General features: G+C 31.3%; 57 protein-coding genes, 1 pseudogene and 1 riboswitch (1 of these 59 cut by a window edge). Of the genes and pseudogenes, 21 read left to right on the forward strand and 37 right to left on the reverse strand.

What is annotated here, in order from left to right; all coding sequences use genetic code 11:
- The 3 genes from fdhF to GVY01_RS08400 all read right to left on the reverse strand — a co-directional run.
- Positions 1–995, reverse strand: the 5' end (the start) of a protein-coding gene (gene fdhF, locus GVY01_RS08390; protein ID WP_017636453.1) for a formate dehydrogenase subunit alpha. It extends 1960 nt beyond the left edge of the window; the window shows 995 of its 2955 coding nt (coding positions 1–995); its start codon is at positions 993–995; the stop codon falls past the left edge of the window.
- A 243-nt stretch (positions 996–1238) separates the two neighbouring features.
- Complete coding sequence (locus GVY01_RS08395) at positions 1239–2189, reverse strand: LCP family glycopolymer transferase (RefSeq protein ID WP_017636454.1); 951 nt, start codon at positions 2187–2189, stop codon at positions 1239–1241.
- Positions 2190–2363: 174 nt separating this feature from the next.
- Positions 2364–3155 (reverse strand): inositol monophosphatase family protein, encoded by a 792-nt coding sequence (locus GVY01_RS08400; protein WP_108017125.1) that lies wholly within the window; start codon positions 3153–3155, stop codon positions 2364–2366.
- Positions 3156–3603: 448 nt separating this feature from the next.
- Between GVY01_RS08400 and GVY01_RS08405 the strand changes: the two genes are divergently transcribed.
- Entirely contained in the window at positions 3604–4314 is a 711-nt protein-coding gene (locus GVY01_RS08405; protein ID WP_017636456.1) for a helix-turn-helix transcriptional regulator, read from the forward strand.
- 286 nt (positions 4315–4600) lie between these two features.
- On the opposite strand, the gene GVY01_RS08410 is transcribed toward GVY01_RS08405, so the two are convergent.
- Positions 4601–5335, reverse strand: a complete 735-nt coding sequence (locus GVY01_RS08410; RefSeq protein WP_017636457.1) for a CPBP family intramembrane glutamic endopeptidase — start codon at positions 5333–5335, stop codon at positions 4601–4603.
- 45 nt (positions 5336–5380) lie between these two features.
- On the opposite strand from GVY01_RS08410, the gene GVY01_RS08415 reads away from it, so the two are divergent.
- The 5 genes from GVY01_RS08415 (at position 5381) to GVY01_RS08435 (ending at position 10189) form a co-directional block, all read left to right on the forward strand.
- On the forward strand, positions 5381–5725 hold the full coding sequence (locus tag GVY01_RS08415) for a hypothetical protein (RefSeq protein ID WP_017636458.1): 345 nt from the start codon (positions 5381–5383) through the stop codon (positions 5723–5725).
- A gap of 186 nt (positions 5726–5911) precedes the next feature.
- Positions 5912–6967 (forward strand): MupG family TIM beta-alpha barrel fold protein, encoded by a 1056-nt coding sequence (locus GVY01_RS08420; RefSeq protein WP_017636459.1) that lies wholly within the window; start codon positions 5912–5914, stop codon positions 6965–6967.
- A gap of 3 nt (positions 6968–6970) precedes the next feature.
- Positions 6971–7858, forward strand: a complete 888-nt coding sequence (gene murQ / locus GVY01_RS08425) for an N-acetylmuramic acid 6-phosphate etherase (RefSeq protein ID WP_017636460.1) — start codon at positions 6971–6973, stop codon at positions 7856–7858.
- Between the two features lie 14 nt (positions 7859–7872).
- The gene (locus tag GVY01_RS08430; RefSeq protein WP_017636461.1) at positions 7873–9315 is read left to right on the forward strand and encodes a PTS transporter subunit EIIC; all 1443 of its coding nucleotides are present in this window, start codon (positions 7873–7875) and stop codon (positions 9313–9315) included.
- Between the two features lies 1 nt (position 9316).
- Complete coding sequence (locus GVY01_RS08435; RefSeq protein ID WP_017636462.1) at positions 9317–10189, forward strand: MurR/RpiR family transcriptional regulator; 873 nt, start codon at positions 9317–9319, stop codon at positions 10187–10189.
- Between the two features lie 130 nt (positions 10190–10319).
- On the opposite strand, the gene GVY01_RS08440 is transcribed toward GVY01_RS08435, so the two are convergent.
- Positions 10320–11717 (reverse strand): amino acid permease, encoded by a 1398-nt coding sequence (locus GVY01_RS08440; RefSeq protein ID WP_159333714.1) that lies wholly within the window; start codon positions 11715–11717, stop codon positions 10320–10322.
- Between the two features lie 273 nt (positions 11718–11990).
- Here GVY01_RS08440 and GVY01_RS08445 point away from each other — a divergent pair, with 273 nt between their 5' ends.
- Both GVY01_RS08445 and GVY01_RS08450 read left to right on the forward strand, forming a co-directional pair.
- Positions 11991–12344, forward strand: a complete 354-nt coding sequence (locus tag GVY01_RS08445; protein ID WP_017636464.1) for a hypothetical protein — start codon at positions 11991–11993, stop codon at positions 12342–12344.
- Entirely contained in the window at positions 12344–12526 is a 183-nt protein-coding gene (locus tag GVY01_RS08450) for a hypothetical protein (protein ID WP_017636465.1), read from the forward strand. Before GVY01_RS08445 ends, GVY01_RS08450 begins: the two co-directional genes overlap by 1 nt.
- A 70-nt stretch (positions 12527–12596) precedes the next feature.
- Here the strand turns inward: GVY01_RS08450 and GVY01_RS08455 are convergent, their stop codons facing one another.
- The 3 genes from GVY01_RS08455 to GVY01_RS08465 form a co-directional block, all read right to left on the reverse strand.
- On the reverse strand, positions 12597–12785 hold the full coding sequence (locus GVY01_RS08455; RefSeq protein ID WP_017636466.1) for a hypothetical protein: 189 nt from the start codon (positions 12783–12785) through the stop codon (positions 12597–12599).
- A 10-nt stretch (positions 12786–12795) separates the two neighbouring features.
- Entirely contained in the window at positions 12796–13434 is a 639-nt protein-coding gene (locus GVY01_RS08460; protein ID WP_017636467.1) for an HAD family hydrolase, read from the reverse strand.
- Between the two features lie 117 nt (positions 13435–13551).
- Positions 13552–14478, reverse strand: coding sequence for a bile acid:sodium symporter family protein (locus tag GVY01_RS08465; protein WP_017636468.1), 927 nt, complete (start codon positions 14476–14478; stop codon positions 13552–13554).
- Between the two features lie 310 nt (positions 14479–14788).
- Here GVY01_RS08465 and GVY01_RS08470 point away from each other — a divergent pair, with 310 nt between their 5' ends.
- Entirely contained in the window at positions 14789–15319 is a 531-nt protein-coding gene (locus GVY01_RS08470; protein ID WP_017636469.1) for a hypothetical protein, read from the forward strand.
- 61 nt (positions 15320–15380) lie between these two features.
- On the opposite strand, the gene GVY01_RS08475 is transcribed toward GVY01_RS08470, so the two are convergent.
- Complete coding sequence (locus GVY01_RS08475; RefSeq protein ID WP_159333716.1) at positions 15381–16979, reverse strand: alpha-glucoside-specific PTS transporter subunit IIBC; 1599 nt, start codon at positions 16977–16979, stop codon at positions 15381–15383.
- 208 nt (positions 16980–17187) lie between these two features.
- On the opposite strand from GVY01_RS08475, the gene GVY01_RS08480 reads away from it, so the two are divergent.
- Entirely contained in the window at positions 17188–17949 is a 762-nt protein-coding gene (locus GVY01_RS08480) for a MurR/RpiR family transcriptional regulator (protein WP_017636471.1), read from the forward strand.
- 58 nt (positions 17950–18007) lie between these two features.
- Here GVY01_RS08480 and GVY01_RS08485 read toward each other — a convergent pair whose 3' ends face one another.
- The 8 genes from GVY01_RS08485 to hutU form a co-directional block, all read right to left on the reverse strand.
- A complete protein-coding gene (locus GVY01_RS08485; protein WP_159333718.1) occupies positions 18008–18520 on the reverse strand; it encodes an SRPBCC family protein in 513 nt (170 codons plus the stop codon).
- Between the two features lie 245 nt (positions 18521–18765).
- A complete protein-coding gene (locus tag GVY01_RS08490; protein WP_017636473.1) occupies positions 18766–20058 on the reverse strand; it encodes a Na+/H+ antiporter NhaC family protein in 1293 nt (430 codons plus the stop codon).
- Between the two features lie 81 nt (positions 20059–20139).
- Positions 20140–20237: riboswitch (SAM riboswitch) on the reverse strand.
- Between the two features lie 53 nt (positions 20238–20290).
- Positions 20291–20863 carry a hypothetical protein gene (locus GVY01_RS08495; RefSeq protein ID WP_159333719.1) on the reverse strand — a complete coding sequence of 191 codons (573 nt, stop codon included), beginning with the start codon at positions 20861–20863 and terminating at the stop codon, positions 20291–20293.
- A gap of 259 nt (positions 20864–21122) precedes the next feature.
- On the reverse strand, positions 21123–22004 hold the full coding sequence (locus GVY01_RS08500; RefSeq protein WP_017636476.1) for an SDR family oxidoreductase: 882 nt from the start codon (positions 22002–22004) through the stop codon (positions 21123–21125).
- Between the two features lie 149 nt (positions 22005–22153).
- Positions 22154–23275 carry an amidohydrolase gene (locus GVY01_RS08505; protein WP_017636477.1) on the reverse strand — a complete coding sequence of 374 codons (1122 nt, stop codon included), beginning with the start codon at positions 23273–23275 and terminating at the stop codon, positions 22154–22156.
- Positions 23268–24449 carry a SulP family inorganic anion transporter gene (locus GVY01_RS08510; RefSeq protein ID WP_017636478.1) on the reverse strand — a complete coding sequence of 394 codons (1182 nt, stop codon included), beginning with the start codon at positions 24447–24449 and terminating at the stop codon, positions 23268–23270. Before GVY01_RS08510 ends, GVY01_RS08505 begins: the two co-directional genes overlap by 8 nt.
- Positions 24450–24585: 136 nt before the next feature.
- Positions 24586–25821: an imidazolonepropionase gene (gene hutI / locus GVY01_RS08515; protein WP_017636479.1), complete on the reverse strand. Its 1236-nt coding sequence runs from the start codon at positions 25819–25821 to the stop codon at positions 24586–24588.
- The gene (hutU, locus tag GVY01_RS08520) at positions 25821–27482 is read right to left on the reverse strand and encodes a urocanate hydratase (RefSeq protein WP_017636480.1); all 1662 of its coding nucleotides are present in this window, start codon (positions 27480–27482) and stop codon (positions 25821–25823) included. The genes hutI and hutU overlap by 1 nt, the downstream gene beginning before the upstream one ends.
- 212 nt (positions 27483–27694) lie before the next feature.
- Here hutU and GVY01_RS08525 point away from each other — a divergent pair, with 212 nt between their 5' ends.
- Positions 27695–28564, forward strand: coding sequence for a LysR family transcriptional regulator (locus tag GVY01_RS08525; RefSeq protein WP_017636481.1), 870 nt, complete (start codon positions 27695–27697; stop codon positions 28562–28564).
- On the opposite strand, the gene hutG is transcribed toward GVY01_RS08525, so the two are convergent.
- The gene (gene hutG / locus GVY01_RS08530) at positions 28559–29494 is read right to left on the reverse strand and encodes a formimidoylglutamase (protein WP_017636482.1); all 936 of its coding nucleotides are present in this window, start codon (positions 29492–29494) and stop codon (positions 28559–28561) included. The genes GVY01_RS08525 and hutG overlap by 6 nt on opposite strands.
- Positions 29495–29729: 235 nt before the next feature.
- On the opposite strand from hutG, the gene GVY01_RS08535 reads away from it, so the two are divergent.
- Positions 29730–30845, forward strand: a complete 1116-nt coding sequence (locus tag GVY01_RS08535; protein WP_017636483.1) for a CPBP family intramembrane glutamic endopeptidase — start codon at positions 29730–29732, stop codon at positions 30843–30845.
- Between the two features lie 126 nt (positions 30846–30971).
- Positions 30972–32111 carry an FAD-dependent oxidoreductase gene (locus GVY01_RS08540; protein ID WP_017636484.1) on the forward strand — a complete coding sequence of 380 codons (1140 nt, stop codon included), beginning with the start codon at positions 30972–30974 and terminating at the stop codon, positions 32109–32111.
- Between the two features lie 85 nt (positions 32112–32196).
- On the opposite strand, the gene GVY01_RS08545 is transcribed toward GVY01_RS08540, so the two are convergent.
- Entirely contained in the window at positions 32197–32886 is a 690-nt protein-coding gene (locus GVY01_RS08545) for a ribose 5-phosphate isomerase A (RefSeq protein ID WP_017636485.1), read from the reverse strand.
- 168 nt (positions 32887–33054) lie between these two features.
- On the opposite strand from GVY01_RS08545, the gene GVY01_RS08550 reads away from it, so the two are divergent.
- On the forward strand, positions 33055–33714 hold the full coding sequence (locus GVY01_RS08550; RefSeq protein ID WP_017636486.1) for an MOSC domain-containing protein: 660 nt from the start codon (positions 33055–33057) through the stop codon (positions 33712–33714).
- A gap of 72 nt (positions 33715–33786) precedes the next feature.
- Here GVY01_RS08550 and GVY01_RS08555 read toward each other — a convergent pair whose 3' ends face one another.
- The 4 genes from GVY01_RS08555 to GVY01_RS08570 all read right to left on the reverse strand — a co-directional run bounded on the left by GVY01_RS08555 (position 33787) and on the right by GVY01_RS08570 (position 37494).
- Positions 33787–34797: an aldose epimerase family protein gene (locus GVY01_RS08555; RefSeq protein WP_017636487.1), complete on the reverse strand. Its 1011-nt coding sequence runs from the start codon at positions 34795–34797 to the stop codon at positions 33787–33789.
- Positions 34798–34827: 30 nt separating this feature from the next.
- On the reverse strand, positions 34828–35154 hold the full coding sequence (locus GVY01_RS08560) for a YnfA family protein (protein WP_017636488.1): 327 nt from the start codon (positions 35152–35154) through the stop codon (positions 34828–34830).
- 215 nt (positions 35155–35369) lie between these two features.
- A complete protein-coding gene (locus GVY01_RS08565; RefSeq protein WP_017636489.1) occupies positions 35370–36602 on the reverse strand; it encodes an ABC transporter permease in 1233 nt (410 codons plus the stop codon).
- Entirely contained in the window at positions 36595–37494 is a 900-nt protein-coding gene (locus tag GVY01_RS08570) for an ABC transporter ATP-binding protein (RefSeq protein WP_017636490.1), read from the reverse strand. The genes GVY01_RS08565 and GVY01_RS08570 overlap by 8 nt, the downstream gene beginning before the upstream one ends.
- A gap of 190 nt (positions 37495–37684) precedes the next feature.
- Here GVY01_RS08570 and GVY01_RS08575 point away from each other — a divergent pair, with 190 nt between their 5' ends.
- Positions 37685–39310 carry a ribulokinase gene (locus GVY01_RS08575; protein ID WP_017636491.1) on the forward strand — a complete coding sequence of 542 codons (1626 nt, stop codon included), beginning with the start codon at positions 37685–37687 and terminating at the stop codon, positions 39308–39310.
- 59 nt (positions 39311–39369) lie between these two features.
- Here the strand turns inward: GVY01_RS08575 and GVY01_RS08580 are convergent, their stop codons facing one another.
- The 3 genes from GVY01_RS08580 to GVY01_RS08590 all read right to left on the reverse strand — a co-directional run bounded on the left by GVY01_RS08580 (position 39370) and on the right by GVY01_RS08590 (position 41077).
- Entirely contained in the window at positions 39370–39993 is a 624-nt protein-coding gene (locus GVY01_RS08580) for a hypothetical protein (RefSeq protein WP_124760680.1), read from the reverse strand.
- A gap of 119 nt (positions 39994–40112) precedes the next feature.
- Positions 40113–40313, reverse strand: a complete 201-nt coding sequence (locus GVY01_RS08585; protein WP_017636493.1) for a helix-turn-helix transcriptional regulator — start codon at positions 40311–40313, stop codon at positions 40113–40115.
- 143 nt (positions 40314–40456) lie between these two features.
- Positions 40457–41077 (reverse strand): DUF805 domain-containing protein, encoded by a 621-nt coding sequence (locus tag GVY01_RS08590; protein ID WP_017636494.1) that lies wholly within the window; start codon positions 41075–41077, stop codon positions 40457–40459.
- 196 nt (positions 41078–41273) lie between these two features.
- Between GVY01_RS08590 and GVY01_RS08595 the strand changes: the two genes are divergently transcribed.
- Complete coding sequence (locus GVY01_RS08595) at positions 41274–41882, forward strand: DNA-3-methyladenine glycosylase (protein ID WP_017636495.1); 609 nt, start codon at positions 41274–41276, stop codon at positions 41880–41882.
- A gap of 48 nt (positions 41883–41930) precedes the next feature.
- Here GVY01_RS08595 and GVY01_RS08600 read toward each other — a convergent pair whose 3' ends face one another.
- The 3 genes from GVY01_RS08600 to GVY01_RS08610 are packed head-to-tail and all read right to left on the reverse strand — an operon-like array spanning position 41931 to position 43589.
- Positions 41931–42716 carry a DUF4097 family beta strand repeat-containing protein gene (locus GVY01_RS08600; RefSeq protein ID WP_017636496.1) on the reverse strand — a complete coding sequence of 262 codons (786 nt, stop codon included), beginning with the start codon at positions 42714–42716 and terminating at the stop codon, positions 41931–41933.
- The gene (locus GVY01_RS08605; RefSeq protein WP_017636497.1) at positions 42713–43273 is read right to left on the reverse strand and encodes an HAAS signaling domain-containing protein; all 561 of its coding nucleotides are present in this window, start codon (positions 43271–43273) and stop codon (positions 42713–42715) included. The genes GVY01_RS08600 and GVY01_RS08605 overlap by 4 nt, the downstream gene beginning before the upstream one ends.
- Positions 43266–43589 (reverse strand): PadR family transcriptional regulator, encoded by a 324-nt coding sequence (locus GVY01_RS08610; RefSeq protein WP_017636498.1) that lies wholly within the window; start codon positions 43587–43589, stop codon positions 43266–43268. Before GVY01_RS08610 ends, GVY01_RS08605 begins: the two co-directional genes overlap by 8 nt.
- 329 nt (positions 43590–43918) lie before the next feature.
- Here GVY01_RS08610 and gltS point away from each other — a divergent pair, with 329 nt between their 5' ends.
- On the forward strand, positions 43919–45127 hold the full coding sequence (gltS, locus tag GVY01_RS08615; protein ID WP_017636499.1) for a sodium/glutamate symporter: 1209 nt from the start codon (positions 43919–43921) through the stop codon (positions 45125–45127).
- A 118-nt stretch (positions 45128–45245) separates the two neighbouring features.
- On the opposite strand, the gene fni is transcribed toward gltS, so the two are convergent.
- Together fni and corA are read right to left on the reverse strand one after the other, a co-directional pair.
- On the reverse strand, positions 45246–46295 hold the full coding sequence (gene fni, locus GVY01_RS08620) for a type 2 isopentenyl-diphosphate Delta-isomerase (RefSeq protein ID WP_017636500.1): 1050 nt from the start codon (positions 46293–46295) through the stop codon (positions 45246–45248).
- A 46-nt stretch (positions 46296–46341) separates the two neighbouring features.
- Positions 46342–47289, reverse strand: a complete 948-nt coding sequence (gene corA, locus GVY01_RS08625; protein WP_017636501.1) for a magnesium/cobalt transporter CorA — start codon at positions 47287–47289, stop codon at positions 46342–46344.
- Between the two features lie 117 nt (positions 47290–47406).
- Here corA and GVY01_RS08630 point away from each other — a divergent pair, with 117 nt between their 5' ends.
- Complete coding sequence (locus GVY01_RS08630; RefSeq protein WP_017636502.1) at positions 47407–47889, forward strand: thioesterase family protein; 483 nt, start codon at positions 47407–47409, stop codon at positions 47887–47889.
- Positions 47889–48287: a hypothetical protein gene (locus GVY01_RS08635; protein ID WP_017636503.1), complete on the forward strand. Its 399-nt coding sequence runs from the start codon at positions 47889–47891 to the stop codon at positions 48285–48287. The genes GVY01_RS08630 and GVY01_RS08635 overlap by 1 nt, the downstream gene beginning before the upstream one ends.
- 61 nt (positions 48288–48348) lie before the next feature.
- On the opposite strand, the gene GVY01_RS08640 is transcribed toward GVY01_RS08635, so the two are convergent.
- On the reverse strand, positions 48349–49248 hold the full coding sequence (locus GVY01_RS08640; RefSeq protein WP_017636504.1) for an alpha/beta hydrolase fold domain-containing protein: 900 nt from the start codon (positions 49246–49248) through the stop codon (positions 48349–48351).
- A gap of 229 nt (positions 49249–49477) precedes the next feature.
- On the opposite strand from GVY01_RS08640, the gene GVY01_RS08645 reads away from it, so the two are divergent.
- Positions 49478–50116 carry a hypothetical protein gene (locus GVY01_RS08645; RefSeq protein ID WP_017636505.1) on the forward strand — a complete coding sequence of 213 codons (639 nt, stop codon included), beginning with the start codon at positions 49478–49480 and terminating at the stop codon, positions 50114–50116.
- A 640-nt stretch (positions 50117–50756) separates the two neighbouring features.
- Here the strand turns inward: GVY01_RS08645 and GVY01_RS08650 are convergent.
- Both GVY01_RS08650 and GVY01_RS08655 read right to left on the reverse strand, forming a co-directional pair.
- A complete protein-coding gene (locus tag GVY01_RS08650; RefSeq protein WP_017636506.1) occupies positions 50757–52745 on the reverse strand; it encodes a DHA2 family efflux MFS transporter permease subunit in 1989 nt (662 codons plus the stop codon).
- A 12-nt stretch (positions 52746–52757) separates the two neighbouring features.
- Positions 52758–53405: an HlyD family efflux transporter periplasmic adaptor subunit gene (locus GVY01_RS08655; RefSeq protein WP_017636507.1), complete on the reverse strand. Its 648-nt coding sequence runs from the start codon at positions 53403–53405 to the stop codon at positions 52758–52760.
- Between the two features lie 118 nt (positions 53406–53523).
- Here GVY01_RS08655 and GVY01_RS08660 point away from each other — a divergent pair, with 118 nt between their 5' ends.
- Positions 53524–54075: a TetR/AcrR family transcriptional regulator gene (locus GVY01_RS08660; protein WP_017636508.1), complete on the forward strand. Its 552-nt coding sequence runs from the start codon at positions 53524–53526 to the stop codon at positions 54073–54075.
- Positions 54076–54133: 58 nt separating this feature from the next.
- Here GVY01_RS08660 and GVY01_RS08665 read toward each other — a convergent pair whose 3' ends face one another.
- The 3 genes and pseudogenes from GVY01_RS08665 to GVY01_RS08675 form a co-directional block, all read right to left on the reverse strand.
- Positions 54134–55336 (reverse strand): multidrug effflux MFS transporter, encoded by a 1203-nt coding sequence (locus tag GVY01_RS08665; protein WP_017636509.1) that lies wholly within the window; start codon positions 55334–55336, stop codon positions 54134–54136.
- Between the two features lie 156 nt (positions 55337–55492).
- Entirely contained in the window at positions 55493–56905 is a 1413-nt protein-coding gene (locus tag GVY01_RS08670; protein WP_017636510.1) for a zinc ribbon domain-containing protein, read from the reverse strand.
- 252 nt (positions 56906–57157) lie between these two features.
- Positions 57158–57615, reverse strand: a pseudogene (locus tag GVY01_RS08675) (MarR family winged helix-turn-helix transcriptional regulator).
- Between the last annotated feature and the right edge of the window lie 56 nt (positions 57616–57671).

Raw genomic sequence — 57671 nt, forward strand, 5'->3', positions numbered from 1 at the left:
TCCCACTCTACTTCATGGAATTGTCCATCTTTACGTACTAAAGGTTTAGTCAAACGTTGATCTGAATTAATATGGCCCCATGAGAATTTACCTTTAACACATGATGCAATTTTATTTGCTGGTGAATCGTGTGAAGGTTGTACTTTTAATACTTCTCTATCTTTAGTCCATACTTCAAATGAACATCCAACACCACAATATGTACATACAGTTTTAGTCTTATTGATACGTTCTTTTCGCATTTCTGCTTCAGAATCTGAAATGGCAAATAATGGGCCATATCCTGGCTCAGCCTTTTTAGTTAAATCAATCATAGCAGCTAATGAACCTGGCTCTGTATCAGTCATATAACCAGCATTACCTTCCATATTGACTTCCATCATTGCATTACATGGACATACTGTTGCACATTGACCACAAGATACACATGAAGATTCATTAATAGGAACATCATTATCCCAAATTACTCTTGGATGTTCTCTGTCCCAATCAATACTAATTGTTTCATTAACTTCTATATCTTGGCATGCCTCTACACAGCGTCCACATAAAATACATTGGTTCGGATCGTAACGATAAAATGGGCCATAATCTTTTTCATATGGCTTTTCTTTATATTCATAAGTTTGATGCTGGAGCCCCCACTCATCCATCGTATTATGAATTTCACAATCACCGTTGTTATAGTCACAAACTGTACAGTACAACATATGTTTTTCTAAAATACGATCTAGTGCTTCTTTTTGAGAAGCTTGAACATGGTCAGTTGTTGTATTAACTGTCATTGGTCTATCGATTGATGTTCCACATGCTCTTTCAATTTTGCCATCTATTTCTACTGTACAAGTATCACATGTTTGAATTGGTCCCATTGATTCGTTATAACAAATCGCTGGTACAAATGTATCTCTTGAACGTATGAATTCTAATAAATTGGTACCTGGTTCAACTAAATAATCAGTTCCGTCAAGGGTAACGATTAAATGTTCTTTCATACTTTCACCCCATTATATATATTTCCGTAATTGCTAACGTCATTTTCTTTTATTCCTATCCAACTACATGCCCCACATATATGAATAGATAGAATCATATTAATTGTATAACTTAAAACATACAATGTTAAGGACTTTTTACATTTTAATATAAAATTAAAGCTTTTGAGAATTGCAAAAAAAGAACAATGGTATTAACTATTAACACCATTGTTCTTTATTAATTGAAATTATGAACTTTTATTACATATTTAGATTTTCTTTTAATAAATTAGCATTTTCTTGAAGAGAGCTATCGCTTGGCACAAAATAATATAATCCATCGTCTTGTATACCACCTTGTCCATCTAGTTGATGACGATTAACTGTATCATTTGCATCTTTATATTTACTTCTAATAGTATTCAGTTCACCTAATGATAAATCTGTCTTCACATTTTTTTGGATTTCATTCATTAAAGATGGGAAGTGTGCAATAGAAGATGCGCTAGTCATTTTATTTGCCATAGCTTCTAATATCAGTTGCTGACGTTCTTGACGTCCGAAGTCACCACCAGCACCTTCTTCTTTACGACTTCGAATAAAGCTCATTGCTTCTTTTCCATTTATGTGTGTTTTCTTTCCTTTTTCAAAATGAACGCCATTAGTTGTAAAAGTATCATTGCTGACAACATCTATACCGCCAAGTGTATCAATCATATCGTGTAATCCATCCATATCAATGGTTGCATAATGATCAATAGGTACATTCATTATTTTTTCTAATGAATTGATAGACATACTAGGCCCACCATAAGCATAAGCGTGCGCTATTTTCTCTGTTGTACCCTTTCCTACAATTTTAGCTTGTGTATCTCTAGGAACACTAACTATTTCAGTTTTTTTCTTTTCTGGGTTAATTGATAATATCATAATCGTATCACTACGAGAGCCGCCACCCTGTGCCTTACGTTCAGCATCTGAATCTACACCAAATAGTGCAATCGTAAATGGATCACCATTTTTTAAATTAACCTTTCCATCTCTCAAGTGAGAATGGTCTCTATCTAAAGGATTATGTATTTTATCGCCAGTGATAAAAATTTTAGCAACGACATAAATCACTGCTACTAAGGCTAAAATAAATAAAATTCCAATAAACCAAACTAAAATTTTTGCGGGTAGACTCATTTTATTTTTTTCTGATCTGCGCACACCCATCACTCCTTTTCCTTAACTGTGTCACATACTACATACCTTAATTATTATATAATAGAAAATTAATTTTACTATACTTCTAAAGTCTTATTATACAAAAATTAATTTAAAAGAATAATCTAAGTGTCAAATATGGACATCATATAGTGATGAGGCAATATATTTATAATATTACTTTCTGTATCCAGAACCACTATTCAAAATTTCAAGGACTTCTTTATAACATCCTTCATTACTTATAATAAATGGCGCTGCAGTTGATAAGTCTATTTGTTTGCCATCCAATGAACTCATTTTTAAACCAAGTTCTTTTGCAAATAAGAATTGAGCTGCGATATCCCAAGGTTTAGGATTAGTATTGATATGTGCACCAAATTGACCTTTAATCACTCTTAATGAATCTAAACCACATGATCCTATAATTCTATGTCCAAAGGATGCCTCATATAATTCATGCATTGTTTCATCATTCAACACTTGTGTATTAAATGATATAATGGCATCTTTTATATCTATAATTGGCGGGGCTAATAATATTTGGTTATTATCATATGCACCTTTATTTTCAATCGCTTTATATAAATGTCCATGTGGATAATCATAGATATATGATAATTTAGGTTCTCCATCTACGAAATAACCCAGAATTATACAATAATCTTCTTGCTGTTTAACTAAATTCGCTGTACCATCTATAGGATCCATAATCCATACATGGCCTTGCCTAGGATCAATCCCTTCATTGCTCTTTTCTTCAGCAAATAATTGATGATCTGGTAAGTGGTTACTTAAAAATTGTTGAAATTCATTTTGGATTTGCTGATCAACATTCGTCACTAAATCAAATCGATTTAATTTTGTTTCAGTATGCATATCAAAAATTAATTTAGGGATAATATTGTCTATATTTTCTAACCATTCTGTAACCATTTGATCTATATCATTTAGTTGATAATTAGTCATCTATAACACCTCTTTATTTTTTTTCTATTTATCATTGTATGTTCAAATTTTATTTAAAAACTATAATTCATTAAAATCTACTCTAACACAGTCATAATATATTGTACTTAAAAATTTTAGCCCTACATTAACATTATTGACATAAAAAAATCGGCTAGTCTTATGCTAGCCGACAAATAGAAAGGAAAGTAAGTAATAAATATTGAAGATGTTTTAGTGTAACTCGAACGATTATCAGCTACCTGTTATATAGCTCTACCCCTTTGTTAATCGCTCCCCCTGTTACAAATAATATATTAACATAAACTTTTTTTGTTTGTAAGCGTTTTCTAAAATTTTTTTGGGATATTTTTCACTTTTTATTTCTAAAATAAGCTACAAATGTCATCATTGTCGCTTATATGATATAATTATTGTAATATGTAATGTTTATTGGAGGTGACTTTCATTGAATAAATTAGAACGTCAAAATCGACTGATACAAGAAATTCAGCAAAGTAATAAGATTACTGCTTCTGAATTAGCAAAAAGATTTAAAGTTTCAAAACGTACAATTCTTAGAGATATTGATGATTTAGAAAATCAAGGTGTACAAATACATGCATCACATGGCAGTCAAGGCGGCTATAAAATTCAAGAATCACAATCAAAAATCGCGCTAACTTTAACAGATGCTCAACTTTCTGCATTATTTCTTACTTTAAATGAAAGTCAATCTTATTCAACTTTGCCCTATGCGAAAGAAATTCAGGCTATTTTGAAACAATGTTTAAGTTTACCGCAAACACGTATACGCAAATTATTAAAAAAGATGGACTATTATATAAAATTTGAAGACACTACTCAGGTTACATTACCCAATATTTTTTCTGATATTTTAATATACTGTTCTGAGCGTAAAGTGATGCTAGTAGATTTTTACGAAGAAGATCGAACTGTTGCTGAAAATGTAATCTTTATTGGATTGTTGTGTAAAGATGGTCAATGGCATGCTATCGTATTCGAAATTGGCTTAGGTTCCACTAGAGAACTTTTAATAAGAGATATACAAGACATTTCTTATTCATTCGAAAAAACAATTAAAACACAAGATATAACAATTGATAACTATCAGCAATTTTTATCAGACACCACCAGAAATATAAAGAACCACTCCTAATTCATTAGGCTAGTGGTTCTTATGCACTAGCTATAGCTAGTGTAATCCTTTATTTCACTCCTAATTCATTAGAGGTACTTGCACTTTAGTGCGTAGTAACTCTTATGCATGAACTCTTTAGTTCATGCGAACCTTTTGTTCTTAATAGCTTTTTGCTATTAAGTAAGTCATACTAATTTGTTACACAAAAAGTATGACTTTAAATGATTTCTATAACTATCTCACTAGGCGACAATATACATATAGCCTGTGACATCTTTTATGTCACAGGCTATACTTCGTTTTTCTAATAAACAATAAATAGCGTCCATATAAATGATATGAGGTTATTTAATATGTGAATGGTAATTGAGGACGCTAAATTTCTTTTAGCTTTTAAATAACTAACCACCAATATAATTGCTAATATAAAGTATGCCCCAAATTCAAATGGTGATTTCGCACCACTAACATGTATTAAAGTAAACGTTACTGCTGAAATAATCCCCATAAAAATAAAATTAAACTTCTTACCTAACTCTCCGATAAGAATATGTCTAAACACCAATTCTTCAACAATAGGTGCAACAATGACAATTAAAAGAAACGCTATAGGTAAAAATAAAGGTATTTTGAATAATTGATCAAGTGCTAATTCATTTTGCGTTTCACTATACTGTAATGACTTCGGTAAAAATTGCATCAACCACTCATAAAGCGATGATGCCCCAAGTGCTATAAGCAACATGGCAATTAATAATATCCAATGCTTTTTTACATAATTAATTCCATTATTAAATCTTTTGGAAAATGATTTTAAATGCATTAGGTAAAAACTTAAAATTGCAATAATATAACTCATCACTTGTGCAACAGTCGCCATCATTGACTGCATTAATTTATCTGGGTGAGTATAATGTATATTTAATATCCCAAAACCTACCATAGAAAATATTATCAAACCAATGAAGATAATTGGTATTAATAACAAATCTCTCCACGCAATATCTTTAAAACGATACCCTTTGTTCGAAAGTTTCATATTATGTATCCTTTCTTTTTATCATTATATCTAAACGGAGGCTTTATGAATTCACAAGAAACATTTACCCACATAGAATTAAAATTAACTCAACTCATTATGATAACTGAAAAATTAAAGTATTATATACTTTTTAATCATAACAAATTCGAGACTACATTAAACGAATTTACCACTTTACTCATTGAAGAATCTCACTGGATGAACTCACAATTATCAGATCAATTTAAACCTACTGATCCAAATTTAAACAATTATAAAAACTTAATCACCTTTCTCAACGAACATCCTTTTAACATTACAAAAAATGGAGACAGTTGCCAAACCATCAATTATTATCAATTAATGATTTTCGACAGTTTAACTTATTATAAATCTTATACCAATTAAAAAACTTCTTTCTCTACAATATTTAATGAATACACATTAATCTCTAAACAACTATTTATTTTAATTTTTATTGTTTTTTAATTTTTTTGTAAAAATTTTATACTTTATTCTAATATGCAAATTGTAAATTAATAATATTAGCGTTATAATCGGATATGATTAAGCAATTATTTGAGGAGGATGATCATGCTTGGTTTCTCGGTATCTATAGGACATAGATTGAATGAATCTTATATTCTATCAATGGTATCTCAGGGATACGATACCATTTTTACTTCCCTTCAAATACCAGAAGAAGATGATCAATTTAAACTGTCGCATTTGGGAGAATTGTGCCAGTTATTATCGCAATATTCAATCACTTTTATTATTGATGTAAATCCTTCTTTACTTAATCACCACTTTTACAGTTTATTAGATCAATTCTCAAACGGGGAATTTGTTATTAGAATTGATGATCAACTTAATGTGAATCTTATCCTTGATATTCAAAAAAGAGGATATCAATGTTGTATTAATGCTAGTACAATAACGCATCATATATTATCTACTATTTATAGTAATCCAAATATTCGAACACTTATTTATTGTCATAATTATTATCCTAGACCTGATACAGGATTAAGTTTGTCATCACTTCAACAGCAAAATAATCTTATTCATTTGTTCGATCCAAATGCTAAGATATTTGCCTTTATTCCTGGAACAAACTTAAGAGGTCCTCTATACAAAGGCTTACCTACAATAGAAAATCATAGGCATGAACATGCTTTTCAAGCTGTACATGAACTACAACTAACTGGTATTAATACTATCGTTATAGCTGACAATGGTTTGGAAATCAATTTAGCTAAACAACTTTATCAAATATTTGTTCAACATCACTTTGTATTGCATATCAATAATGTCGAAAATAATGATAATCATTTATTAAATCTATTATATGCAAAACACCATGTAAGAATTGATTCGCCCGAACATGTCTTACGTTCTCAAACATCTAGATTAATGGTGAATCAGAAAATTACACCTATTGGTATCGAACAACGTTTGCCTGGAGATATTACTATCGATAACCACCTCAATGGTCGTTATGAAGGTGAACTTCAAATTATTAAAACATCTCTTCCAGGACATTCAAATATCAATCGTCTTGCACGTATTTGTAAACAAGATCTTCCTTTTCTTAAGATCATGCAGCCAGGCGATACTTTTGAATTTATATGTTTAAAGGAGACATAAGCATTGAATGATTTAACAACTGAATCACGTAACGCACAAACAATGCATTTAGATGAAATGTCAATTCAAGATGCACTTAAAACAATGAATCAAGAGGATCAATTAGTTCCTAAAGCTATAGAATCTATTATTCCAAAGTTAACAAACGTTATTAATGAGTCAATTGCAAAATTTAGTCAGCACGGTAGATTGATATACATTGGTGCAGGAACAAGCGGTAGATTAGGTGTACTAGATGCTGCTGAATGTGTACCCACTTTTAACACTTCACCAAATGAAGTAATAGGTATTATTGCTGGAGGCCCTAAAGCGATGACAAAAGCTGTTGAAGGTGCCGAAGATAATGAAGCGCTAGGTCAAAAAGATTTAGAGAATATTGGTTTAACTGAAAATGATATGGTTATAGGTATTTCTGCAAGTGGGCGCACACCTTATGTTAAAGGTGCTTTAACTTATGCTAACAAAGTGGGTGCTACTAGTGTTTCAATCTCATGTAATACAGACAGTAAAATGAGTAAAGTAGCGCAATATGCATTAGAAATACCTGTAGGTCCGGAAGTACTAACAGGATCAACACGTTTAAAATCAGGAACGGCACAAAAACTCGTTCTCAATATGATTTCTACAATGACAATGATAGGTGTTGGCAAAGTTTATGATAATTTAATGGTAGATTTAAAACCAACCAATCAGAAATTAATTCACCGTTCAATACGCATCATTAAAGAAATATGTGATTTAAATGACGAAGAAGCAAAGTTACTCTATGAAAAAGCCGATAAAGATATTAAAACTGCAATTGTCATGAATTTAAGTGACATAACCAAAGATGAAGCACAACAAAAATTACTACAACATAATGGAGTGATTAAGCAAGCCATCAAAGGTTAAAGGAGGCTAATTCCATGAGTAAAGAAGAACGACTTGCTCAAGAAATTATAAAAGCTGTAGGTGGCATCGAAAATATACAGCGAATAATGCATTGTATGACTAGAGTTCGATTAACTATCAATGATTCAAGTATTGTAAATTACGATAAACTACATCAAATTGAAGGTGTCATGGGGATTGTCGAAGATGATCATCTTCAAATTATTGTTGGTCCAGGTATTGTTAATAAGGTCGCTAATAAAATGGCTGAATACAGTCATGTACCATTGGGTGAAGACATCAATCATTCTGAAAATCAAAGCTATAAATCACAAGCTGAACAACTTGCTAACGAAAATAAAAAGCATTATCAAAATTCAAGAAAGCAAAGTAAATGGCAACGTATTTTAAAGTCCATTTCTAACATCTTTATCCCCTTAATTCCGGCATTTATAGGGGCAGGTTTAATCGGTGGTATAGCTGCAGTATTAAACAATATGTTAACTGCGCACATGATATCTGGAGATTTCATGAAACAACTTGTTACCGTATTAAATGTTATTAAAGACGGTATGTTAGCTTACTTAGCCATTTTCACTGGGATTAATAGCGCTAAAGTATTCGGTGCTACACCAGGTTTAGGTGGAGTTATAGGAGGTACAACATTATTAACAGGTCTAACCGATGAAAATCCTATAAAAAATATTTTCACAGGAGAACCTCTTGTTGCTGGTCAAGGTGGAATTATAGGTGTTATATTTGCCGTTTGGATCTTAAGTATCATTGAGAAGAAACTACATAAATCAGTACCAGAATCAATAGATATTATTATCACACCCACCCTATCACTACTTACCATTGGTTTATTGACGATATTTATAATCATGCCAATTGCTGGTTTTATATCAGATGGTTTAGTGCATGTTGTGAATTGGGTGATTGACGTTGGTGGTATCTTTAGCGGATTTATTATTGGTGCCTTTTTCCTTCCATTAGTCATGTTAGGACTTCATCACGTTTTTACACCAATCCATATCGAGCTTATTAATAGTACTGGCGCAACCTATTTACTACCTATCGCTGCAATGTCTGGTGCTGGTCAAGTTGGTGCTGCCCTTGCTTTATGGGTACGCTGTCGTCATAATCAACCACTTAGAAATACTTTAAAAGGCGCATTACCCGTAGGTTTCTTAGGTATAGGGGAACCATTGATTTATGGTGTAACGTTGCCACTCGGTAGACCTTTTTTCACTGCATGTCTTGGTGGCGGTATTGGCGGTGCTGTTATTGGAGGAATTGGTCATATAGGCGCTAAAGCTGTTGGACCTAGTGGCTTATCTTTATTACCTTTAATCTCAGACAATATGTATCTAGGTTATATTGCTGGTTTAATTTCAGCATATATAGGTGGCTTTATCATGACATTTTTATTTGGAACTACAAAAAAAATGAGAAACTCTAACAAACTGGGTGATTAAAATGACGAACATTTTATATGAAATAGATAACCAGTATCCCTATTTAACAAAAAACGAGAAAAAAATAGCAAATTATATTCAAAATGCACCACACGAAGTCATAAAGATGAATTCTCAAGATCTTGCACAAGAACTTGATACGAGTCCATCATCTATTATCCGATTTAGTAAAAAATTGGTAGATGGTGGTTTTCAAGAATTAAAAATCGAACTATCAAAGTACATGCCTAAAGAAACAACTGTTTATAATGTTGAATTAGTTGATAATGAAAGCACCTCATCACTTAAAAAGAAGATGCTTGCTCGTGCAAATGGTGCATTAACTAAAGCAAATAATAATCTGAACGATAAAACCGTAGATCTCATTTGCGATCAATTCAAACATTCTAATAGAATATTCATTTATGGATATGGTGCATCTTTTGTCGTAGCGACCGACTTATATCAAAAGCTTTCACGGATTGGTATGAATGCACAACTTGCACAAGAAACACATATTTTCACTACGATGCTTGCTTCTTGTGATAGTCGAGATTGCGTTATTTTTATCACAAACAATGGAACACAAAGTGAAATGCAATCTATTGCTAAAGTAGTTGAAGATTATCATATTCCAATTGTGACAATAACTAGTTCACCCAACAATACCATTTCTCAAATGTCAGATATCGTACTAGATTATGGTGAAACTGATGAAAATGAAATGCGCATGGGCGCTACAACATCTTTACTAGCACAAATGTTTACGATTGATGTTCTTTATTATCGATATATTGCTTTAAACTATCAATCTTCTTTAGACTTTATTACACAATCTAAAATGGCATTAGATAATTATAGAAAGCATCTTTCTAATATTGACTTTAAGCATTAATTAAATAGGATTAAGTTTAGACTAAATTATTGTCTAAGCTCAATCCTATTGTTAATTATATACATTTCAAATATAGAAAAGCAGCACTAACGCAAGTTTAATGACGTTAATGCTGCTTTTTAAATTGATTTTATTTTAATGTATTATCTTTTTTTAACTTTTTCTCTGCTTTATTATATCTAATAAAGTAATAAATAGTTACAGCAGTTAAGAATACGATACCAATTACTACTGATACTACAGTTTCTTTATTAAATAACATACCGATTAAAACAATAATTAGAAACGCTATTGTTAAGTAACTTGCAACTATACCACCTGGCATTTTAAATGGATGGTTTTTAGTTTCACCAGGATGTAATTTTCTAAAACGAATATGACTGATTAAAATCATAAACCAAGGAATCATACCAGGTAAAATTGAAGCACTATACACATATACAAATATACTATCTGCACCTTTAATAAACAGTGGTAAAATAACGTTTAATAAAGCTCCAATTAAGATTCCTATAGAAATTGCTAATACCGTATAAATTGGTACACCATTTTTCATAACTTTAGTAAAAATCTTAGGTAGTTGACCTTTACGTGCTAATGTATAAATCATACGACTCGCACTAAAGATTCCTGAGTTACAACCAGACATTGCTGCTGTTAATACTACAAAGTTAATTAAACCAGCTGCGAATGTGATACCGACTTTAGCAAATGTTGCTACAAACGGACTTCCGATGCTTCCTAACTCATCCCATGGATAAACTGTAACGATAACAAAGATGGCACCAAGATAAAAAATAAGTATACGCCAGATAACACCGTTAACTGCTTTTACAATATTTTTATGTGGATCTTTAGTTTCACCTGCTGAAATACCAATTAATTCAACACCTTGATATGAACCTATAACGATTGATAGTGCAAAGAAGAAACCGACTATACCATTTGGCATAAATCCACCATGTGACCATAAATTAGAAAAACCAACTGGATGTCCACCATTACCTAAGCCAAATAATATTAAACCAAAACCTGCTATAATCATTAAAACAATTGTTATAACTTTAATTAAAGCGAACCAAAATTCAAATTCTCCAAAGGCTTTTACTGATACTAAGTTAGCAGCTGCTAATAATAAAATAGCTATAACCCCTGGAATCCATTGAGGTAAATTCGGGAACCAATAATTCATATATTCTCCGACAGCTATAACTTCACTCATACCTACGACTACCCACTGGAATATATTACTCCATGCTGTCATATATCCAGCTGCTGGGTGTATGTAATCACTAGCAAATGTAGCAAAAGAACCAGTTGTTGGATTAATATAAATCATTTCTCCCATAGCACGCATGATTAAAAATAAAAATATACCCGCAATTAAATACGCAAATATTACTGACGGTCCTGTCCATTTGATTGTACTTGTTGCTCCCATAAACAAGCCAACACCAATCGTACCGCCTAGTGCAATCATCTGCATTTGACGTGTACTTAATCCCCTTTGTAATTCGTTATTCTCCATGTTAATAACACACCTCTTTTTTACTAGGATAAAATAATAATAAACTTATTGACGCAATTATACTATAAAATGACAAAATTGAAACAATATTTTAACAATTTATTGAAATCGCTTACAAAACTATTATGACAGTCTTTTGCAAACCCGCAATTTTACTGGATTTGCAATAATTAATTAATTTCAACTTTTTTGAAAATTTCTTTAAAGAGATTTACTTTATGGTTCATTTTAGGTTTATGATATACTTTTCATATATTTATTAAGGAGTACATTATGAGTAAAACATTAATTCAAAAAGCATTAAAAATATCAGTCATATTTTTAATTATCTTTTTCTTACTCAATTATTTTTCTGTTAAAAACCCAAATCTACTACCATTAATTGGTAAGTCACTACTGGCAGCAATTGTTTTCTTTATCATATATGTAGTTGCGTTTACCATTTTAAATTCTCCTGAGAGAAAAATGAAATTTGGAACTACTTTGCCAATAGCCATTATTATTGGATTAATTATTGGTGCCATGATTTCACATATAAAAATAGGCGTTTTAATAGGGATTATAGTGGGTATCATCGCAGGATTTATTTGGGAATATATTGAAAATAGGAACGGAGGACAAAGTTAATGTCTGTCATTATTGGCGTAATTATTCTTATCTTATTAATTATTAGTTTAATACCAAATTATAACGCTTTAAAATTAGCTAAGTCTCAAGGACAAAAAACCACTCGTTTTGCTATTATGGTTGGTATTGATGCGATATTAATTGTATTGATTCTAGTTACCTTGTTATTAAAAATTATGTAAATGAAATATTTTAATCAGTAAAAATCCGCTTCAAACTGAGTAAGATCTACTCATAATTGAAGCGGATTTTTTATAATCTACCTTGTAATAATAAGAAATATCCAATTGTCGCTAATATTAAATATATCATCGTACCAACAAGAAAAGATCGCACATGTATGTGTAAAGGAATACGTTTATTAAACATAGGACCTAATATCAAGTTTCCAATACCGATAATGATAGGTCCAGCTATGAAAAACAGGATAGTATAAAACATACCATACCTCCTATTTACGACTAAAGAAGCGCTGAACAATATTATCGAAATCAATATCTTTAGCTACATAATTAACAGTAGAAAAGTCTTGTTCTTCAGTCATAACATTTGTATTTACAATAACATCCAAACCGGCACTATTTGCAGCCGTTGCACCATTTACTGAATCCTCAATCGCTAAGCAGTTTGTCGGATTATAATTTAGTTGTTGTACTGCTGTTAAATAAGGTTCCGGATTGGGCTTAACATTTTCAACATCTTCTCTACCTACTATCACTTCTATATATTTATCTAAACCTAGTTTATGAAATGTAGGTAATATATCTTCTCTATGACTACTAGTCGCAATTGCCATCGGTATATGGCGTTGCTTTAAATATTCCATTAATTGTTGAATCGTTTCTATTATTGGTAAATGTCCACTTGTATCATTATGTTCTTTATAAATAGCTGCTTTTTTCTCTGGGCCAATAAGTGCTTCAAGATAATTATGAAGTTCAGTTGCTGCCCCACCTATTGATCTTCTATAAAATTCTAAAGTAATTGGTGATTCATTATGTTTAGTTAAATGTTTATTAATGATATCAAAAAGATGTTTTTCTGTATCGATTATAGTTCCATCAAAATCAAAAACAACTGCTCTATACATATGCGTACTCCTTTATCTTTTTATAATAAAAATTAAATCTCAATGTCTCATATTTTAACATAATCTAGATACTATCTTAGTTAAAAATGGGATTTAATCTTCAGATAAATGAGTCAATTAAATATCTTTACTTCTAGAAGACCAATATTTTGCAAGAATAGGTCCTGAAATATTATGAACTAAGCTAAATACAGCGCCTGGCACAGCAGCTAAAGGACTAAAATGAACTGTTGCAAGTGATACTGCTAAACCAGAATTTTGCATACCTACTTCTATCGCTACGGCTTTTTTATCTTTATAATCCATTCGGAATACTTTAGCTAATACATAACCGATTGTATAACCAAGAATATTGTGTAAGATAACAACTACAAAAATTAACAATCCTGTTTTCAAAATTTGTGTTTTACTACCTGCGACTACAGCTGCCAAAATAAGAGAAATGGCAATAACAGAAATTAATGGTAATGCTGTAGCTGTCTTTTGAGCAAAACGTCTTGCTACCTTTTGGAATACAAATCCTATAATAATTGGAATCAATACTACTTGAACGACTGACCATAACATACTGGCAAATGAGACCTTCAACCATTCATGTGCAAAAATATAGATTAATGCTGGTGTAACAAAAGGCGCAATTAAAGTTGATACACTCGTTATCGCTACAGATAATGCTACATTTGCTTTAGCTAAATAACTCATTACATTACTAGATGTTCCACCTGGACAGCATCCAACTAAAATCACACCTATGGCAATTTCAGGAGGTAATTGAAAGCCTTTAGCAATAAGAAATGCTAAGGTAGGCATAATCGTAAACTGTAAAATAACGCCAATAATGACAGGTTTTGGTGATTGTAAAACAATTTTAAAGTCTTTAGGATCTATAGTCATCCCCATTCCTAACATAACAATCCCAAGCAAGTATGGTACGAAACCACCTAATATTGAGATGTGTGAAGGAAAAATAAATCCAAGCACAGCAGCAAATAACATCCAAAATATAAATGTTTTTGTCGCAAATTGACTGATTCGATTTAACATATAAACACACCCTTAATAGTTAATAATGACAAATATTATCATAACTATTTATAATGGACAATGTTATTTTCAGAATTTTCTTATATTTTAAGTTATTTACGGTCCCTGTAATTAGATTTTAATAAAGTCCTTTAATCCATGATACTCATAGTATTGGCTAATGAAATATTCTTTTTTACTAGTCTTCATTCAAAAGTCCTAGTGAATATCAAAAAGAAGCATGGTACAATCATTTTAAAGCAACAAAAACTATTACCCTACTTAACAATAAATTTCTTAACCATGAATGTTAGCAATCGGGAGGCATAACATGTTGATAGACAAATTTGAAACTTACATTATAAATATCGCAGATTTAAAATCTCGATCATCTCGCAAATCATTATCAAAGCTATGTAAGCAGATTAAATTTTGCGAATCCTTTCAATATCAAATATTTAAACAACAAGGTATGTATGCTTTAGAAGTGAGCTTACCAAAACAACAATTACCTTATTTTATTAGCTTTTTAAGTTTTCATAATTTCACTATTTATCAAATATTATCACCAAAACAACTTGATGAACTACTTGATTCAGATCATTTATATCAATCAGCTAAACGATTTGAACTATCTATTGACGGATTACAAGATGCTTTTATTAAAGACAAAGTGATAGATATAATGAATATGTTTATGAATCATTATGATATTAGTTATACATTAAATAAAAATTGTGCAAGTATCATTTGTCCACCTGAAGTTTTTTCTAAATTATTACATACAGTAGCAACACGTAATATAGATATCCTATCAGCTGGTTATAAATCTAAAATGATTCATAAAGCTAGAATTTCCTAATTCAATTAACTATAAAAGGGATTCCAAAACGATATATTTTGGAATCCCTTATTTTTATTTATTATTTATCATTTTCATCATAAACCAGATGTTCAAACGATTCTCTAACCTGTGGTACAGACATTCCTACTACCACTTGAACACTTTTACCACTTTTAACTAGACCGTGAGCCATTTGATTATGTGTAAAATAACTACTATCTTCTACTTTATTTTCATCTTTCACAGTTAAACGTAATCGAGTTGTACAGTTAGTCACATCTTTAATGTTCTCTTTACCGCCTAAACCATCTAAATAATATGCTGCTTTATCATCATACTCATTTCCAGTTGACGTATGTTTTGTAGCATCTTCTTGTCCTTTTTTCTCTTTATAATCTTGTTTAGAGAATAGTTTAACTTCTTCTTCATTTTTGCGTCGTCCAGGTAATGGAATATCAAATTTTAATATTAAGAATCTGAATAAAACATAATATATACCTACGAATATAAGTCCTATTACCACTTGAATCACATACGTCATCCAGTGTTCTTTACCAAGTGGTATCCAGTTAGTAGCTAAGAAATCTAGGACGCCACCACCCATATTACCAACTAAACCGAAACCGTACATAATTGTATCCATTGTTGCAGCTAACAATGCGTGTAATACGAATAAGAATGGTGCGATAAATAAGAATGTAAATTCTAAAGGTTCAGTAATACCTGCTACAACAGCTGTTAATGTTGCAGGTATTAATAAAGCTGCTACTTTTTTACGGTTTTCTTTAGGTGTTGTTGAATACATAGCTAATGCAATACCTAAACAACCAAATACTTTACCATTTCCTTGTAGCATAAAGCCATATGGAAATTGTTCTTTTAATGGTTTACTGCTTTCGGCAAATTGATTTAAATGTTGTAACCATTCCGCTTTAAGTCCATGATTCACGACTACTGGTCCAACTTCAATTGGTGCATAAATAAAGTGATGTAAGCCAGTAGGTATTAATACCCTTTCTAAGAAGTGGTATAACCATACTCCTACATAGCCTGAACCAATAATAAAATGTTGGATAGATGCAATACCATTTTGAATAGTTGGCCATACTACGCAAGTAATTGCAGCAACAGGTAACATCACAAAGAAAGAAATCGTTACTACAAATGTTAGACCTTGGAACACACCTAACATTTCTGGTAAACGTTTACTATAGTAGCGATTATGTATCCAAGTAATGATCCCTGAAATGATAATACCACCTAAAATATTAGTATCTAATGTCTCGATACCCGCTATTGCTTTTAATCCAGTAACATTTTCAACGCCTTTTTCCAAGTTAGCACCAAATTTATGTGGCCACTGAGTTAATATCGCATTGATAAATGTGTTAAACATTAAATAGCCCATCAATGCTGCTAGTGCGGCATGACCTGGTGCTTTTTTAGCTAATGATAGTGGTAATCCTACTACAAATACGATTTCCATATGATTGAAAATAACCCAACCACCGGATTCTATCACTGACCAAAATTTAAACCAAAATGTATGTTGATCTGCTAAACCACCCATTATGGTAGGATTTTTAAATAAAGTTGCAAATCCAAGGACAATACCAAAGAAAGCAAACATTAATACCGGCACAATCATTGCGCTACCAAATCGTTTGATTGCATTCATTATAATAACCTCCACATCTCAATATCGTTTTATTCGTGTCAAACCTCGGATTTATAAACAAGGTGTCACCGAAATATCTTATATCTAATATATAGTAAACGCTTACATACTCACAATGTCATTGACGTATTTTGAAAGTATTTTGTATAATCAGATTATGTTTTCATATGATGAAAATTTTTTCAACATCAATAAACGAGGTGTCATTATGATTTTAGATGAACGAGTTAATATGAATTTTAATCAACTTAATGACAACGATTTGCAAATTGCACATTTCGTTAATAACCATATAGATTTATGTAAAAATTTAAAAATACAAGACTTATCTCAACACACACATGCATCTAATGCGACTATTCACCGCTTCACGCGTAAATTGGGGTTTGATGGTTATAGTGATTTCAAATCATTTTTGAAGTTTGAAAGTGAAAAGAAAAATCAGTTACCATCTGACTCTATTGAATCTTTTAGACAAGAAATTGAAAATACATTTAGTTATTTAGATAGAATTGATTATGAGTTATTAACAAATAAAATGAACGAGGCTGGAACAATATACTTATATGGTACAGGGCGAGCACAAATGAATGTGGCTGAAGAAGCACAACGTATCTTATTAACTATGCACAAAAATATTATTATTCTCCATGATGTTCATGAATTAAAAATGGTTTTAAACAAAACAGTGCCTCAAGACCTGTTCTTCATCATTTCTTTATCAGGCGAAACATTTCAACTTAAAGAAGTAACTCAACTATTAAAATTACGTCAAAAATACTTTATATCAGTAACAACGATGAAAGATAATACATTAGCCCAGCAAGCCGATTATAATGTTTATGTCTCTAGTAATACTTTCTATTTAAATGATGGCACTGATTATTCTAGTTTTATCAGTTATCATATTTTCTTTGAAACATTACTTCGAAAATACAATGAACGTAAAGAAAAAGAAGAACTCAAATAAAAAAACGCAAGCATCGGTAACCTAAATGTTTAGGTTAAACCAATTTGCTTGCGTCTTTTTAATTATTTTTTTGTTCTTCAATTTCTTCTAATACAGTATTCATTTTATCAAACATCAATTCGAAACCATGTGCTGTAGAGTCATGATATTCTTTCTTTTTCTGTTTGTACTCAAGATTAGTCAATCTTCTTTCACGTTCAATATAAGATTGGTAATAGAAAAACATTTGTGTGCCACCTGATTCACGTTCGAAGAATTCAACTTCAATAATATCTTCTTCGTTACTTAATCCAGGCATACCAATAGTCATTTTGACAAATTCATCCATCACTAATTCTTCATAAGTACCTTCAATAATATTTTGCTTACCATTTCTACTATCTACAATGCGGTACTTACCGCCTTCTTGAACGTCAGCTTCAAATGATTTATTCGTACGTTTAGACGTCATAAACCATTGTTTTAAAATATCTTCTTTTGTCCAAGATTCATAAATAGTTTCAGGTGAATATTTAAATAAACGTTCAATATCAATTTCTACATATTCATTTTCCACATTATACTTTGCCACTATATGTCACCTACTTTCACTCTTATTTCTATTCTAACGTATTTACTCAAACTTCCAAACATTTATCCTTAAAAATGCTTAATCTTTATACATTTAATCTAATTTACCATTAAACCCTATTATTTAAACATCTCTATTATAGAAACTAAGGATAACATTACTTTCATAACAACCATTTAAAAAATCCGAGACTTAGTTCAGTCTCAGATTTATATTAAAATATGATTCATTAGTCAACATTTACGCTATCGTTTTTTTAATTTTGGATAACCTAAGATGATTGCTATTAATCCACAAATACCTAACATAATCGGATAAATACTATAAGGTACTAGTAAAAATGGTGAGATGCCTGCTACTCCAGCTGCTGAGATTACTTGTGGACTGTAAGGTAATAATCCTTGGAAGCAACCGCCAAATATATCTAATATACTTGCTGATTTACGTGGATCAACATCATATTCATCAGCAATATTTTTGGCTAATGGACCTGACATAATAATTGAAATCGTATTATTAGCAGTTGATATATCTGCAACACTGACTAAACTAGCAATACCTAATTCCGCGCCTCGTTTAGATCTTACTCTGTCTCTAACGAAATTGAGCAACCAATCAATCCCGCCATTATGTTGTATCAGACCGACTAAACCACCAATAAGTAAAGCAATCATTGCAATATCTTCCATTCCGATAATACCTTTGGATACTGCATTCAATAAGCCTTTCCATCCGAAAGAGCCGTCGATAAGGCCAATCATTCCAGATAAAACTGTCCCACCAATCAGAACAATAATAACATTAACGCCCACTAGTGCTAATATCAGTACAAGTAAGTACGGAATGACTTTAACTAATTGGAAATCATAACTTTTAGAATGATCCATGGAAATTCCATTCGTTAATAAAAATAGAATAATAATTGTTAAAATCGCACCTGGTAATACAATTCTAAAATTGACTTTAAATTTATCTTTCATCTTTGTATGTTGCGTACGTACTGCTGCAATCGTTGTATCTGAAATCATAGAAAGGTTATCTCCGAACATCGCACCGCCAACTACTGTTGCCATTGCTAGTGCTGCTGATACGTCAGTAGCTTGTGCAAAACCAAATCCAACAGGCGCAATCGCTGCAACTGTTCCAACTGAAGTACCCATAGAAATAGAAACAAACATACAAATGATAAATAAACCTACAATGATTAAGTTTTCAGGAATAAGTGACAAACCAAGATTAACAGTTGAACTCACGCCTCCCATTTTCTCTGTAGTCGTTGAGAAAGCGCCTGCCAAAATAAATATAAGCATCATCAAAATAATATTTGAATGTCCTGCGCCTTTAGTAAACACTTCAACTTTTGTAGCAAATTTTTCTTTACGATTCATTAACAAAGCTACGATAACAGTTATTGTAATCGCTACATTTAAAGGCATAGTGGTGAAATCCCCTGAAATAATACCTACACCTAAAAATAACAACATAAATAATAATAAAGGAAATAACGCCCAAGCATTACCCTTCTTAGTTTTTTCCATAATTAGACCTACTTCCTATATTAATAAAAAATACCTCTTTTCTAATTATTTAAGAAAAGAGGTTTGCCTTCAATTACTATCCCCTTATCTTCAAACCTCAATTGGTTTCTGGAATTGGCACATTATTATATGTTGCCGAAGCTTCATAGGGCCAGTCCCTCCACTTCTCTAGATAAGTGATTTGCATTTAAATTTTACGTTACAAGATAATTCCAATAACGTCAATCATAAATTATAATTTCGTCGTAAAGTATTTATCATAGATAATTAATCCTATTGCTACTAATAATAGTAATCCAACGGCTATACCAAAGACAATCCACCATTTTAGATAAAGTGAGATTATCATAGCTATAATAGAAATAATGGTAACGATTATGGCTACTATTTTAAGTTGACGTTCAAGTTTTTCAGAAATGACTTTATACTCATGATTAGATTTTTTTAACGTTTGTTCATCGATTTTTAATTTAGTTTCTAAAAAGTAAATGAATGAAGATGCTAATAATAATAGTAAAAACCCAATCCAAGGGTTTGCGCTTTGTAATAAAGCTACTGAAGCAAAACCTATATAAAAAATCCCTGCAATACAACCTAATAATCGATCTATGATTGGACTAATCCATATCTTGTTATGTTTAATATTTCGATTTACAAAATATAAATTCTTCAATATATTGCTAATAACGAATATTGGTACTACTAAAGAGAAAAACCATTTAAATGATGGGAAGAATGGAATAAAACTTATACCTATAACTAATGCAATAAAAGGAATTAATCTAATGATTTGATCTTTATTCATATAGTGTGCTCCTTTATATTTAAAAGATATTTATACAACTAACTAATCACTTTCCCCTATTATTTCTGATTACTGTAATTAAAGTTAAAGCACTTTACATAATTTTATTATTTATTTTGTATTGTAATTATACATTATTCGCATTTAATTTCCAAATTCATTTTGAATTTATTTAATTTAAACTATATGTTAAACATAAAAAAGTCGATAAAGCATCTTAGCTTTATCGACTTAAATTTCAATTATCCATTTAAAATTTCTAATCTATTTGAATGCCGCCTGTGACACCAAATACTTGTCCAGTTGTATAACTAGATTCTTCTGCAGCTAGTAAAACATAAGTACCAGATAATTCAACTGGTTGACCTGCTCTACCTAATGGGGTTTGTTGACCAAATTCAGGAATATTAGATTGTGGTTGGCCTCCTGTAATTTGTAATGGAGACCAGAATGGACCAGGTGCGACGCAGTTAACTCGGATACCTTTAGGACCAAGTTCTTCAGATAAACTTTTAGTTAGTGAAATAATCGCTGCTTTTGAAGCGGCATAGTCGTGTAATATTGGGCTTGGATTATATCCTTGTACAGATGATGTTGTAGTAATTGATGCACCTGGTTGTAAATAATCAAGTGCTTTTTGAACTGTCCAAAAGATTGGGTATACGTTAGTTTCAAATGTTTCTGCGAATGATTGTGTATCAAATCCTTTAATGTCATCATGATATTGTTGATGACCTGCCACTAAAGTTACATTATCCAATCCACCTAATTGTTCATAGGCTTCTGCGACCATGTCATAGTTAAATTGTTCATTTCTAACATCACCAGGGATAAGCACTGCTTGTTGTCCTGCTTCTTCAATGACGTGTTTAACTTCTTGTGCATCTTTCTCTTCACTTGGAAGATAATTAATTGCGACATCTGCACCTTCTTTAGCATAGGCTATAGCTGCTGCACGTCCAATAGCTGAGTCGCCACCTGTGACTAACACTTTAAATCCTTTTAATCTGTCATGACCTATATATGATGTTTCACCACAATCTGGCTCTGGTGTTAAATCACTTTGCAAACCAGGGAGTGATTGTTCTTGTTTTTCATATTCAGTTGTTTTAAATTTATTTCTTGGATCTTGTGCTGACATTTCAAAATCATCTCCTAATATCTATATGTTCTGTTTATACCCAAGTATATCTACTCTCTAATCATTTTTAATTTTTCTAAAATTTAATTTAATAAAAAACACAGTTACTATTGATTTCTTTTTAAAATACAATAGCAACTGTGTTAATTTTATTGATTTAGTAATTTTTTAACTAACTCTACAAAATATGAAGGAACCTTTTCCAATATACGTTCATCCGGATCAAATAGAGGATGATGTAAATCATATTCACTGTTTGAACCAATAAATGCAAATACACCAGGATAACTTTCAGTGTAGCCTGAGAAATCTTCTCCGATTGTCAGTGGCAAGTCCATAATTGAAACATTATAACCAACTGTTTCTGCCACTTCAATTGCGGTCTCTGTTAACTGATCATCATTAATAACAGTACCAGGCAATCTAGTATATTGGCATTCTACTTCTATATTAAATGTCTTCGCTAGGCCACTCGCTATATCTTTCATTCTTTGTTCAATATAATCTCGATGTTCAGGTTTAAATGATCGCACAGTTCCTTGTACATATGCATGATCTGCAATAACGTTCCATGTATTCCCACATGAAATTTCTCCAATAGTAACAACTGCGCTATCAAACGCAGATAAATTTCTACTTACAATTGTTTGTAGACTATTGATAAGCTGTCCTAATGCTACAGTTGGATCATTTCCTTGTTCAGGTTTAGCAGCATGTGCCCCTTTACCTTTAATTTTAAATTCAAATCGGTCGACAGCAGAAGTAATTGCTCCTTTTTTAATAGCAAATTCGCCTATATCCATTGTAGGATAATTATGAAAGCCTAAGACCGCTTTGACTCCATCTAATGCTCCTGTTTTAACTATTTTTCGAGCACCATAACCTAATTCTTCAGCAGGTTGAAATATAATTCTTACACGTCCGTTTAATTCATTTTCTTGTGCTTTTAATTGAGTTGCCACACCTAAAATACTAGCCATATGTATATCATGACCACAAGCGTGCATAACGCCTTCATTAGTAGAAGTAAATTCATGTTCTACTTGTTCATTAATTGGTAGCGCATCTATGTCTGTTCTGACAGCTATTAATTGCTCGCCTTGACCTACTTCAGCAACTAATCCAGTATCTAATGGTAAATCTAATATGGTAATGTCGTGTGCTTCTAAAATACGTTTAAGTCGTTGTGTCGTTTCATATTCCTTTTCTGATAGTTCCGGAAATTGGTGAAAAGTCCTTCTCCAATTCACATAATCAGTATAATTAGTCATTTGTAACATCACCCTTCTTAAAGAGATAAAATATAATATAATAAATAATCGTGCCCACTATTACACCTATAGCTAAATTATTAGTCATAAGAATAAGTATGATAGTTAATAACATAATACTACTATGCATAATCGGCGCTTCTTTAATATGACTCACTGTACGTCTATCGAATGTATTAAGAGAAACTGTTACTAATACAACAGCTAGCACTACCATTGGAATTAAACCAACTATTGGCCCTAATAACACCATACATAATACTAATAAAATACCAGTCATTAATGTAGATAGCCGAGTTGTTGCGCCCATTTTATAATTAAATTTAGATTGTCCTACTAACCCACTAGAACCATAACCACCGACAATACCTACGATAATGTTAGAAATTCCTTGTCCTCTTATTTCTTTATCTTTATTAGATGTTGTGTTACTGATTGCATCCATCATATTCGCAGTTAAATTAGTTTGAATGACTGCAATCACTGACATCGTAAATGCATACTTAAATATAATCAACCAATCAAAAATTGTCATTGATGAATTTAGGGATGTTAATTGTGGCATTTTAAATTTAATATTAGCTAAATCGTGAACATACTGTAAATGTGGGTGAATCATTGTCGTTAATAACGTAATGATGATAATAGCTACTAATGGTGCAGGTATGGTTTGAATCCATTTTCCAGATAGATAAATCACTATAAAGGTTAAACACGCAACGATATATGTAGATAATGATACACCGAATATATATTTAATTTGAGTAGTTAATAGTAATATCCCCAATGCATTCATAAAGCCAATGACAACAGTTTTAGGGATATAATTAAGTAATTTATCTATATGACAAAAGCTATATATAATTAAAAGGACACCCATCATTATTGTTGCTAAAAATAAATAATGTGTGCCATATTGATTAACTAAAGGTGCACCTATAATAGATATGCCACTACTTGGACCTGAAACCATTGCAATTCTTTTTCCCAGTATACTCATTAAGCACATCATTAACCCACAACTCATTAATCCAATTGAAGGTGGAACATGAACAATAAAAGAAAATGCTATAGTTACAGGTAATAAAGCTAACCCCATTAAAATACCGGAAAGTATGTTTTGTCGATATTGGCCTTGCCATTGTTTTAAGTATTGCGTTCGTACCAACATCATGTGTAGCCAACTCCTTATAAATTCATGTTAACACAATTGTCAAACTATTCTAATAAATGTACATTTTTTCTCTTATATATAAAAAGAACCGTGTCTTCATATCGACACGGTTCCACATGGTTAAATTATGAATGAATTAATCTAATGAAAATTCGTTATCAACAATGACTCTACCATCTTTGATAACTTTTTGTGCATGGTTAATACCAAAGTGATAAGGAATATATTCGTGGTTAGGTGCATTCCAAATAACGATATTGGCTTTGTCACCTTCATTAATTGTACCTGCATCTAAATCAATCGCTTTTGCTGCATTAACTGTAACAGCATTCCAAACTTCATTTGGAGATAGTTTTAATTTTAATGCAGCAATCGCCATAGCTAATTGTAAGTTATTCGTTACACTACTACCTGGATTGTAATCCGTTGCAATAGCAATTGCACCGTTATTATCTAACATGCCTCTTGCATCAGCATATTCATTTTTATCTAAATAAAATGTTGTAGCTGGTAATAGTACTGCTACTGTATCACTGTTTTTTAATTTTGCTTTACCTTCAGCGCTTGAAGCAACAAGGTGATCTGCAGAAATGGCATTTTCATCAATTGCTAATTCTAAGCCACCTAATGGGTCTATTTCATCAGCATGAATTTTCACTTTGAATCCTGCTTCTTTAGCTTTTTGCATATAATGTCTAGATTCTTCAACTGAGAATACACCTGTTTCACAGAAGATATCTGCAAAATCAGCATATTCCTTAACTTCTGGAAGTAATTCAATCATTTCATTTAAGAATGCTTCATTTGATTCTGCTTCCTCAGGTACTGCATGTGGTCCTAAGAAAGTATGTTTCATATCTAATCCATATTTCTCAGCTAAACGATTAGATACTCTTAATTGTTTAAGTTCATTTTCTTTATCTAAACCATAACCACTTTTACTTTCAACACCTAATACACCATGTTGAACCATAGTTAATAAGTCATGTTCTGCTTTTTTGAATAAGTCATCTTCGCTAATTTCACGTGTAGCTTTTACTGTTGAAAGAATGCCACCGCCAGATTCTAATATTTCTAAATAAGATTTCCCTTGACGTTTAAGTGACATTTCGTGCTCTCTTGAGCCACCGAATATTAAATGCGTATGTGCATCAATTAAGGATGGAGATACTACTTTACCAGTAGCATCTATGATTTGTTCTGCTTCATATTTATCTGTATAAGGGCCAGAATAAACAATCTTTCCATCTTTTACTACAACTGTACCATTTTCAATAACATCTAATTCATCAAGTTCTGCACCTTTTAATGGACGATCAGTAGATTTTGGTAAAATAAGTTCTTTGATATTTTGAATAATTAAATCATTCATTATTTATCCTCCGTTTCATCGATCATAGGAATTTTGATGCCTTTGTCTTTCGCAGTTTGAATTGCGATATCATAACCAGCATCTGCGTGTCTCACTACTCCCATACCCGGATCTGTAGTTAATACACGTCCTAAACGACGATCTGCACGTTCTGAACCATCAGCTACAACAACCATACCAGCGTGTAGAGAATAACCCATACCTACACCGCCACCGTGATGGAATGAAATCCAAGAACCACCAGCTGCAGTGTTAATTAAGGCATTTAATACCGCCCAGTCACCAACTGCGTCACTGCCATCTCTCATACCTTCTGTTTCACGGTTTGGACTAGCTACTGAACCTGAATCTAAGTGATCTCGACCGATAACGATTGGTGCTGAAATTTCACCGTCACGAACTAATTTGTTTAGTGCTAATCCCATTTTCGCACGTTCTTCATAGCCTAACCAAGCAATTCTTGATGGTAAGCCTTGATAAGCAATTTTTTCTTCAGCTAAATCTAACCAACGAATTAATTTTTCATTGTCTGGGAATAATTTTCTCATTTCTTCATCTGCACGTTCGATATCTTTTGGATCTCCACTTAATGCAGCAAAACGGAATGGTCCTTTACCTTCACAGAATAATGGTCTAATGTATGCTGGCACAAATCCTGGGAAGTTAAATGCATTTTCTACACCATTGTCGTAAGCAACTTGACGGATATTATTACCATAGTCAAATGCTACTGCACCTTGTTTTTGGAATTCTAACATTAATTCTACATGTTTAGCCATTGAGTCTTTAGATAATTCAACGTATTTCTTAGGATCTTCTTTACGTAATTGTTTAGCTTCTTCTACTGAATAACCTTGAGGTACATAACCATTTAATGGGTCATGTGCACTTGTTTGGTCAGTAATGATATCAATTTTGAATCCTTTGTCTAAAATAGCTTTGTGTAAATCTACTGCATTACCAACTAGACCGATTGATAAAGCTTCCCCTTTTTGTCTAGCATCTTCAGCTAATTTTAATGCTTCATCTAAATCTTTAGTTTTTATATCACAGTATTTTGTTTCTACACGTTTATCAACGCGAGTTTCATCTACTTCAACACAAATTGCCACACCATTATTCATTGTTACAGCAAGAGGTTGAGCACCGCCCATACCGCCTAATCCTGCAGTTAATGTTACTGTACCTGTTAAATCACTGTTATATTCTTGGTTACCAAGTTCTGCGAAAGTTTCATATGTTCCTTGAACAATACCTTGTGAACCAATATAAATCCAACTACCTGCAGTCATTTGTCCATACATAATTAAACCTTTTTTATCTAATTCATGGAAGTGATCCCAGTTTGCCCATTTAGGTACTAAAACTGAATTTGAGATTAACACACGTGGTGCTTCTTCATGAGTTTTAAATACTGCTACTGGTTTACCAGATTGTACGAGCATTGTTTCATCTGCTTCTAAGTCTCTTAATGTATTTTCGATTGCTTCAAATGCTTTCCAGTTACGTGCCGCTTTACCGATACCTCCATAAACAACAAGTTCTTCAGGATGTTCAGCTACCTCTGGATCTAAATTATTATAAAGCATTCGTAATACCGCTTCTTGTTCCCAACCTTTACACTCGATATCTAAACCTTTTTTTGCATGAATTTCTCTCATTACTATCTCTCCCATCCGAAATAATATCTATAAATTCAAAGTTTTTAATATGTACACTTATAGAATAACCTAAATAATCAAATAATTTAGACTATTGAACATGTACTAAATTAAGTTCTTACACGCCCATTATATTATGCTAAAATATAGATAACAAATATAAATAAACTAATTATTTATAGATATAAACTATAACTAACTGGAGATGACTTATGAAAATTATTCAATTAGAGTACTTTTTAGCCGTTGTTAAATATAATAGTTTTACAAAAGCTGCCAATTTTTTACATATTAGCCAGCCCTCTTTAACAGCTGCTATTAAAAAGATGGAATCAGATTTAGGCTATGATTTATTCATGCGCACAACAAAGGATATTAAAATAACCGAAAAAGGTATTCAATTCTATAAATATGCGGAACAATTAGTTCAACAATATCGATCAACAATAGAAAAGATGTATGATTTAAATATTTCATCTGAACCGAGAATTAAAATTGGTATTTTAGAATCAACAAGCCAATGGATGGCAAATGTTATTCACGCTCATCATACTCAATATCCAAATCAACAATATCGTATTAATGAGGTACATGATCAACATCAATCAATTGAGCAACTTATTAACTTTGATGTGCATTTTGCTTTAACAAATGAAGAAATTAGGCACCAAGATATTACTTCAATTGCACTTTACAAAGAATCCTATATTTTACTAACACCTAAAGATGCTTTTCCTAAACAAAAGACAATTCAACTAGATAATCTACCTTTAATATTACCTAATAAAAGCTCACAAGTTCGTAAACATTTAGATGATTATTTTAATAGAATGAGTATACATCCTAATATTATTATGGAATCTGATCGTTTTGAGTCAGCTACTAATTTTGTACATTTAGGTATAGGATATGCTGTTATTCCACGATTTTATTATCAATCGTTTAATACTAGTAATTTAGACTATATTAAAATACGTCCTAATTTAGGTCGCAAAATTTATATCAACTATTTAAAAAAGAGAAAGCACTCTGAACAAGTACTTTCTCTCATCGAACAATGTATTGAATATTGGAATTTATAATAAGAAATGGTGTACTAAGTTAGCAATCAGTTTCGCAGTTCTATTATCTTGATCATACTTAGGATTCATTTCTGCGATACTAACTGATTTAACCTTATCACTTGGTACAATACGTTTAGCTAATTCAAAAACTGTGTGTGGATAGATACCTAATACTGCTGATGCGCTGACACCTGGTGCAAAGGCACTATCTACAACATCCATACAAATTGTAAACATAATCACGTCATGATCATGAATAAAGCGTTCAATCATATCTTTAATTGGTGGGGATACTTGATGTAGCAATTCATCAGCATAAACAAATGAAATGCCTTTTTCCTCTGCGTAGTCAAATAACCCTTGTGTATTGCCACCTTGAGATATACCTAGAACCATATAGTCGGCATTATCATCTTGTTCAAGAATCTGTCTAAAACTAGTTCCTGACGTTGATTCTCCTTCATCACGTGTATCAAAATGGGCATCAATATTAATAACACCAATGGATTGATTAGGATAAACTTTTCTAGTAGCTAAATATTGAGCATAAGCAATATCATGGCCGCCACCTAGAAGAAATGTTTGTTTGTGATTGTGAATAGATTTCGCTGCTAACTCTGCAAATTCTTTTTGTGTATCAATTAGTTGTTCGTTATCGTGCTCTACATTTCCGTAATCAACAATTTGTTCACATTGATTTAAATCTGGTAATCCTGCAAATGATTGTTTAATCGCATTAGGGCCTTCTTTAGCTCCAACTCGACCTTTATTTAGTTCTACGCCTTTATCAACGGCATAGCCTAACATACCTACACCTTTTTGTTCATTACTATACTCCACATTTCTTAAATCATTAAATTGAATCGTTTGAAAATGTCTAAATTGTTTAGAATCTGTTTCACTATCAAGTCTTCCTGTCCATAAGCTTGGTTCGGCTTGTTGATACATTGCTCTTCCCCCTTGATTTCATTCACTAACATTATATTTTAAGTATAACTTTAGCTTATTTTTTATTCAATGTAGTTATTTTATTCCCGATTCACTGAAATTTAATTACGTTTATAATTCATTCCTATTACATTTTGATGATAATTGAAATAGACAATTTATCTAACATCTTATAACATGTATAATTGTAAATAAAAATAATAATTGCTTGTTTCCGTAATGGAGGTTACATAAAATGAAAAACAATCGAATTTCTGGGTTTCAATGGGCAATGACAATATTCGTATTTTTTGTCATTACGATGGCCTTATTCGTAATACTTAGAGATTTTCAATCGGCAATTGGAGTAAAAAGATTTGTCTTCGATATTACTGATCTTTCTCCTTTTATCGCTGCAATCATATGTCTACTCGTCTTTAGATATAAAAAAGATCAGATGGCGAGTTTAAAACTATCATTGAGCCTTAAAGTTGTGGAGCGTATATTACTCGCTTTAATCATACCTTTATTTATATTTATCATAGGTATGTTCTGTTTCAACACGTTTGCAGATAGTTTCATACTTTTACAGGCATCAGATTTATCAGTTTCAATAACTGCTATTATAATTGGCCATTTAATTATGGCATTTGTAGTAGAATTTGGTTTTCGTTCATATTTACAACATATTGTAGAAGTTAAAATGAATACTTTCTTTGCAAGTATCGTAGTTGGTATCATTTACTCAATCTTCAATGCCAATACTACATATGGAATAGAGTTTGCTGGTTATCATTTCTTATATACATTCGCATTCTCTATGATTGTAGGTGAATTGATTCGCGCAACTAAAGGTAGAACAATTTATATAGCTACTATTTTCCATGCTGCTATGTCATTTGGTTTAGTATTCTTGTTCAGTGAAGAAGTTGGTGACTTATTCTCTATGAAAGTCATCGCATTGGCTACTACTGCAGTAGGTTTAATCTATATTATTTTAAGCTTAATTATACGTGCCATCTTCTATAAAAAGACAAAACAAAGTTTAGACGAAGTTGAACCTAATAATTATTTAGATCACGTTAATGACCATTCTAATGATAGTGAAACTAATAATGAAAATAATCATAATGATATTCAAGAAGATGACGCATCTGATTCTCGTAAACATGATCAATCCTCTGATAATGAACAACATTCTAAAACGTCTATTGATGATGAACAAGAACATGACAATGATTCTTCTGATTATTTAAGAGAACATACTTCTTATAAACAAACACGCCGTTCATCACGTCGTTCATCAGTTGTATCTGAAGCACAGGATGAAATCAAGGACTCTGAAAATTCTAGCCCTAATAACAAATACTAATTATATTAAACTCGTCTTATTCAATTTATTGAATGGATGAGTTTTTTGTTTTAAATATAGATATTTGGGGGTAAACTCTTTCAGTAATAATTTAATTATAACTATGAGTTTAAAAGGAGTAATACAATGAATATAAAAGCTAGTAACAACCCTATTACAATTATCGGTGGTGGCATTGGTGGGCTGACTTTAGCTAGAGTGCTATATGTAAATGGTATTCCTGCTAAAGTTTATGAATCTGATGCCTCTCGTGATGCAAGAACTCAAGGTGGACAATTAGATATACATGAATATAATGGACAAGTTGCCTTAGAAAAAGCTAACTTATTGGACGAATTCCAATCAATTATACAAAAAGGCGCTGATGCCTCTCGCATCGTTAACCATAATGGTGACATACTTTTAGATTTACCGGATGATGAATCAAACGGACGACCTGAGGTATTACGTGGTGATTTAAGAGATATATTAATAAATTCTTTACCAGAAGATATGATTGTTTGGAATAAAAAAGTGGATCATGTTGAAAAATTAGATGATGCGAAATATAAAGTGGTATTTAGAGATGAGACATCTGTAACTACAGACAAACTTATTGGTGCTGACGGTGCTTGGTCTAAAGTTCGAAACATCTTAACAGATATTAAGCCACATTATTCTGGTTATACATTTATTGAAACGTATCTATATGATGTAGATAATCAATATCCTGAGACTGCTCAAAAAGTAGGTAAAGGTGCAATGTATGCTTTATCACCTAATAAAGGTATTGTTGCACACAGAGAAGCTGGAGACATCCTTCACACATATGTACAAATGAAATGTGATAGTGAATGGATCGATAGTATAGACTTTGCAAATGGTGAAATAGCGACAAAAACAATTGCTGCAGAATTTGAAGGTTGGTCACCAGAAGTAACTGCCTTAATTACTGAAGCGAATAGTTCAATTACACCTCGTAAAATTAATGCGTTACCTGATACACATCGTTGGGAACGTCAATCAGGGGTTACTTTAATTGGTGATGCTGCACACCTAATGGCTCCTTCTGGGGAGGGTGCTAATTTAGCCATGTTAGATGGAGCTGAGTTAGCTGAATTGATAGCTGAACATAGTAATAATTTTGATAAAGCAATCGAATTATATGAAGCAAAAATGTTCCCAAGAAGTGAAGCCGAAGCAAAAGAATCTCATGAATTATTAGATATTTGTCTTGGAGAGAATAGTCCTCAAAGTTTAGTTGATTTATTCAAAAGTGCTCAATAAGAATAAAATTTAGAAAAAGAGCCTTAAGATGTTCTAACAAACACCTTAAGGCTATTATCTATATAATATAAAAGTAAAAATTTTATTATTGACGGTACATCTTTTTAACACCTTGTTGTGTGCCTATAATGGCTTCGTCAGTAATATCAAGGAAATAACCTGTTTCTAGCACACCCGTAAGATGTATTAAAAACTCATGCATTTCATAAGGGTCAACACCTTTTGGTAAAGCACAGTCTAAAATATAGTTACCATTGTCTGTAGTTACAGGCACATCTTCAGTAACACGTCGTTGCACGATTACTCCCTCAATCGTTTCTATTTTTCTAGCAACCTGATACCAATTAAATTTATCTACTTCTACTGGTAATTTAAATGTTTCTCCTAAATAATTGACTACTTTATTTTCATCAGCAATAACGACAAAACGGTCTGCCATTTCATCAATGACCTTTTCTCTAAATAAGGCACCGCCACCGCCTTTAATTAAGTTGAGGTTTGGATCGACTTCATCTGCCCCATCAATAGCTAAATCAATTTTTTCAACATCATTTACATCAACAATTTCAATATTTAGTTCTTTAGCTAAAAAAGCAGTCTTATTTGAAGTACAAACACCTTTGATGTCGTAATTCTTTTCTTCAACAAGTTGTGCTATTTTAGGCACTAACAATTCAATTGTACTACCTGTACCAATTCCTAGTGTCATACCGTCTTCAATTTGATTCAAAACATCATTCAATGTCATCATTTTAAGTTGTTTTACATCATTCATTACGTCATGAGCCTCTTTTCTAAATCGTTTACATTTCCTATTTTACATGACTTTTTTGATTTAACATACCTTATTTATCGTTTAATTTTTAATATATTTTAAAATTTTACATAAAAGTCTTGAGATATAGTAAACTATCATTTAAATACTTTAAGAGGGAGAATAGAAATGATACCTGTTTACGCTATTTCAACTGGGAAAATAGAATCGCTACAATATAAAGACTCAAAACCAATGCAATCAGCTATTAATAAGCGCCCTTTCGAAGGAGATATGTGGTTATCTAAACTAGGTTTTGTTGATGATGAACAAGCCTATAAAGACCACGGTGGACCTGATAAAGCAGTCTGTTGCTTTAGTAAATCAAACTATGACATGTATAAAGATGATTTAGAAAAACTGCCTGATTATGCAATGTTTGGGGAAAACTTAACTATTAAAAATTTAGATGAAAATGAAGTTTATTTTGGTAATCAATATCGTTTGGGTGAAGCAATTATAGAAGTATCGGAAATCAGAGAACCTTGTTGGAAAATACAAGCAAAATATGGTTTACCCAATTTAGTGAAGCGCATGTCTAAATCAGGAAAAACAGGATTTTATTGTCGCGTAATTAAAGAAGGATTTGTCAGTCAAAATCATCATTTAGAATTAATTAAAGAAGCAGACCCGAAGACTCAATTATCGGTTCAAGAATTAAATGATATTTATTATAATGATAGAAAAAATACTAAGAGAATTTCACAAGCTTTAAAAAATCCATATTTATCAATGAAAAGATATGAAAAATTAGAAAAGATGTACCAACGTGCAACAAAATCATCATAATTAAAATACTTTCTAAGTATAAAGAAAGAGTGAAACCAATGGAATCAAAACCGTAGGCTTCACTCTTAATAATTACTTTTCATTTATTTCATAACTTGTTTGAGAATAAAATGTATCATTGGCTTTTAAAATAGACGAAGCGTCTTCACCATACATATTAATATCATTTGGTAAAAATTGAGATTCAATAGCTAAGCCAGAATGTGCCTTATAAATATTAGAATCACTATTCCAATCTTTTGGTTGATTAAATGTATATAATACATAATTTGGCATATCAGTTTTTACATCTAATTGAAACTCACCGTTATCAATTGATAATTGATGGCCTCCAACTTTGAATGGATGATCCAAGCCATTAAAAGTGTCAATTTGTTGTGCTAGTTGAGCATGTTTACTTTCAAATATATCTTTAAAGTATATATCACTACCATTAAAAATTTGATGTAAATCTAGTGTTTCATCTGTATTTATTAAATGTTGTTCATTAAGTTGATACATATTCAATTCAGAACTATATAGACGGTGATTATCGATAACATTATTATCTCTGTTCAAATTAAAATAAACATGATTCATCGGATTAAATAATGTTGTCTTCGTTGATGTAGCCTCATATTCAACTGTCCAACAATGATCGACATCATAAGTATGGGTAACTTTAACATCCATATTTCCTGGGTAATTATCATCTGTTTCCTTTAACGTTGTCTTAAAAATAATTTTTACTTGTCCCAATTCTTCGACTACTTCATAGTCAAATAACTTTGTATCTAGCCCGTGACCCCCGCCATGGATATGATGATTACCATCATTTGCTTCTAATTGGTATTTTATTTCATCTAATGTGAACGAAGCATCGGAAATTCGACCACCGTATCTTCCTATAGTCGCTCCAAATTTAAATGGATTATCAAAATAAAATTCGTCCGCTTCAACAACATTCCCTAGTACAATATTATTATCATGATATTTCCATGATACTATTCTTGCACCAAAATTTGTAAATACAATTTTCGTTTCTTCATTATCAATTTTAATTAAATCAACACCATATCTTTGATGCTCAATTTCAACATTCATTACTTATTTCTCCCTTTCAAACACGTTTTATTAAGCCCTATGTGGTAATAACATTATTAAAACGCCAATTACACATACTACAGCACCCAATACATCGTATTTATCTGGCATATTTTTATCAATGAACATAGACCATACTAAGCTCATGACAATAAATATACCGCCATATGCGGCATAAACTCGTCCAAACGTTGGAAATGATTGTAACGTCGCAATCACACCATATAGGATGAGTATGATACCACCAATAATACCTAGCCACGATGGCTGACCTTCTCTAAGCCATAACCATATTAAGTAGCCGCCTCCTATTTCACAAAGACCTGCTAATATAAAAATCATCGTTGAATATAACATCGTTCTATCTACTCCATCCTAATAAGGGGTTATATTAATCAATTATGGTTGATGATGTGTATCAATCAGTTATTATTTTATATTAACTTCTTTGCTAACTCATACACATTGTTACACTTTTTCACCTAATATTCCATAGATAATTACAATTTAAAGAGGAAGAATGTTATGTAAGCTTTTTCAAAATGACATTAACACTCTTCCCCCTCTTTTATTTATTTTTTCATTACTTTTTTAATTGAGTTAATAAGACCTTTTTCAAATGTTAAAACTGAATCTTTGTATGTTTTAATAGCAATCCATAACAAGATCACCATAACTACTAATGAAATCAACATACTTAATACAATTTCCCAAATTTGTAATTCCGTCGATTGAGCGCGCACCAACATTTCAAATGGGGCTAAAAATGGAATAAAGCTTGTAATTTTAGCCAATAAAATATCAGGTTTATATATACTGAAAATAGCTATATAAAATGCAATCATTGCAAATAAAGTTAAAGGCATTAAGGTTTGATTAATGTCTTCTATTCTGGATGCTAAAGAACCTAAAATGGCTGCTAATAAAACATAAGTTAATATACCGATAATCACACTTAAAATGCCTACTATAATAATTTGCCATGATATGTCACTCATTGATAAATCAAAACCTTTGAGCATACGCTTTAAATCAAAAGCATATATACAAATGATTGCAACCACAATTATCATAGCTATTTGTGTAAACGCTACTGCTATGACACCTGTTATCTTAGCCATAATATGTGTTATCGGAGACACACTCGTAATAATCATTTCTATAACTCTTGATGTTTTTTCAGTTGCAATTTCCATAGCCACTTGTGTTGCATAATTGAAAATAATAAAAAACATTAGCATTAAAATGGCATAAACAAGAATCATATTAAATACTTTTTGGCTTTCACTTAATTGTTGTCCTTTATCATCTGATAAGATGTGGCTATCTACTTTACTTTGAGATTGTAATTTTTTTAAATCATTATCGCTAAGATGCAATTTCGATGCTATTAGTTTTGACTGAAGATTTGTAAGTAAACCAGTCACTTTTTGTTGTTTTTCTTGTGAAACGTTATCTTTACTCAAAATGGTCGCTGAAAGTTGATGGTCTTTATCCATTTTGATGATATAAGCTTCCTTTAATTTTTCACTTTTGACTTGAGATTTCGCTTCTTTTTGACTCACTCTTTCAAACGTTGCTTCCTCATCAATCACATGGCTCTGTTGCTTAATTGCTTTATATAATGGTTCATTATTGGTTACGACACCTATATGGTCATCATCACCTTTGAACATATCTATAATTTTGTCAGCATTTGATAAAGCTACCATCAAAATAATGACAATAACCATAAATATCATAAAGGATTTAGATTTCACCTTACTTTTATATGTTAATCCAAATGTAGCCCAGAATTTATTCATGAAGATCACCTACCTTATCAATAAAGATATCTTTCAGTGATGGTTCTAACACTTGAAAGCGACGCACATAACCATGTGTTATAACTTGATTGTATATAGATTCAGCTACAGACTCATTTTCTATTGTTAGTTTAATGTCATATTTATTCACTTCTACATCAATAACACCTTGAATGCCTGTTAATTCTGGCATTGATTTATTAGTTTCGATAATTACCTGTTTATATCCATGAGAAGATTTAACTTCTTGTATATCGCCTGAAACTACTAGTTCTCCATGATTTAAAATACATACATCATCACATAATTCCTCGACATGCTCCATACGATGTGAACTATAAATAATCGTCGAACCTTGGTTATTTAAATCTTTGACCGCTTCTTTTAGTAGTTCAACATTGACTGGATCTAATCCACTAAAAGGTTCATCTAAAATAAGTAATTCAGGTTGATGAATCATACTTGCTAATAACTGAATTTTTTGTTGGTTACCTTTGGAAAGTGAATCAATACGTTTATGACGATTTTCAGTAATTGCAAATCGATTTAACCAATAATCTATATTTTTCTTAATAGCTTTTTTAGACATACCCTTCAAAGTAGTAAGATAAGTTAATTCGTCTTCAACAGTCATTTTTGAATGCAAACCCCGCTCTTCTGGTAAATAACCTATACGATTGTACATCGACTTATCTATTGTATGTCCCTCATATGTAATGTGACCTTCTGTTGGTTCACTTAATCCTAAAATCATTCTAAATGTAGTTGTTTTGCCAGCACCATTACGTCCTAAAAACCCAAGCATTTTTCCTTTCTCAAGTTCAATCGATATATCATTAACTGCTGTAAATTGATTAAATTTCTTTGTCACGTGTTCAATATTTAATGACATGGTTACCTCCCAAATTAATGACTTAATTCTACATAAATATAACATTAATAAACTAATTAATGAATTTAGAATTTACAATATGTCACACTTTACATTCATTTATGTAAGCACTATCATTAATCATATCGTAGAACATTATTTTATTGATAACTTCTTTAAGATAAAACATTACATAAAGGGGATAGACATAATGAGTTATAGTATTGGTATCGATTATGGCACAGCATCTGGACGTGTTATTTTAGTAGATACTTCAGATGGAAAAATTATTTCTAGTTATGAAGAAATATACCAACATGGGACAATTGCTGAAGAATTAGGTGGAGAAACTTTACCTCATAATTACTTCTTACAACATGCTGGCGATTATCACAATGTTTTAGAAAATGGTGTTAAACATGTATTAGAAGAAAGTCAAATTAATAAAGATGAAGTAATCGGAATTGGCGTCGACTTCACAAGTTGTACTATTGTCTTTTTAGATGAAAACTTCAAACCTTTACATATGAATGAAGATTTAAAAAATCACCCTCATGCTTATGTTAAATTATGGAAACATCACGGTGCCCAAGATGAAGCAACACAAATGGTCGAAGCTAATGAAAAAGCAAATCAAAATTGGTTAGACTATTATGGTCACAGTGTTAATAGTGAATGGATGATACCTAAAATTCTTGAGGTAAAACATAAAGCACCTGAATTATTAGAACGTGCTCATTATATTATGGAAGCCGGAGACTATATGACAAGCTTGCTTGTTAATCAAAATATCCGATCAAATTGTGGTATAGGATTTAAAGGATTTTACGATGAAGTCAATGGATTTAATTACGATTTCTTTGAAACTGTAGATTCAGAATTACCTCAAATTGTAAAAGATAAATGTGAAGCACCGGTTATTCAAATTGGAGATAGTGCAGGTTCATTATCAGAATACTACCAAAATTTATGGGGATTATCTTCAAATGTTCAAATATCACCTTATATGATTGATGCACATTCTGGCGTATTAGGTGCAGGTGCCATTGAAAAAGGAGAATTCACTCCAGTCATTGGTACAAGTACTTGTCACTTAATGTTAGACCCTAAACAAGAACCCATTCCATCAATTACAGGTTCAGTTAAAGATGCTATTATACCTGGATTATATGCATATGAAGCTGGGCAAGCTGCTGTAGGAGACTTGTTTAGTTACTCTGAACGCATGGCTCCACATGAAATTGTTGAAGCCGCGAAGAACAAAGATATGGATGTATTACAATACTTAGAAACACTAGCAGAGCAAATCCCTGTTGAAGAACAACATGTAGTCGTGCTAGATTGGCATAATGGTAATAGAAGTATTTTAAGCGATAGCCATTTAACTGGTAGCGTCTTTGGTTTAACATTACAAACACCATTCGAAATGGTACACCGTGCTTATTTAGAATCAACTGCATTTGGAACTAAAATGATCATGAAACAATTCGAAGATAATGACATTCCAGTTCATACAGTATATGCGTCAGGTGGTATACCTAAAAAAAGTAAATTACTCGTAGATATTTATGCCAATGTATTAAATAAAAAAGTAGTTGTATTAGAGTCCTCTAATGCTACTGCTCTAGGTGCTGCTATGTTAGGAGCTAACGTCGGCGGTGCTTACGAAACATTACGAGATACTGTACAACATATGAAACAACCAGTTTATTATGAAAAACAACCAGATCCTGAAAAAGTAAAACATTACGAAAAATTATTTAATAAATACCGACAACTTCATGATTTATTAGGTAGAGAACATGCTGAACTATCTTATATTCATGAAACTGAATAAGCAACTTTAAAAACAGCTATCCTTGCCTTTGTTTATCAACATGGCAAGAATAGCTGTTTTTAATTTTTAATACTTTTATATTTAAATGTAATGACTAATGAAATAATAACAATGAACAGGATTGAAATATAACTAGATATTGGCCAATGCCCCATTATTACTTCAATAACTATATCAACAATACTGACTACCATTAAAGCAATTAATTGCCAAATTGTATTACTCGCATATGCATTAACAATTCTACGTCTCTCATATTCATCACTGAAGTTATAATTAGGCAACATATTTAAAGAACGTTCTTGTGTATTAATCTTTTCTTTTGCTGAAACTGTCGGTGTATCAGATATTTGAATACGACTGTCTTTCATCAATATCATCATTATAATTGGAATAAGCAATCCTAAACTAGACCAACTATTAACCATCCCCTCACTGCTTACCACTAAAGGGATAATTACATTATTAATGACGATTAAATAAATCATGAGCACTATAAAAAATATAATGTGTTTCTTTCTGGCTTTACGATTTAAATAGTTTTTCTCATTTTTATTATTTACGTAAATTATTGTAGTATCCGTTGTTTCTTTATTTAAAGATAGTTTACAGACTGTCACGATTAATATAAGTAAACTACCTATCAAATATGGAGACAAATATTCACGTTGAATATCAAACATTGCTTGGAAATAAAATATACAGGCAATTACAAATATAGATATCGCACTCGTTTTTGCTAAATGATTTTTGAATAAATTATTTTTGAATTCATCTTTAAATTCTAATTTATTAAAAATAACTATTCATCTTCCCAAAATAAGTCGTTTAGTGTGACTGACAATGTTTTAGCTATATTTATACATAATTTTAATGACGGATTATATTTATCATTTTCAATCATATTAATTGTTTGTCTGGAAACCCCTATTCGTCTTGCTAGTTCTAATTGCGACATCTTTTGATGTGCTCGATATTGTTTCACTCTATTCAACGCATTCATCCGCTTCTTTCGATAAGTATTATCTTAATTTTACTAAATCATTTATCTATAAGTCAAATATATACGACATTAACTAGAATAAATGATGATTTCTTATATAAAAAGCTAAGGTCTCACTATGACCCTAGCTTTACATTACTATTTTAAATTTCATTATTATCATAATTATGTTTCTTATTTGCTTTATCTACTGGATTATAATTATTATCACTTATCATTTCAGACCCTTCATATTTTGGACTTGGTCCATAAATATTTGTTTCTCTCTGACTGTTTAAACAACAAATAACAATATTATAAATACCAAAAATCCAAGAGATGATTGTAATTAACCAATAGATTAGTAATAACCAACCATTTTCTGAATGTCCAGTTGCATTGACAACCCAATTAAATATATTTAAAAATACTGCAATACCAAATCCGATCATAGGTATCCACATTGTGCGTGAAGTATCATGGAATCGACGGGCTAATATAGCTAAATTCGGAATAATTGTCACTAGTGAGTAAATGGCTAAATATAACACGGATATCACTAGACTAAAGACACCAATACTAAGTGCAGTCGTACTTTGACCTGAAGAGATACCTATAGTCAGCCCTATTGCACCAATAATCAATAAAATAATACCAGGACACATAAATATTAAATGCCATAATTGCATAAACCAATATTCACTACGTCTTGATCTACCTTTAAAATTAAAATAATTTGACCAATATAATTTAAATGATGCTTTAAAACCAACTTTCTCTCTCATCTTAGCTGCTCCTTTCAAATCATCAATTCAATTTATTTTATTACTCATATCAATTTTGATACATTAATTAAGTAATAATATTGTTAATACGGTCATTGTATCAAATAGATAGACCTAAAAAAATATAAATCAAATATTTTTTAAGAATTTCCAAAATAAATTATAAAAACAAATATTTTTATAGAGGAGTTCCATTATGGATTTTAAAGAACGTAATACAACAGATATTGCAAAATCATTATTAGGAGTCCGTGTCATTTATCAGGATAATCATCAAACTTATAGCGGTTATATTGTCGAAACTGAGGCTTATTTAGGTTTTGAAGATCGCGCAGCTCATGGCTTTGGTGGTAAACAAACACCTAAAGTTACTTCATTATATAAGACTGGTGGAACAATTTATGCACATGTCATGCATACACATTTATTAATTAACTTTGTTACTAAAGATAGTGGTGTTCCTGAAGGTGTGCTTATTCGCGCAGTAGAACCAGAAGACGGGATTGAAGCTATGAGAATCAATAGAGGCAAAGATGGATTTGAATTGACTAATGGACCAGGAAAATGGACGAAAGCATTTAATATTCCGCGTGCCATTGATGGATCTACTATCAATCAATGTCGCCTATCAATTGACATAAAAAATCGGAAACATCCTAAATCGATAGTTGAAAGTGGTCGTATTGGTATTCCAAATAAAGGAGAATGGACAAATAAACCACTTCGCTATACAGTCAAAGGTAATCCATATGTATCTCGCATGAAAAAATCAGATTTTCAAAACCCTGATGATACATGGAAATAAAGGAGAGGATAGCACTAAAAATAGTGCCATCCTCTCTTTTAATCAATTTTATTTTACCGTAATATCTCCAGAATCATTAGATAAATTGACTTTGTTGTCTCCTTTACCTATTTGATGTTGTTTTAATTCTTTATCATATATATTCGTATCTCCAGAATCGTTTAAGGCAGTAAATGATGTGTTTTTGGCTTTGTTTTTATAATTTATATGAATATCTCCACTATCATTTGATACATTTAATGGTTGATCAGGAATACTTTGTTTCATTTCTATATCTCCTGAATCATTTTTTATTTTACCTTTTGTGAAATGAATGTGTTTCATTAAAATATCACCCGAATCATTATTGACTTTCAAATCACCTAATTTACTATCTGTCAAAGTGATATCTCCAGAATCAACATTGATATACGTTTTCTTACTAACAACATTATCAACTTTGATATCCCCCGCGTCATCTTTTATTGTTAGTTCATTCATTTCTTTTGGTAAGGTAATAATAATTTTATTAGTGAACATAGTGCCTATTCTAAAATTGATATTAGATTGATTATGTTGGTCATTAATATGCCATGTTTCTTTTTCGACTTTACTATCTACTTTATCGTCTGAACTACCAATTGATTTTATCGAAAATGTCTTACCATGCTTTATTTCAACATCACTATTCTCAACATCCAATTGAATAGATTTTATATTGTCTTTATATTCTTTATTTAATTGCGTTTCATGATGTGCTGAAGATAACTTCTTACCTTGAGAAATAAGACCTATACCAAAACCAATGCTCAATATTAAACCAATTATAAAAAGTGTGATGATTAACTTTCTCATGGATGAACACTTCCTTTCACGAATGAGACATTCCATTTAAGATACATTACTGTTAATTTTAAGAACCATTTAATGAGAAGAATAGTAATTGCTAATAACATTAAACTAATACCAAACATTAATCCCGCCATATAAACATCATATAAAATAATTGAATTTGAGCCTTCAGTTGCAAATTTGATAATTAAAAATATAGGTGCACTGAAAAGTATTAATGTAAAAACAATTAATGTGAAAAAAATCATTAAAATGAAGAATGCTGGTACTAATACAATAAAGAAATTAAAAAGTCCTAATCCCATCACTGCTAATATAGCTTTAAATATACTTTTTAAATTAGACTTCTCATCTACCTTTTCGATAGCCATAGTGGCGTTCAATTCTTTAGCAATCATTTTAGGATCTCCTAATTGTTTAGCTATATCTTCTTCAGATTTCCCTTCATTTTTACCACTTATAAAATGAGTTTCATATTCGTTATAAATATCTTGCTTGTCAGTATTATCCATATGCTTTAAATTAGCGACCAATTGCTTTAAATATCTTTCTTTATTCATTTGATTCACTCTCCTCAATAAACGTATTTACAGCATTAGAAAACAACTGCCATTCCTCTTTTAACGTCGCCAATCTTCCTTGGCCCTGTTCTGTAAGACGATAATATTTTCTCGCTGGACCTTCTGTTGATGGCTGATAATACGTAGATAGTTCACCGTTTTTAACTAATCTTCGTAATAATGGATATACAGTTCCTTCAGCAATTTTCATATAACGTGAGATATTTTGAACTAATGAATAACCATATTGATCTTCTCTTTTGATAATGAGCAAGACAATTAGTTCTAACGCACCCTTCTTAAATTGCGTATTCATAGGCATTCCTCCATATTTCATTTTAGGTACTAAACATTACACAGTAGTGATTATCTATAATATAGCACTCACTACTGTACATTGCAAGGTACTAAATAATAAATCCTCAACATAGGATATTCTTTTTTAATAATTTTAATATTATTTCTGATAATATCTATTGAAAATTAATACTTTTATGTATAAATACAAATAATATTTATTCTAAAACTAGATTTAATGGATTTATACGTGTATACTAGGTATAGTGGCTTTTTATAACGCTTACATATTTTAATTGAATAACACTTAAACATAGGTTTTGGAGTAACTTCTAAGGGGGAGTTAAAATGTTAGAATTAGATGCTATTACCACATTATGTTTAGCATGTATTTTATATCTGATTGGTCAAACAATCATAAACCATGTCTCGTTTTTAAGAAGAATTTGTATTCCAGCACCAGTGATTGGTGGCTTAATTTTTGCAATTTTAGTTGCGATTTTAGATTCCTTTAATATAGTTAAAATTAAATTAGACTCATCATTTATACAAAATTTCTTTATGTTAGCCTTTTTCACAACAATTGGATTAGGAGCATCATTGAAATTATTTAAAGTTGGTGGAAAGGTCATGTTATTATACTTTATGTTTTGTGGTATTATGGCTTTCTGTCAAAACGTCATTGGTGTTTCCTTAGCTAAAGTATTAAATATCAAACCATTATTAGGTTTAACAGCAGGGTCTATGTCAATGGAGGGTGGTCACGGTAATGCCGCTGCCTATGGTAAAACAATTCAAGATATGGGCATTGATTCCGCTGTAACTGCTGCTCTTGCTGCCGCAACATTAGGCTTAGTATTTGGCGGTTTAATTGGCGGACCTGTAGTTAAATTTTTAATCAAACGTTATAACCTCAAACCTGAACATAGTGATGATTCATTTAAAAACTATGGTGAAGTTGAATATAATCAAGCACTTCACGAAAAATATAAACCAACACAAATTTTCTTTATACAGTTTACAATTCTTGTATTCTGTATGGCACTCGGTACATACATAGGAAATACGTTTACTGATTTAACAAATGTTAATATACCAATGTATGTAGGCTCAATGTTCGTCGCTGTTTTTGTGCGTAACATTTCTGAAGCATTTGGCTTTAACATTGTTGATTTAAAAATTAACGAAGAAATCGGTGATATCTCATTAGGTATCTTCCTATCTCTCGCGTTAATGAGTATTCAATTAACTGAAATCTACTCATTAGCATTACCATTAATTATCATAGTTCTTGTGCAAGTTGTATTCATGATCTTGTTCTCTATCTTCATTTTATTCAGAGGCTTAGGCAAAGACTATGATGCTGCAGTAATGGTTGGTGGCTTTATTGGTCATGGGTTAGGTGCAACACCTAATGCAATGGCTAATTTAGATGTCATTACTAAAAAATACGGTAACTCACCAAAAGCTTATTTAGTTGTTCCTATTGTCGGTGCATTCTTAATCGACTTAATAGGCGTGATTATTGTTATGGGCTTTATACAATTTTTCCAATAATTAAAAAACAGTACACATGATGGAACTAAGACATAAAGTGTTTTTGCTTATGTCCTGACAGTTTCTCATGTGTACTGTTTTATTTTTGAATTTATTTTGGCAACTATAGTTAGGCCAATTATCCTCTATGAATATCTAAACCTCTTTGGTCTATCCACGATAATAAATCTTGGCTAAATATCATATCTTTATGAGTTAATTCATCAATATTTTTAGCGTCTAACATAGTCATTATTTTCTTCATATGATCTAAAAATGACTCTACATATTCAATCGTTTGCGTAATACCTGATTGTTCAACTTGATTTAAAAATGGTCGTGACATTCCAACTGCTTTAGCACCTAATGCTAAGCATTTCACTGCGTCTAATGGTGTACGTAAACCACCACTTGCAAAGACATTAAGCTTATCTTGATAATCGGTACTTTCTAATAGAGATTCAACTGTTGATTGTCCCCAATTTGATAAATAATCCATATCTTTATTTAAACGTCTCTCATTTTCAATATCAACAAAGTTTGTACCACCACGCCCGCTTACGTCAACATAAGCTACTCCAACGTTAAGCAGTGATTTGTACGTTTCTTTACTCATACCAAATCCTACTTCTTTTACAATCACTGGAACATCAACTGCTTTAACAATAGCTTCGATATTTTCCATCCAATTGGCAAATTCACGATTACCTTCTGGCATAACTAGTTCTTGTGGTGAATTAACATGTATTTGTAATGCTTGCGCATCTAATAATTCAACGGCTTTTACGGCTTTATCTACAGGCACATCAGCACCCACATTACTGAATATAATACCATCTGGATTAGTTTCTCTTACAATAGTGAATGACTCCGCCATTTTGGGATTTCGTAAAGCAGCATGTGTTGAACCAACCGCCATTGCTAATCCTGTTTCTCTTGCAACAATCGCAAGTTTTTCATTAATTTGTTTCGTCCATTCACTACCACCCGTCATTGCATTGATATAAACAGGATACTTTAAGTCAAAATGTGATGTACGAGTAGTTAAATCAACATCATCTACATCTATATTAGGAATTGAATGATGTACAAACCTTACTTTGTCAAAATCTGACAATGCAGCATCTTGTTGTGCCATCGCGATTTCAACATGTTCATTTTTTCTCTGTTCTCTTTGAAAATCACTCATTGCTATACCGCCCTTTCCAACTCATTCTTATTTTAAAATGCACAATTTAAAACCATTTCTTTTTTTTGAAAAAAATTATTAACACAATAGTGATGATTAACATAATAATTAAGCAAACAAAATAGCTATAATGCCATTTAAGTTCAGGCATATATTCAAAGTTCATTCCGTATATACCTGCAATAAAGGTAAGTGGAGAAAATATAACTGAAACTAATGTTAAAATTTGCATAATATTATTCATTCTAAATGATGTATAAGATTCATAGTTTTCTCTAATTTCATTCGTCATTTCTTGAGAAGTCTTAATGACGTTACTTTGTTTAATTAAGTGGTCATCTATATGTTGTATATACATTGAATGCTTATTATCTTTAATTAAATTACCTTCAGTTTTAATCGTATCAACTAACTCTTGCATTGGAAATAAAACACGTTTGATTTTAATTAAGTCAGAACGTAATTTAAATACGTTGTCCATTACATCTTTACTAAAGCGATCATCAACATGTCTATCCTCAAATGTATATACCTTATCTTCAATATCGTAAACAAAATTAAAGTATTTATCTACCATACTATCTAATATAAGAATAACAATATCTGCACAATCTAGTTCTGGATCATGGTGTTGTTCATTTACTTTAGCCACTCTTTTAAGCGATTCAAAACTTTGATGATGGTATGTGACTAATAATTTATCCCCTAAAAATACATTTAACGCTATTGCAGAATAATTGCGTACTAATATACTATGAAGAACTAAATATTGATAATCATCATACGATTTATATTTTGCTCGAGGAATACCATTAATGGCATCATCTATTTCTAAATCATTAAAGTTAAAATGATTTCTTAAAAATTCATTTTCTTGTGGTGTTGCGTCCTCAAAATCGTACCAAACAATTGTTGCTTCACTAGGAATATCTTCAATCCGATTCACCCTTTTTAAAGGTTCGGTAGATGTTTGGTATCGAATAGTCATTGTCATCTCCATTTACCCCCTGTTAAGCAGTTCTTCATTATTTTATCATGAATTGAATTACGTGTATGTCTTAATTTAATTTAGTAAAATAATTAGCAAGCACACAAAAAAGGAGTAGTTGTCATGTCTCAAACATTTAAGGTAAGTAAAACGGTGACTGAAGATTTTATCGATCATAATAATCATATGCATGATGCATATTATAATATCATTTTTAGTGATGTGATTGATGATTTTAATTATAGTCATGGTTTATCATTAGAAGAACGTGAACAATATAAATACACTACATTTACAATTGAAGAACACACTACATTTTTATCTGAATTAACATTAAATGAGCATTATGATGTTGAGTTATATATTTATGATTATGATTACAAACGTGTTCACTTTTTCTTAAGAATGGTCCGTAATGATGGTAATGTTGCAGCTACAAATGAAGTAATGATGATGGGCATTGATCAAAAACAACGACGCTCAGCTGCCTTTCCAGAAGACTATTACAAACAAATGCAACACTATGCTGACCAACAACAGCAAACAATTGAATGGCCAGACCAATTAGGCCATCGAATTGGTATCCCTCACAAGGAGGATAAATAATGAACGATTCTATTCGCTATACAGTACAAAGTGAATTATTAGATTTATTCGATGATGTTAAATATGCGCTTAGTGACTTAAACGAACAAAAAGCTTTAACGATAAATGGTCCAGCTTCAAAATTATTTAAACGTGCAACACGAATGAGTTACACTCAAGGTCAAAAACAAGCTATTGATGAAATAAATCAACTTCTTGAAAAATATGATGATGACAATCAATTTCTCGAACACTATAATCAACTTGCGAATCGTGTACGAAATGATAATATTGAAAAAGTCTTTTCATTTAGTAATTTAACCGACATACCAAGTCATTTTGAGGGCACAATTGCTGACTTATATTTTTCAAAAGGACAAAACTTTATTATTAAACATATTAATTCTATTATGGAATAATATAAAAAGGACGTTTAGCTAAATATCAACTGCTAAACGCCCTTTTCTTTATTTATACATGCTATTTATTTAAAGCTTTGGTAATTTGTTTAACAACTTTATGTGATTCACGAATCGGATAAAGTGGAAAATCATGAACCATTCTTGGATATTCATAAAATTCAATATCTTGTCCAACTGATTCCAATGTATCCTTAAATAAATGCATATCTGGATTAATAATTTCTCTACCTCCACCAAACATAAACACTGGTGGTAATCCTTCAATCTTGCCATATATTGGTGATACACGTGAATTGGTAAGTGGCAATTCATCTGCCCAACGTTTCATAATTTCATTCACACCAAATCTGCTCACTAATATATCTTTGTCTAATAGGTCATCAGTTATATCTTTGTTTGATAATGTCGCATCTAATAATGGTGAAATTAAATATAATTGACGTGGTACTTGTTCATTTTGTTCGATCAAGCTTTGCACTAAGTTTAATGCTAACCCACCACCAGAGCCATCTCCCATGACAATAATATGTTCTGCACCCACTTCAGATACTAATTGATCATAAACATCTTTAACAGCTTTTTGTGTATCATTGATATGATAATCAGGTGCTTTAGGATAAATAGGAAATACAACTTCATGTAACGTTGATAATGTCAATTTATCTAAGAATCTCCAATGAAATGGTGATGGTTGTAATGTATTATATCCACCATGAATATACAAAATTTTTCTTTTGGATTCATGTCTAAAATTAAATCTAAAAACTTGCATATCTCCTAGCATAAGTTTATCTAGATTGGCTTTCACATTCAGTGTAGATGGTTGCTTATGTTTTTTCTCATTTTCAATTTGTCTTTTTTCGAAAAATTTATCCACTGCTTCATCATTATCGAAAAATATTGAACGATTGTGTAGAATATATTTGTTTACTACTCTGTTCATTAAACGATTCTTCATAAATAACTAAACCTACCTCTTATCAATTTTTAAAATTAAAAAACAATTTGATTAAAAACCTACATTCGCAACATAAAAAGGGATATAATTTAAAGTATATTTTAATTTAGTCATGAATTTCATTTTATAAATTGTCTAATTTTTTACTGTCTTTGAATAATCATTATTATAACAAAATCAGACTAGAAATGATAAAGAAAGATATGACTATTTCAAGGGAGGCACCTGCATGTCTAATCAACAAAGCAGATTGGAAAACTTTGACGATGCATTTCAAACGCAAGGTTTGCATCGAGGTAAACAATATGGCAAGAAAAAGCGTTCATGGGTAAGCATGATTATTCAATTAATTGTGCTTGTGTTGACTGCAATTACAGGTTATAGCATGTATAAACAACCCATATTCAATATTGTATTTGCCAAACAAACTATTGATTTTCATCAACTTAAAAATTTCCAAGATACTGTTACACAAATTGGAAATATTAATATCAATTTAGGTAATATTGATCAATTACAACAATCAATTGACCGATTATTGATTGTCTTTTACGCCTTTTTCGCATTATGTATTCTTAGTTTAATTTTATCGATTTTAACAATTATTTTTAATCGTAGTGCTTTAAAGGTTGTAAATATGTTGTTTCTTGCCATTATGCTAGTGATAACAATGTACTTTAGCTATATTATTCATACATTAGCTGAGAAAATTTCTGATTCACTTAAACAATATTACTTAACTGTCTCACCAGATCAGGTAGTGGTAGAAGCCGATGCTATTCACAACGCGCTTATTTTATTAGCTTGTAGCATTGGATTACTAATTATTAGTCTATTCTTTAGAAACAGAAAAATCCGTATTAAATAATATATCTTTTAATAATTAAAAGCGTGTCGAAAGATGATCTTGATAAAGATGTCTTTCAACACGCTTTTTGTGTTTTATTTATTCTTTAGTGGCTCTAACTCATTTCATTCGTTCTTTTCGGTTCGCCTTAAACCATTCTGAACTTCGTTCATATATTGGCAGTAGATGTCTGTCTTGAACGTGCGTATTTCATACTTCCTTCAAGTCTAGCCATCCTTGCCGGGGTAGAACGACGAAATGCTTCACATTTCTGTTCTACTCCCATAAGTGGCTCTAACTCTTTTCATTCGTTCTTTTCGGTTCGCCTTAAAACTTTCTGAACTACGTTCATATATTGGCAGTAGATGTCTGTCTTGAACGTGCGTATTTCATACTTCGTTCAAGTCTAGTCATCCTTGCCGGGGTAGAACGACGAAATGCTTCACATTTCTGTTCTACTCCCATAAGTGGCTCTAACTCATTTCATTCGTTCTTTTCGGTTCGCCTTAGCTTCGCTAATGCATAAGTGGCTCTAACTCATTTCATTCGTAAGAGCCACTAAAAAAAAGGGATCGATATCAAAATTGATACCGATCCCTTAAAAATCATGCCCCCACAACACAATTTTTTTAATTAAACTTTATTTAATGTCTATCAACAATTAATCTTCTGCTCTTGATTTTGCAGCTGATGCATCAGCTTTCTTCTTACTTTGTAAGAAGAAACTTAAAATAAGTGCTAATAAACTTATCATAGTTGCAATAACGAATGCATCGTTTATACCTTCAACAGAAGCCAATTTATTTATAAATTGTAATAATACTTTCATTGCACCTTGTTCTCCACCATATTGTTGAGCCAATTCACGCATATGATCTTGAACAACTGGATTTGTTTTATCTAATTCTGTGCCAAATGCGGCAACATGATTAGTTGTTTGTGTTGTCATTACTGTAACAAGAATCGCAGTACCAATAGAACCTGCTAATTGTCTCATAGTATTTACAAATGCATTACCATGAGAAATTAATCGACCTGGTAAAGCGTTCAAGCCTGCAGTCATGATAGGCATCATAATAAATGCCATACCAAATGAACGCAACACATAAATACCCATGATTGAGAAATATGGTGTGTCCATATTTAACTTAGTTAATTCCCAAGTTGCATAAGTCATTATAGCAATACCAAAAATAGCTAATGGTTTAATACCAATAGTATCTAATAACTTACCTGCAACAGGACCAAGTACACCCATTACTAATGCACCCGGAAGCATTAATAGGCCTGAATCTAACGCAGAGAATCCACGTAAATTCTGTAAGTAAATAGGTAATAAAATCATACCACCATATAAACTCATCATAACAATCATATTAATAACTGTTGTTAAAGTATATGTTGGGTATTTCAATACTGTTAAGTTTAACATTGGTGCTTTCATTCTTAATTCTCTAATAACGAATAAGATAATGAATATAACACCAATCACAAACATCGTAACGATTTCAGTTGAACCCCAACCTTTATTACCAGCTTCAGAGAAACCGTATAATAAAGCACCGAAACCAATAGTACTGTAAATAATTCCTGGTACATCGGCTTTAGGGTTTGTGGTTCTTTGATAAAGTCTAAACCAGAAATAACCTACTATGATAGCTACTAATCCTATAAAGAACATACCATAGAACATTATATTCCAATGATAATTTTGAACAATATAACCTGATAACGTTGGGCCAATAGCTGGAGCTAATATCATAGCCACACCCATAATACCCATTGCCGTACCACGTTTTTCTGGTGGGAAGATTGTAACAATAACGTTAGAACCTAAAGGCATTAAAATACCAGCACCAATAGCTTGTAATACACGTCCTACCATCATAATAGGGAAATTCATTGAAATAGCACAAATCAATGATCCTATAGTAAATAGTACAAGACCTATAAGAAATAACTTTCTATAAGAATATTTATTGAATAGAAAAGCACTTATCGGTATTAAAATACCATTTACTAACATAAATCCTGTCATTAACCATTGTCCAGTTGATGCAGAGATATTAAATTCAGTATTAATTTTAGGTAGCGCAACGTTTAATAGAGTTTGGTTTAAAATAGCAATAAACATCCCAAATAACATTGCTGCTAAAATTTTACCTCTAGTGATACCATTACCAAAGATAAAATCACTATGTTGTCTCTTGATTTTTTCATTAACTCTGCCCTCTTCTGAGTCAGGGTTAATTGGATTATGCACTTCTTCGTCTACATCTTCTGTTTCTTCTCTATCAATATTGTTACGAGAAGAATCGTCTGAACGACGTAGTTTCTCTTGGTCATGTGCATTGTTGTTGTCATTTTCAGATTCATTCATTGATTCGAAATGATGTTTTCTTTTATCGTCTTCTATATGATTTGAAGTTGAACCAAAATCATTAGGAGATGTTGTACGTGACTCAGATTGTTTGTCTAAATCACTTGCTTTAAATTTAGATTGATATGATTGACTCTCAGAACCTTTTGTTGAGCGTTGTTCCACTTTTTGGTTTTTAGACTTTTTCTTACTTTTAGAAATAAAGAAATTAATCAAACCAAGAAGTATGAGCGCGATTATAATATAAACAATAATGAAGGTCGCTGTCATTTAATGACCCCCTTAATTTTTATGAATTTTGACTTCAGCGTTCATACCTGGAACAACATTTTTAGATGGTTCAGAATCTAGAGAAATTTTAACTGGTACAACTTGTGATACTTTAGTGTAATTACCATCACTATTTGATGAAGGCATTAATGAGAAGCTATTTGCTGTAGCATCACCAATTTGTTCTACTTTACCACTTACAGTTGCTTTTTGACCGTCGATATCAATATCTACGTCATTTCCTTTTTCAATATCAGCAACATCTTTTTCATCAACGTTGGCAGTAACATATAAATCATCTAAATTATACGCATAAGCGATTGGGTTCCCAGCTTGAGCCATTGAACCTTCCATACCATCTGTTTTTACGATTGTGCCATCTTTAGGCATTTTGATGCTCATTTTTTTAGATTGACCATCTTGACCTTGTCCAACTACTTCAGCTACTTTGTCACCTTTTTTAAGTTTGTCACCTTGTTTTGCATCAAATGATTTGATTTCACCTGCAGTTGGGCTTGCTATTTTCATTTGATCGCCGTCTATTTTGGCGTTATCAGTACTAACATAGCTTGTTGCATTGTTCCAGAAGTAAAAGCCTAATACTCCAATAACAATTAATACTATGATAGTAATGATATTAATTAATACCATTTTCTTCATATATACTTCCTCCTATTTGCTTTTAAAATTCACTTTATCTATTATAGTTACATAGATATAAAAAAAACACCGACACTTTAAAAAAATGTGTCGGTTATATGAACAAAGGTGAATACTAATGAAAAGAAAAGCAAAATATAAAATTATACAAAGTATGATTGATCTAATAGATGAGTACCCCTTTGAAGATATTACTATTAAAATGATATGTGCTTATAGTGGTGTTAATAGATCTACTTTTTATGATAATTATAAAGATAAATATGATTTACTAGAAAAAATCCAAAACTATCATCTCTCTAAATATACTAAATTACTTACAGCTTTATATAATAATTTTGAAAGTGTAAGAGTAGATACAAGCAAATTATATAAATTTTTCTTAATTGTAGCTAAATATATAAAACGAAAAGAATCGTTTTATCGTGCTATTTTCATTACTTATCCAAATAAAGGATTAGCGTTTGATTATTTTCAAGCTACAAAAAAAACATATGAACATGTTATTAATGATTATCCAAATTCAATTCGTAATAAGTCTTTATTTATCACTTACTCAATTGGTGGTGAAGTGGGTGTTATATTTTATTGGCTACGTAATGGCTGCCAAGAATCACCAGAAGAAATTGCTGAAAATTTACTAGCAAACACAGTTAAACTACAGCGATAATTATATTTGGTAAATGATGAAAAACAACCAAAGTGATTGTATTAATCACTTTGGTTGTTTAATTGTTACGATGTATTTTTGAATTAAGTAATTGTAATATAATTAAAATAATAGCCGTTGAACTAATAATCGTTACATAGGGCATTACATTATGCTCGCCCATAACATTAACCAATGAAGACATTACGCCACCTAATAGGAATTGTACTAATCCTAATAAACTAGATGCACTACCTCTACCTCGTGTACTTTCATCCATAGCAATTGAAAAACCTAAACTTGCCACTGCTGTTACAGGAGAAACTAATATAATAAATCCAATCACTAAAATCCAAAAACTCATATGATTTAACAAAGTAAAGATAACTAAAACTACACCAAATATTTGAATAAAGGTCACTATTTTTAATAAGCGTTGTCTATCCACATAGTCTACAAGAAAGCCTACTAACTGACTTGAAATAATTAATGTAATACCTATACCGGCAAACATAATACTGAATTGTAAAGCTGACATGTGATAGATTTTTTGAACTATAAATGGAGAAGCTGAAATATAGGTAAATAACATAATAAAAGAAAAACCTTGAATTGCCATCGGTAGTACAAACTTAGGTGTAAATAATAAATGCTTAAAGTTTTTAAACATTTCTCTAATACCATTACTATCTTTTTCATCTTCTTGTAAAGACTCTGGCACCTTCGTTAATGTACCAATAACCATTAATACACCAAATACAGTTAAAATAATAAATACCATTCTCCATACCGCAAAGCTTAGTATAACGCCACCAATAGCAGGCGCTATAACTGGTGCAACACCATTAACTAACATTAGTAAAGATAAAAATTTAGTTAATTCTTTACCTTTATACATATCACTAGCAATCGCTCTCGAAATAACAGATGCCGCCCCACCAGTAATTCCTTGTATAAAACGCAAAGCTATCATCACTTGTATATTCGTAACGAAGACAATACCTAAACTTGCAATAGTATAAATAAGCATTGATATCCATAACGGTTTCCTTCTACCAATAGAATCTGATATTGGTCCAGCAAATAAATTACCTAATGCTAAACCAATCATAAATAGAGATAATGTTAATTGAGCATTTGAAGTTGTTGTATGAAAGTCATTTTGTATATCTGGCAACCCAGGTAAAAACATATCTATAGATAATGCGCCTATTGCAGTAAGTGCTCCTAAGATGATTACAAATATAAGAGATTGTGATTTTGCTCGTTCTTTACTATTCATTTTTTGAAACCACCTTGTTTTTATTTTTAATAATAAAAGTTCTAATATTATATGATATAGAAATATTTAACATATGAGATTTTGATAATTAAAAAAATGAGACGTAGGACAATGTCCATAAATGTAAATGAACTTCATTGTACTACGTCTATTTCTCTAATCTGTTTCTTTAATTAAGTTAAAGTCATTCCCACTAGAAGCTTGCTCTAACTCATACTCATTATTAACATACTGACCATTTTCATCGATATGTTGTACAGTTGTTAATATTTTATCTCCACTTTTGCTAGCACTCAATACTTGTGGTGATTGTAATGATACAAGTTGTTGATTACTAATACTATTTTTCATTTTGTCATACATTGAAGAATTCTTTTTAAAATAACTTGATATTAAATCAAAGTTACTTTGATTTTTGGCTGAAGTTAAAGCCATAGAATAACCACTAAAGAATTGTGTGAGTTTGTTCTTCAAACTATTTTCTTCTTTTTCTTTTTTAGTCACATATTTACTTATTTCATCACTATCAAAATCTAAAGTAACTGACGTATTATCTTTTAAGTTAGACGCTTTAATTGTCTTAGTTTCAGATTCAAATGTTTTACCTTTCGCCTTACCTTGAGCTGAAATTGTTATATCTTTATTTTTAGGATAAGGACCGAATTCTTTAGAATTTGAATATGACATTGTACGATCATTAATGATTACTTTTTTCGATTTACTTGTCAGTTTCGTTGCACCTTTTAATTTGATATTTAAATGCGCTTCTTCAAAGTTTTCGTTAACATCTACAGTTTCACTATTACTATTCTTGAAATTAAAATCGAGTGTACCTGTGAATACGCCATTTTTTGTTTCTTTAGTTGCGTCTATGTGATAATTACCAGGAATAAAATAACCTAATGGTGTTGTTTTATTTGCATCTGCAATGACTGTTTTACGTTTACCACCTGATTTAAATTCATATTTAGTATCCACTTTAGGTTTAACGATAGGTTGTTTTGTAGGTGCATTAAAACTCATATTATCAAAAATAAAATATCGTCTTCCGTTTTTACTTACACGTAAAATATCTTGCCCATCTTTAGTTTGGATATACGATGCAACACTTGAATCGCTTTTGTTTAATTTATCAACCGTATTTCTAACATCTCTAACGAAATGCTTCATGCCCACTTCTTTTTTAATATATTTGATGTACGCAGCCGCTTCATCAGGATCGACCTTTTTGTCTTTCGTACCAAGTAAGGTTGCTACCTTTTGATTATCGTCGTTATCAATTGCATTCACTAAAATTTTAGCTTGAGCATTGGGTGAATTATAATTTCTTAGAAGGAAAAATAAAATAACTAATAGTATGATAATAAAAAATATAATTGCCACTGGCACAACTTTTCTGATTTTAATATTCGATGATTGATTAGTTGATTTGTTAGTTCTATCTTTTCGTTTAATGTTGTTATTTTTACTACTTTTCTGATTTATTTCTTTTTTTAATGACTGGCCGCAATTATGACAAGTGTGCTCATCATTTTCAACAGAGACGCCACACTGAGGGCACTGTTTCATCGTATCACCTCTATTCACTTTCCAAACTTACTACCATTTATAAATAGTTATATCACTATATTTATATCAAGGGGTTTAATTACTTATGCATCATTTTTTAATATTTAAAATTTATAAATCTTTATTTTTACAGATATTTTCATTATATGACTAAATGAATAACAGTAACATACGTATTTAGTCTTATGTCCAATGTATATACAAATTATATTCCTAACTCTTCTATTGTGTATAGTCTTTATTTAATAATTTTTAAGATAGTTTAGAACTATAATTCGTCATTCTATGATTAATAATATCTAAAACATGTCTTACTTGTTCTAAATCTTCCGCAGAAAAATCATTTGTAAAGTCATGAGCAATACTATTAATCAAAGCTTTACGCTCTTTTATATATGATTTTCCGTTATCAGATAACGTAATAAATTTGAGTCGTTGATCTATATTAGCGTTAGGTTTTTCTAAAATAACTAAACCTGCATCTAGCAATTTACTAATTCTTCTACTCACTGCCGCTTTATTAACGCCTTGCTTCTCCGTAATTTGACTAATAGTCATAGATTCGTTACTAAGCATCGTTAATACATTAGATTGTTCTAAAGAAATGCATATTCATTTTGCAAATCTTTCAATAATTTAGCCGTTAAAGTATTTACATTATTGATAAATGTTTCTAAAAATGCAATATGATCTTCTAATTGTCTAGTCATATGTATCTCCTCAAACACGCGTAGATTTATATAAAATATTTATTTTTCATCTTATA

Origin of the sequence: Staphylococcus sp. 8AQ (genome assembly GCF_902506595.1) — a bacterium.
GTDB classification, from domain to species: domain Bacteria; phylum Bacillota; class Bacilli; order Staphylococcales; family Staphylococcaceae; genus Staphylococcus; species Staphylococcus pasteuri.

Coding starts and splice junctions, on each gene's coding strand:
- GVY01_RS08400 (WP_108017125.1), bottom strand. CDS start 3,155: ATGACTAATTATCAACTAAATGATATAGATCAAATGGTTACAGAATGG.
- GVY01_RS08410 (WP_017636457.1), bottom strand. CDS start 5,335: ATGAAACTTTCGAACAAAGGGTATCGTTTTAAAGATATTGCGTGGAGA.
- GVY01_RS08415 (WP_017636458.1), top strand. CDS start 5,381: ATGAATTCACAAGAAACATTTACCCACATAGAATTAAAATTAACTCAA.
- GVY01_RS08420 (WP_017636459.1), top strand. CDS start 5,912: ATGCTTGGTTTCTCGGTATCTATAGGACATAGATTGAATGAATCTTAT.
- GVY01_RS08430 (WP_017636461.1), top strand. CDS start 7,873: ATGAGTAAAGAAGAACGACTTGCTCAAGAAATTATAAAAGCTGTAGGT.
- GVY01_RS08435 (WP_017636462.1), top strand. CDS start 9,317: ATGACGAACATTTTATATGAAATAGATAACCAGTATCCCTATTTAACA.
- GVY01_RS08440 (WP_159333714.1), bottom strand. CDS start 11,717: ATGGAGAATAACGAATTACAAAGGGGATTAAGTACACGTCAAATGCAG.
- GVY01_RS08445 (WP_017636464.1), top strand. CDS start 11,991: ATGAGTAAAACATTAATTCAAAAAGCATTAAAAATATCAGTCATATTT.
- GVY01_RS08450 (WP_017636465.1), top strand. CDS start 12,344: ATGTCTGTCATTATTGGCGTAATTATTCTTATCTTATTAATTATTAGT.
- GVY01_RS08455 (WP_017636466.1), bottom strand. CDS start 12,785: ATGTTTTATACTATCCTGTTTTTCATAGCTGGACCTATCATTATCGGT.
- GVY01_RS08460 (WP_017636467.1), bottom strand. CDS start 13,434: ATGTATAGAGCAGTTGTTTTTGATTTTGATGGAACTATAATCGATACA.
- GVY01_RS08465 (WP_017636468.1), bottom strand. CDS start 14,478: ATGTTAAATCGAATCAGTCAATTTGCGACAAAAACATTTATATTTTGG.
- GVY01_RS08470 (WP_017636469.1), top strand. CDS start 14,789: ATGTTGATAGACAAATTTGAAACTTACATTATAAATATCGCAGATTTA.
- GVY01_RS08475 (WP_159333716.1), bottom strand. CDS start 16,979: ATGAATGCAATCAAACGATTTGGTAGCGCAATGATTGTGCCGGTATTA.
- GVY01_RS08480 (WP_017636471.1), top strand. CDS start 17,188: ATGATTTTAGATGAACGAGTTAATATGAATTTTAATCAACTTAATGAC.
- GVY01_RS08490 (WP_017636473.1), bottom strand. CDS start 20,058: ATGGAAAAAACTAAGAAGGGTAATGCTTGGGCGTTATTTCCTTTATTA.
- GVY01_RS08495 (WP_159333719.1), bottom strand. CDS start 20,863: ATGAATAAAGATCAAATCATTAGATTAATTCCTTTTATTGCATTAGTT.
- GVY01_RS08500 (WP_017636476.1), bottom strand. CDS start 22,004: ATGTCAGCACAAGATCCAAGAAATAAATTTAAAACAACTGAATATGAA.
- GVY01_RS08505 (WP_017636477.1), bottom strand. CDS start 23,275: ATGACTAATTATACTGATTATGTGAATTGGAGAAGGACTTTTCACCAA.
- GVY01_RS08510 (WP_017636478.1), bottom strand. CDS start 24,449: ATGATGTTGGTACGAACGCAATACTTAAAACAATGGCAAGGCCAATAT.
- hutI (WP_017636479.1), bottom strand. CDS start 25,821: ATGAATGATTTAATTATTCAAAATATCAAAGAACTTATTTTACCAAAA.
- hutU (WP_017636480.1), bottom strand. CDS start 27,482: ATGAGAGAAATTCATGCAAAAAAAGGTTTAGATATCGAGTGTAAAGGT.
- GVY01_RS08525 (WP_017636481.1), top strand. CDS start 27,695: ATGAAAATTATTCAATTAGAGTACTTTTTAGCCGTTGTTAAATATAAT.
- hutG (WP_017636482.1), bottom strand. CDS start 29,494: ATGTATCAACAAGCCGAACCAAGCTTATGGACAGGAAGACTTGATAGT.
- GVY01_RS08535 (WP_017636483.1), top strand. CDS start 29,730: ATGAAAAACAATCGAATTTCTGGGTTTCAATGGGCAATGACAATATTC.
- GVY01_RS08540 (WP_017636484.1), top strand. CDS start 30,972: ATGAATATAAAAGCTAGTAACAACCCTATTACAATTATCGGTGGTGGC.
- GVY01_RS08545 (WP_017636485.1), bottom strand. CDS start 32,886: ATGAATGATGTAAAACAACTTAAAATGATGACATTGAATGATGTTTTG.
- GVY01_RS08550 (WP_017636486.1), top strand. CDS start 33,055: ATGATACCTGTTTACGCTATTTCAACTGGGAAAATAGAATCGCTACAA.
- GVY01_RS08555 (WP_017636487.1), bottom strand. CDS start 34,797: ATGAATGTTGAAATTGAGCATCAAAGATATGGTGTTGATTTAATTAAA.
- GVY01_RS08560 (WP_017636488.1), bottom strand. CDS start 35,154: ATGTTATATTCAACGATGATTTTTATATTAGCAGGTCTTTGTGAAATA.
- GVY01_RS08565 (WP_017636489.1), bottom strand. CDS start 36,602: ATGAATAAATTCTGGGCTACATTTGGATTAACATATAAAAGTAAGGTG.
- GVY01_RS08570 (WP_017636490.1), bottom strand. CDS start 37,494: ATGTCATTAAATATTGAACACGTGACAAAGAAATTTAATCAATTTACA.
- GVY01_RS08575 (WP_017636491.1), top strand. CDS start 37,685: ATGAGTTATAGTATTGGTATCGATTATGGCACAGCATCTGGACGTGTT.
- GVY01_RS08580 (WP_124760680.1), bottom strand. CDS start 39,993: ATGTTTGATATTCAACGTGAATATTTGTCTCCATATTTGATAGGTAGT.
- GVY01_RS08585 (WP_017636493.1), bottom strand. CDS start 40,313: ATGAATGCGTTGAATAGAGTGAAACAATATCGAGCACATCAAAAGATG.
- GVY01_RS08590 (WP_017636494.1), bottom strand. CDS start 41,077: ATGAGAGAGAAAGTTGGTTTTAAAGCATCATTTAAATTATATTGGTCA.
- GVY01_RS08595 (WP_017636495.1), top strand. CDS start 41,274: ATGGATTTTAAAGAACGTAATACAACAGATATTGCAAAATCATTATTA.
- GVY01_RS08600 (WP_017636496.1), bottom strand. CDS start 42,716: ATGAGAAAGTTAATCATCACACTTTTTATAATTGGTTTAATATTGAGC.
- GVY01_RS08605 (WP_017636497.1), bottom strand. CDS start 43,273: ATGAATAAAGAAAGATATTTAAAGCAATTGGTCGCTAATTTAAAGCAT.
- GVY01_RS08610 (WP_017636498.1), bottom strand. CDS start 43,589: ATGAATACGCAATTTAAGAAGGGTGCGTTAGAACTAATTGTCTTGCTC.
- gltS (WP_017636499.1), top strand. CDS start 43,919: ATGTTAGAATTAGATGCTATTACCACATTATGTTTAGCATGTATTTTA.
- fni (WP_017636500.1), bottom strand. CDS start 46,295: ATGAGTGATTTTCAAAGAGAACAGAGAAAAAATGAACATGTTGAAATC.
- corA (WP_017636501.1), bottom strand. CDS start 47,289: ATGACAATGACTATTCGATACCAAACATCTACCGAACCTTTAAAAAGG.
- GVY01_RS08630 (WP_017636502.1), top strand. CDS start 47,407: ATGTCTCAAACATTTAAGGTAAGTAAAACGGTGACTGAAGATTTTATC.
- GVY01_RS08635 (WP_017636503.1), top strand. CDS start 47,889: ATGAACGATTCTATTCGCTATACAGTACAAAGTGAATTATTAGATTTA.
- GVY01_RS08640 (WP_017636504.1), bottom strand. CDS start 49,248: ATGAAGAATCGTTTAATGAACAGAGTAGTAAACAAATATATTCTACAC.
- GVY01_RS08645 (WP_017636505.1), top strand. CDS start 49,478: ATGTCTAATCAACAAAGCAGATTGGAAAACTTTGACGATGCATTTCAA.
- GVY01_RS08650 (WP_017636506.1), bottom strand. CDS start 52,745: ATGACAGCGACCTTCATTATTGTTTATATTATAATCGCGCTCATACTT.
- GVY01_RS08655 (WP_017636507.1), bottom strand. CDS start 53,405: ATGAAGAAAATGGTATTAATTAATATCATTACTATCATAGTATTAATT.
- GVY01_RS08660 (WP_017636508.1), top strand. CDS start 53,524: ATGAAAAGAAAAGCAAAATATAAAATTATACAAAGTATGATTGATCTA.
- GVY01_RS08665 (WP_017636509.1), bottom strand. CDS start 55,336: ATGAATAGTAAAGAACGAGCAAAATCACAATCTCTTATATTTGTAATC.
- GVY01_RS08670 (WP_017636510.1), bottom strand. CDS start 56,905: ATGAAACAGTGCCCTCAGTGTGGCGTCTCTGTTGAAAATGATGAGCAC.